Origin of the sequence: Caballeronia sp. LZ035 (assembly GCF_031451175.1) — a bacterium.
GTDB lineage: Bacteria > Pseudomonadota > Gammaproteobacteria > Burkholderiales > Burkholderiaceae > Caballeronia.
This window is the reverse complement of sequence record NZ_JARUXS010000007.1, coordinates 1-56985: the sequence shown is the minus strand read 5'-3', so window position 1 is coordinate 56985 and position 56985 is coordinate 1. Positions and strand designations below refer to the sequence as shown.

General features: G+C 57.5%; 55 protein-coding genes and 4 pseudogenes (1 of these 59 only partly in view). 35 read left to right on the top strand and 24 right to left on the bottom strand.

Annotation, left to right across the window (positions count from 1 at the left end; genetic code table 11):
* Together QCE88_RS40375 and QCE88_RS40370 are read right to left on the bottom strand one after the other, a co-directional pair.
* On the bottom strand, positions 1–1764 hold the 5' portion of the coding sequence (locus QCE88_RS40375; RefSeq protein ID WP_309911555.1) for a multidrug efflux RND transporter permease subunit. 1401 nt of this gene lie to the left of the window's left edge; 1764 of the gene's 3165 nt are visible here — the first part of the coding sequence; it begins with the start codon at positions 1762–1764; its stop codon lies beyond the left edge, outside the window.
* A 14-nt stretch (positions 1765–1778) separates the two neighbouring features.
* Entirely contained in the window at positions 1779–3170 is a 1392-nt protein-coding gene (locus QCE88_RS40370) for an efflux RND transporter periplasmic adaptor subunit (RefSeq protein WP_309911554.1), read from the bottom strand.
* 122 nt (positions 3171–3292) lie between these two features.
* On the opposite strand from QCE88_RS40370, the gene QCE88_RS42190 reads away from it, so the two are divergent.
* Positions 3293–3709, top strand: a complete 417-nt coding sequence (locus tag QCE88_RS42190; protein ID WP_409018328.1) for a TetR/AcrR family transcriptional regulator — start codon at positions 3293–3295, stop codon at positions 3707–3709.
* 276 nt (positions 3710–3985) lie between these two features.
* Here QCE88_RS42190 and QCE88_RS40365 read toward each other — a convergent pair whose 3' ends face one another.
* Positions 3986–4333: an EthD domain-containing protein gene (locus QCE88_RS40365; RefSeq protein WP_309911552.1), complete on the bottom strand. Its 348-nt coding sequence runs from the start codon at positions 4331–4333 to the stop codon at positions 3986–3988.
* A gap of 307 nt (positions 4334–4640) precedes the next feature.
* Here QCE88_RS40365 and QCE88_RS40360 point away from each other — a divergent pair, with 307 nt between their 5' ends.
* Positions 4641–5657, top strand: a complete 1017-nt coding sequence (locus tag QCE88_RS40360; protein WP_309911550.1) for an AraC family transcriptional regulator — start codon at positions 4641–4643, stop codon at positions 5655–5657.
* 510 nt (positions 5658–6167) lie between these two features.
* Positions 6168–6386 carry a dodecin gene (locus QCE88_RS40355; protein WP_409018327.1) on the top strand — a complete coding sequence of 73 codons (219 nt, stop codon included), beginning with the start codon at positions 6168–6170 and terminating at the stop codon, positions 6384–6386.
* A gap of 96 nt (positions 6387–6482) precedes the next feature.
* Here the strand turns inward: QCE88_RS40355 and ligD are convergent, their stop codons facing one another.
* Positions 6483–8981 (bottom strand): DNA ligase D, encoded by a 2499-nt coding sequence (gene ligD / locus QCE88_RS40350; protein WP_309911547.1) that lies wholly within the window; start codon positions 8979–8981, stop codon positions 6483–6485.
* A gap of 250 nt (positions 8982–9231) precedes the next feature.
* Between ligD and QCE88_RS40345 the strand changes: the two genes are divergently transcribed.
* Positions 9232–10158 (top strand): Ku protein, encoded by a 927-nt coding sequence (locus QCE88_RS40345; RefSeq protein ID WP_309911582.1) that lies wholly within the window; start codon positions 9232–9234, stop codon positions 10156–10158.
* Complete coding sequence (locus QCE88_RS40340) at positions 10155–10997, top strand: tetratricopeptide repeat protein (protein ID WP_309911546.1); 843 nt, start codon at positions 10155–10157, stop codon at positions 10995–10997. The genes QCE88_RS40345 and QCE88_RS40340 overlap by 4 nt, the downstream gene beginning before the upstream one ends.
* Positions 10998–11129: 132 nt before the next feature.
* Here the strand turns inward: QCE88_RS40340 and QCE88_RS40335 are convergent, their stop codons facing one another.
* On the bottom strand, positions 11130–11843 hold the full coding sequence (locus tag QCE88_RS40335) for a pirin family protein (RefSeq protein WP_309911544.1): 714 nt from the start codon (positions 11841–11843) through the stop codon (positions 11130–11132).
* Positions 11844–11904: 61 nt separating this feature from the next.
* Positions 11905–12657: an SDR family oxidoreductase gene (locus tag QCE88_RS40330; protein WP_309911543.1), complete on the bottom strand. Its 753-nt coding sequence runs from the start codon at positions 12655–12657 to the stop codon at positions 11905–11907.
* Positions 12658–12769: 112 nt separating this feature from the next.
* On the opposite strand from QCE88_RS40330, the gene QCE88_RS40325 reads away from it, so the two are divergent.
* Together QCE88_RS40325 and QCE88_RS40320 are read left to right on the top strand one after the other, a co-directional pair.
* Positions 12770–13687, top strand: coding sequence for a LysR family transcriptional regulator (locus tag QCE88_RS40325; RefSeq protein WP_309911542.1), 918 nt, complete (start codon positions 12770–12772; stop codon positions 13685–13687).
* Positions 13688–13913: 226 nt separating this feature from the next.
* Positions 13914–14750: an alpha/beta hydrolase gene (locus QCE88_RS40320; RefSeq protein ID WP_309911541.1), complete on the top strand. Its 837-nt coding sequence runs from the start codon at positions 13914–13916 to the stop codon at positions 14748–14750.
* Between the two features lie 102 nt (positions 14751–14852).
* Here QCE88_RS40320 and QCE88_RS40315 read toward each other — a convergent pair whose 3' ends face one another.
* Complete coding sequence (locus QCE88_RS40315; RefSeq protein ID WP_309911540.1) at positions 14853–15791, bottom strand: MFS transporter; 939 nt, start codon at positions 15789–15791, stop codon at positions 14853–14855.
* Positions 15792–16234: 443 nt separating this feature from the next.
* Between QCE88_RS40315 and QCE88_RS40310 the strand changes: the two genes are divergently transcribed.
* The 3 genes from QCE88_RS40310 (at position 16235) to QCE88_RS40300 (ending at position 19294) form a co-directional block, all read left to right on the top strand.
* Positions 16235–16687, top strand: a complete 453-nt coding sequence (locus tag QCE88_RS40310) for a response regulator (RefSeq protein WP_309911538.1) — start codon at positions 16235–16237, stop codon at positions 16685–16687.
* Positions 16688–16942: 255 nt separating this feature from the next.
* Positions 16943–17935, top strand: coding sequence for a PAS domain S-box protein (locus QCE88_RS40305; protein WP_309911536.1), 993 nt, complete (start codon positions 16943–16945; stop codon positions 17933–17935).
* Positions 17936–17947: 12 nt separating this feature from the next.
* Entirely contained in the window at positions 17948–19294 is a 1347-nt protein-coding gene (locus QCE88_RS40300; RefSeq protein WP_309911534.1) for an ATP-binding protein, read from the top strand.
* Positions 19295–20124: 830 nt separating this feature from the next.
* Here QCE88_RS40300 and QCE88_RS40290 read toward each other — a convergent pair.
* Positions 20125–20802: an MgtC/SapB family protein gene (locus QCE88_RS40290; RefSeq protein WP_309911533.1), complete on the bottom strand. Its 678-nt coding sequence runs from the start codon at positions 20800–20802 to the stop codon at positions 20125–20127.
* Positions 20803–20894: 92 nt separating this feature from the next.
* Positions 20895–21296: an NUDIX domain-containing protein gene (locus QCE88_RS40285; RefSeq protein ID WP_309911532.1), complete on the bottom strand. Its 402-nt coding sequence runs from the start codon at positions 21294–21296 to the stop codon at positions 20895–20897.
* A gap of 848 nt (positions 21297–22144) precedes the next feature.
* Here QCE88_RS40285 and QCE88_RS40280 point away from each other — a divergent pair.
* The gene (locus tag QCE88_RS40280) at positions 22145–22636 is read left to right on the top strand and encodes an AraC family transcriptional regulator (RefSeq protein WP_309911530.1); all 492 of its coding nucleotides are present in this window, start codon (positions 22145–22147) and stop codon (positions 22634–22636) included.
* An 88-nt stretch (positions 22637–22724) separates the two neighbouring features.
* On the opposite strand, the gene QCE88_RS40275 is transcribed toward QCE88_RS40280, so the two are convergent.
* The 5 genes from QCE88_RS40275 to QCE88_RS40255 form a co-directional block, all read right to left on the bottom strand.
* The gene (locus QCE88_RS40275; protein WP_309911529.1) at positions 22725–23078 is read right to left on the bottom strand and encodes a hypothetical protein; all 354 of its coding nucleotides are present in this window, start codon (positions 23076–23078) and stop codon (positions 22725–22727) included.
* A 37-nt stretch (positions 23079–23115) separates the two neighbouring features.
* On the bottom strand, positions 23116–23385 hold the full coding sequence (locus tag QCE88_RS40270; protein ID WP_309911528.1) for a hypothetical protein: 270 nt from the start codon (positions 23383–23385) through the stop codon (positions 23116–23118).
* An 857-nt stretch (positions 23386–24242) separates the two neighbouring features.
* Complete coding sequence (locus tag QCE88_RS40265; RefSeq protein ID WP_309911527.1) at positions 24243–24461, bottom strand: hypothetical protein; 219 nt, start codon at positions 24459–24461, stop codon at positions 24243–24245.
* A 312-nt stretch (positions 24462–24773) separates the two neighbouring features.
* Entirely contained in the window at positions 24774–25055 is a 282-nt protein-coding gene (locus QCE88_RS40260) for a hypothetical protein (protein ID WP_309911526.1), read from the bottom strand.
* Between the two features lie 157 nt (positions 25056–25212).
* Positions 25213–25545, bottom strand: a complete 333-nt coding sequence (locus tag QCE88_RS40255; protein ID WP_309911525.1) for a hypothetical protein — start codon at positions 25543–25545, stop codon at positions 25213–25215.
* A 605-nt stretch (positions 25546–26150) separates the two neighbouring features.
* Here QCE88_RS40255 and QCE88_RS40250 point away from each other — a divergent pair.
* The 7 genes and pseudogenes from QCE88_RS40250 to QCE88_RS40220 all read left to right on the top strand — a co-directional run.
* A pseudogene (locus QCE88_RS40250) lies at positions 26151–26549 on the top strand (acetyl-coenzyme A synthetase); the annotation flags it as partial.
* 48 nt (positions 26550–26597) lie between these two features.
* Complete coding sequence (locus QCE88_RS40245) at positions 26598–26909, top strand: hypothetical protein (protein ID WP_309911523.1); 312 nt, start codon at positions 26598–26600, stop codon at positions 26907–26909.
* 560 nt (positions 26910–27469) lie between these two features.
* Complete coding sequence (locus QCE88_RS40240; RefSeq protein WP_309911522.1) at positions 27470–28186, top strand: glycosyltransferase family A protein; 717 nt, start codon at positions 27470–27472, stop codon at positions 28184–28186.
* Positions 28187–28811: 625 nt separating this feature from the next.
* Entirely contained in the window at positions 28812–29495 is a 684-nt protein-coding gene (locus QCE88_RS40235; protein WP_309911519.1) for an RsbRD N-terminal domain-containing protein, read from the top strand.
* Positions 29496–29572: 77 nt separating this feature from the next.
* A pseudogene (locus tag QCE88_RS40230) lies at positions 29573–30798 on the top strand (ISL3 family transposase).
* A gap of 38 nt (positions 30799–30836) precedes the next feature.
* Positions 30837–31346, top strand: a complete 510-nt coding sequence (locus tag QCE88_RS40225; RefSeq protein WP_309911518.1) for a HAMP domain-containing sensor histidine kinase — start codon at positions 30837–30839, stop codon at positions 31344–31346.
* A gap of 648 nt (positions 31347–31994) precedes the next feature.
* Positions 31995–32540, top strand: a complete 546-nt coding sequence (locus tag QCE88_RS40220) for a DUF4142 domain-containing protein (RefSeq protein WP_309911516.1) — start codon at positions 31995–31997, stop codon at positions 32538–32540.
* A gap of 47 nt (positions 32541–32587) precedes the next feature.
* On the opposite strand, the gene QCE88_RS40215 is transcribed toward QCE88_RS40220, so the two are convergent.
* Positions 32588–32773 carry a DUF2934 domain-containing protein gene (locus QCE88_RS40215; RefSeq protein ID WP_309911515.1) on the bottom strand — a complete coding sequence of 62 codons (186 nt, stop codon included), beginning with the start codon at positions 32771–32773 and terminating at the stop codon, positions 32588–32590.
* Positions 32774–33079: 306 nt separating this feature from the next.
* Between QCE88_RS40215 and tnpA the strand changes: the two genes are divergently transcribed.
* From tnpA to QCE88_RS40195, 4 genes and pseudogenes are all read left to right on the top strand, one after another.
* Entirely contained in the window at positions 33080–33517 is a 438-nt protein-coding gene (gene tnpA, locus QCE88_RS40210) for an IS66-like element accessory protein TnpA (protein ID WP_309911514.1), read from the top strand.
* The gene (gene tnpB / locus QCE88_RS40205) at positions 33517–33870 is read left to right on the top strand and encodes an IS66 family insertion sequence element accessory protein TnpB (protein ID WP_061121645.1); all 354 of its coding nucleotides are present in this window, start codon (positions 33517–33519) and stop codon (positions 33868–33870) included. The genes tnpA and tnpB overlap by 1 nt, the downstream gene beginning before the upstream one ends.
* A 90-nt stretch (positions 33871–33960) precedes the next feature.
* Positions 33961–35546: pseudogene (gene tnpC / locus QCE88_RS40200) on the top strand (IS66 family transposase).
* A 60-nt stretch (positions 35547–35606) separates the two neighbouring features.
* Entirely contained in the window at positions 35607–36119 is a 513-nt protein-coding gene (locus QCE88_RS40195) for a ferritin-like domain-containing protein (protein ID WP_309911581.1), read from the top strand.
* 67 nt (positions 36120–36186) lie between these two features.
* On the opposite strand, the gene QCE88_RS40190 is transcribed toward QCE88_RS40195, so the two are convergent.
* The 5 genes from QCE88_RS40190 to QCE88_RS40170 all read right to left on the bottom strand — a co-directional run bounded on the left by QCE88_RS40190 (position 36187) and on the right by QCE88_RS40170 (position 39652).
* Entirely contained in the window at positions 36187–36420 is a 234-nt protein-coding gene (locus QCE88_RS40190; RefSeq protein WP_309911513.1) for a hypothetical protein, read from the bottom strand.
* Positions 36421–36474: 54 nt separating this feature from the next.
* The gene (locus QCE88_RS40185; protein WP_309911512.1) at positions 36475–37644 is read right to left on the bottom strand and encodes a zinc-dependent alcohol dehydrogenase; all 1170 of its coding nucleotides are present in this window, start codon (positions 37642–37644) and stop codon (positions 36475–36477) included.
* A 53-nt stretch (positions 37645–37697) separates the two neighbouring features.
* Positions 37698–37949: a DUF378 domain-containing protein gene (locus QCE88_RS40180; RefSeq protein ID WP_309911511.1), complete on the bottom strand. Its 252-nt coding sequence runs from the start codon at positions 37947–37949 to the stop codon at positions 37698–37700.
* Positions 37950–38037: 88 nt separating this feature from the next.
* Positions 38038–38913 carry a manganese catalase family protein gene (locus QCE88_RS40175; protein ID WP_309911509.1) on the bottom strand — a complete coding sequence of 292 codons (876 nt, stop codon included), beginning with the start codon at positions 38911–38913 and terminating at the stop codon, positions 38038–38040.
* Positions 38914–39394: 481 nt separating this feature from the next.
* The gene (locus tag QCE88_RS40170; protein ID WP_309911508.1) at positions 39395–39652 is read right to left on the bottom strand and encodes a hypothetical protein; all 258 of its coding nucleotides are present in this window, start codon (positions 39650–39652) and stop codon (positions 39395–39397) included.
* A gap of 168 nt (positions 39653–39820) precedes the next feature.
* On the opposite strand from QCE88_RS40170, the gene QCE88_RS40165 reads away from it, so the two are divergent.
* The 5 genes from QCE88_RS40165 to QCE88_RS40145 all read left to right on the top strand — a co-directional run bounded on the left by QCE88_RS40165 (position 39821) and on the right by QCE88_RS40145 (position 43033).
* The gene (locus QCE88_RS40165; RefSeq protein WP_309911585.1) at positions 39821–40090 is read left to right on the top strand and encodes a hypothetical protein; all 270 of its coding nucleotides are present in this window, start codon (positions 39821–39823) and stop codon (positions 40088–40090) included.
* A gap of 517 nt (positions 40091–40607) precedes the next feature.
* A complete protein-coding gene (locus tag QCE88_RS40160; protein WP_309911507.1) occupies positions 40608–41642 on the top strand; it encodes a formate/nitrite transporter family protein in 1035 nt (344 codons plus the stop codon).
* A 12-nt stretch (positions 41643–41654) separates the two neighbouring features.
* Complete coding sequence (locus QCE88_RS40155; RefSeq protein WP_309911504.1) at positions 41655–42182, top strand: hemerythrin domain-containing protein; 528 nt, start codon at positions 41655–41657, stop codon at positions 42180–42182.
* A 394-nt stretch (positions 42183–42576) separates the two neighbouring features.
* On the top strand, positions 42577–42759 hold the full coding sequence (locus QCE88_RS40150; protein WP_309911503.1) for a hypothetical protein: 183 nt from the start codon (positions 42577–42579) through the stop codon (positions 42757–42759).
* A gap of 37 nt (positions 42760–42796) precedes the next feature.
* Positions 42797–43033 carry a hypothetical protein gene (locus QCE88_RS40145; RefSeq protein ID WP_309911502.1) on the top strand — a complete coding sequence of 79 codons (237 nt, stop codon included), beginning with the start codon at positions 42797–42799 and terminating at the stop codon, positions 43031–43033.
* A gap of 233 nt (positions 43034–43266) precedes the next feature.
* Here the strand turns inward: QCE88_RS40145 and QCE88_RS40140 are convergent, their stop codons facing one another.
* Positions 43267–43527 (bottom strand): hypothetical protein, encoded by a 261-nt coding sequence (locus QCE88_RS40140; protein ID WP_309911501.1) that lies wholly within the window; start codon positions 43525–43527, stop codon positions 43267–43269.
* Between the two features lie 783 nt (positions 43528–44310).
* Between QCE88_RS40140 and QCE88_RS40135 the strand changes: the two genes are divergently transcribed.
* The 4 genes from QCE88_RS40135 (at position 44311) to tkt (ending at position 48910) form a co-directional block, all read left to right on the top strand.
* Positions 44311–44553, top strand: a complete 243-nt coding sequence (locus QCE88_RS40135) for a CsbD family protein (protein WP_309911500.1) — start codon at positions 44311–44313, stop codon at positions 44551–44553.
* 252 nt (positions 44554–44805) lie between these two features.
* Complete coding sequence (locus QCE88_RS40130) at positions 44806–45942, top strand: AI-2E family transporter (protein ID WP_309911498.1); 1137 nt, start codon at positions 44806–44808, stop codon at positions 45940–45942.
* A gap of 406 nt (positions 45943–46348) precedes the next feature.
* The gene (locus QCE88_RS40125; RefSeq protein WP_309911496.1) at positions 46349–46735 is read left to right on the top strand and encodes a response regulator; all 387 of its coding nucleotides are present in this window, start codon (positions 46349–46351) and stop codon (positions 46733–46735) included.
* Between the two features lie 120 nt (positions 46736–46855).
* Positions 46856–48910, top strand: a complete 2055-nt coding sequence (tkt, locus tag QCE88_RS40120; protein WP_309911494.1) for a transketolase — start codon at positions 46856–46858, stop codon at positions 48908–48910.
* A 939-nt stretch (positions 48911–49849) separates the two neighbouring features.
* Here tkt and QCE88_RS42185 read toward each other — a convergent pair.
* Together QCE88_RS42185 and QCE88_RS40105 are read right to left on the bottom strand one after the other, a co-directional pair.
* Positions 49850–50783, bottom strand: a pseudogene (locus QCE88_RS42185) (nucleotidyl transferase AbiEii/AbiGii toxin family protein).
* Positions 50784–50810: 27 nt separating this feature from the next.
* Positions 50811–51554 carry a type IV toxin-antitoxin system AbiEi family antitoxin domain-containing protein gene (locus QCE88_RS40105; RefSeq protein ID WP_309911491.1) on the bottom strand — a complete coding sequence of 248 codons (744 nt, stop codon included), beginning with the start codon at positions 51552–51554 and terminating at the stop codon, positions 50811–50813.
* A 329-nt stretch (positions 51555–51883) separates the two neighbouring features.
* On the opposite strand from QCE88_RS40105, the gene QCE88_RS40100 reads away from it, so the two are divergent.
* The 4 genes from QCE88_RS40100 to QCE88_RS40085 all read left to right on the top strand — a co-directional run bounded on the left by QCE88_RS40100 (position 51884) and on the right by QCE88_RS40085 (position 56059).
* A complete protein-coding gene (locus tag QCE88_RS40100; RefSeq protein WP_309911490.1) occupies positions 51884–52603 on the top strand; it encodes a FadR/GntR family transcriptional regulator in 720 nt (239 codons plus the stop codon).
* A gap of 104 nt (positions 52604–52707) precedes the next feature.
* Positions 52708–53475: an SDR family oxidoreductase gene (locus tag QCE88_RS40095; protein ID WP_309911488.1), complete on the top strand. Its 768-nt coding sequence runs from the start codon at positions 52708–52710 to the stop codon at positions 53473–53475.
* Between the two features lie 13 nt (positions 53476–53488).
* Positions 53489–54808: an MFS transporter gene (locus QCE88_RS40090; protein ID WP_309911487.1), complete on the top strand. Its 1320-nt coding sequence runs from the start codon at positions 53489–53491 to the stop codon at positions 54806–54808.
* A 3-nt stretch (positions 54809–54811) separates the two neighbouring features.
* The gene (locus tag QCE88_RS40085; RefSeq protein WP_309911486.1) at positions 54812–56059 is read left to right on the top strand and encodes an enolase C-terminal domain-like protein; all 1248 of its coding nucleotides are present in this window, start codon (positions 54812–54814) and stop codon (positions 56057–56059) included.
* Between the two features lie 421 nt (positions 56060–56480).
* Here QCE88_RS40085 and QCE88_RS40080 read toward each other — a convergent pair.
* The coding region (locus QCE88_RS40080) for an OB-fold nucleic acid binding domain-containing protein (RefSeq protein WP_409018044.1) at positions 56481–56985 on the bottom strand (505 nt) is incomplete at its 5' end.

Sequence of the window (56985 nt, the reverse complement as noted above, 5' to 3'; positions counted from 1 at the left end):
CGGGGGCAGTTGAATGATGGTGAGCAGTAACCCTTGATCCTGCTCCGGAATAAATCCGGTGGGAGTTCGTGAAAATTCCATCCCAGCGAGTCCAATGAGACCCACGTACACGACCAGCATGACGGTCATTGCTTTCACAAGCCGTCGCGTAAGCTTCCCGTAGCCGTGTGACACACGATCGAAGACACTGTTGAAGTGACCAAATGCCCTGTCGAAAGTTTTGCGGATCGGTCCGCGCCGCACTTGGAGGCCGCGCTCGTGCGATGTAAATAAAACTGCACATAGGGCGGGGCTGAGCGTCAGCGATACGAAACACGAGATTACCGTTGACGCCGCGATTGTGATGGCGAATTGACGGAAAAACAGCCCCGAGATGCCGCTCACAAATGCCGCTGGCACAAACACCGCGCAGAGTGTCAATGCAATGGAGAGGAGTGCGCCGCCCACTTCATTCATCGTCCGATGCGCAGCTTCCTTCGGACTCAGCCCCGTGCTCATGTTTCGCTCGACGTTTTCCACGACTACGATCGCATCGTCGACTACGATACCTACCGCAAGCACGAGCCCGAACATCGACAGATTGTTTATTGTTATTCCGAACGGGTACAAGATGATGAACGAGCCGAGCAACGAAACAGGGATCGCGACCACCGGAATGATCGTGGCCCGCCAATTCTGAAGGAACACAAAGACCACGGCGACGACAAGAAGCACCGCAATGAAAATAGTGGTTATTACTTCGTGGACCGATTTCCCTACGAAATTCGTGGGGTCATAGATGATCTTGTAGTCCACCCCGGGCGGGAACGTTTTCTTCAACTCCTTCATCCGAGCGAGAACTTCTCGCTCGACAGTAAGCGAATTGGCGCTGGGAACCGCAAAGAGCGCCAACGATGCCGAATCAGTCCGGTCCATGAAGGCCGATGATCCATAATCAGCTGCTCCAAGTTCTACACGACCAATATCCTTCACCCGCGTAACTCTTCCCTTGTCGTCTGACTTGATGACGATGTCTGAAAATTGCTGCGGTGACGAAAGGCGACCAAGTGTTTCTACGTTGATTTGAAAAGCATTGTCTCGCACGATAGGTGGCTGATTTAGAACACCCGCCGACACCTGGATGTTTTGTGCACGCAGAGCAGCGAGTACATCTGCCGAGGTGAGATCACGTGAGGCAATCTTGTCCGGATCCAACCAGATTCTCATGGCGTATTGACGTTCGCCGTAAAACTGGATGTCACCTACTCCAGGCAATCGCGCTAGCACGTCCTTTACATGCAACGTGATGTAATTGGATAGATAAAGAAGGTCACGTGATTTATCTGGCGAGTAAAAGTGGACTGCCACCAAAATACTCGGGGTTGTCTTGCGAACGTGCACGCCCTCTCTTTGCACGTCTTCTGGCAGTCGAGATAGTGCGTCCTGAACGCGGTTTTGCGTCAACATCTGCGCTACGTTCAGATCGGTCCCGATCCGAAACGTCACTGTAATCGTGAGGTTGCCGTCTCCCGTCGACTGACTGCTCATATATAGCATGTCTTCGACGCCGTTTATTTGCTGCTCAAGAGGTGTGGCGACCGTGCGAGCAATCGTCTCAGCAGACGCGCCAGGGTAGACGGTTGTCACCTGAACAGTAGGTGGGACGATCGCCGGATATTGCGCTACTGGAAGCGCAAACATGGCCCCAAGTCCGATCAGCGTCAGAAAAGCACTGACGACAACAGCAAACCGAGGGCGGCTGATAAAGAAATGTGCAATTCGCATGATGTCGATCGGTCCTATTCCTGATTCGCGACGTAGTGAATGGTGCCGACCTGCTTTTCAACTTTTCCGCCTGGAGCCGCGTACGGGATTCCATCTATGATCACATCATCACTAGGAGATAGCCCAGATCGAACCTCCCGCAGGCCTCCGCGAATCTCGCCCACTGCCACTTTCTTGGGTACCACCGTTCCTTCAGCAGACACAGTCATTACTACGTGCTCAGATTGATCCGCCTGAACGGATGCATCCGGCACTAACAGAGTGGGACGCCGCTGTGTGACGGCCACCCTGACACGGGCGAACTCGCCCGGGGTCTGTGAAAAATCTGCGTTCGAAACGGTGGCGCGAGCGTGGATGGTCCCACTTGCGCGATCGATGACGTTATCGACAAAGTCCAGCGTGCCATGTTTCGAGTAGTCGGCAGATCCGGCAAGGGCGAGCGCTACCTTGTTTGCTAAGGGCCCCGACTGCTCAGCTCGATATCTTGAGAAAGCCTGATAGTCCGCCTCACTCATATCGAAGTTCATGTAGATTGGATCGAGCGAGACCAACGTCGCCAATAGCGTTGTGGGGCTCGTTGCCGCCCGGCTACCCGCGATTAGATTCCCGACGGAGACCTGATGAGAGCCGATCCGGCCCGTGAAGGGCGCGAAGATGCGGCAGTGGTCAAGATCAAACTGTGCATCACGGATCTGTGCCTTTGCATCGTCAGCAGCAGCGATGGCAGTCTGCCGATCAGCGAAACGCTGTTCAACACTTTGCACGGTCCCCGCCGCGCTACGCTGAAGATCTTGCGCCCGCGCTAGCTCCTGATTCGATAGGACAAGCTTGGCATTTGCGGTTTCAAGTCGAGCCTTGGCTTGCGATAGACGAATCTCGTAAGGAATCGGATCGATCGTGTACAGCAGGTCACCTTTGTGGACCACCTCTCCGTCTTTGAACTGAATGCCGGTCAGGGTGCCACCGACCTGGGCCCTCAATTCCACCTGGTTTACAGCCGAAAACTGCCCAAGGAAGCTGAGTTGTGCATCAAGCTCCTTAACGAGCGGTTTGCTCACTGCAACCTTCGGGGGCGGGGGAGCCGACGCCGCTGAAGCATTGGTTTCTCCCATAGACACGATCAACCATATCGCTGCTCCGGCGGCCAATGCAGCGATCGGGACGAGCCACAGTCGCAGTTGCCGCGAGCGCTTCGGGCGTATTGCGGTGTCAAAGGGTTCTATGTTGTCTTCTGACTGGTTTAACTCGTCCACTTCTCGTCCCTTGGAAACAATGGTTTCGATCGATGCCCAGATAGGAGCCTGCAGTCCACCTCGCCGCGACAAGTTCCCAGTTTCGAGAGGATCTCGTCCGTCTAGATTTGGATTGTCATCGACCTCTAAAAAGGTTAGGATGACAGCTGACATCTAAAACGTCAATGAGGTGGTTGTTGGCCTTACAGCACGTGGGGAATTAGAGGAATCACAGGTAAGGGCGGTGGCCGAACTCCAGACCGGCTAAGCGTCTATCGTTTAGGAGAAGAATCTGAGTGCGCAAATCAAAGTTAGAGTCGGCAGCGACACGGAAGCGAATCGTCCACAGCGCGTCATCAATGTTCTGTCGGGGTGGTTTGTCGACGACTGTTGGTGAGGTGATGGTGGCAACAGGTCTTACGCACGGGGCTTTGTATCGTCACTTCACATCGAAGGACGAGCTAATTGCCGAAGCCTGCGAAAACTGCTTCGCATCCGTTGTGGCGAGGATTCGAACCGCAGCTGCCGCTGCAGGGTCGGGACAAGAGCTCCTGGCGATTGCAAAGGAATATTCCTTTTGCAACCACCCATTTGAGGGCGGTCACGGTTGCCCGTTGGGGAGCCTCGGCAGCGAGCTTGTGAGGGAACGCGATGAAATTCGTCAGGTTGCGACAGACGGTTTTATTGGACTCGTAGACGTGGTAGCAAATTAATACGAAGGTATCGACAGAGAGATGGCTGCGGGCAAGGCAACGGTCGTCATCGCTGCCATGGTCGGCGCGCTGACTTTGTCGAGAATAGCCACCACCGATCAACTATCAGCGCAGGTGCTTAGTCAGACCGCCAAATACCTAGCGAATATATGAATTACGCGCTTGTACCACAGCAAAGTTCATCGCTTCGGTGCCGGGACAACTATCAACTCTGGTGTAGCGCGGCACATGCGACGGACTTGAGCCTGGGTCTGGCCGTCGCATGCAGTCGACCAATCAATCCGACCCGAATGCCTTTTCTTTAGAAAGCATGATTTGAGTCCGAGACACATCGAGAAAAGCGAGATCGTCGTTTTTGATGACCGTCTTCCAATTATCGGAGTCGATAAGCGACATTGCATGATCCAAACTGTCAAACCATCCCTCGGCTATCCCGTCGAAGGGGGCGGCAGTCGTGTGGGTCGGGGCCGCGTAAGTGTTGTGCTGTTGCCTGTAGCGACGTGAGTAGCGGGTAACCTCCGGCACTGACATGACGACTCTGAGATGTTCTCCTGTCCAGTAGTTTATGAATTCATCAACGCTCAAGCCTTGTTTGCGAGCGATAAGAAGCGTCATCTTGATCATCTGGGTGTTCCTCTATAACGAGTTAGGAGGGCGCGCACATGTGGAGAATTGCATCGATTGCTGCGCCACCATGGTGCCGACGTTCCTCGCCATATTGGGCTAACCAATCGCAGTCGTCTTGTGCAAAACCAGCGCCTTTGCGTTTTCCGCGCATCACATGCGGACACGTGTGACATTTCAGAATGGTGTTGCGGGATGGTTTCCACGAAGGATGGTCCCCTGTTCGCAGATTCAGCTTGGGGTGTGGGACGGTGGCTCAAGTCTCTGTGCATCGCATATGCACGGTTTGCTTCGAATCAAAGTCCTCATGATGCTGCAAGCGACAGCGATTTCTGCTTTTTCATTCGCCAAGCAACCGCCGAAGGAGGATAAGATGGAGAGATCTTACGTAGGGGAACGGCTTCACCGCCCTCGGGTCGATACTTTGGCGAACGACAATACGCCATGTACGAGGCTTATCGAGATCGACAAAAGCGTGACCTTGCCGGCCGTGATAACAGCGCTGCCGGCGTTCAACATCACACGCTTGCGATCCTGTGGGGAGTTTGAAAATTCGGTGACAAAGGTTCCCGCCGTTCCGGCGTTGCTAGTGTCTGTGCCACTGGCACCAATTGAATGTCAACGCTACCGACTATGGGCAGAGGACACTGTGGTGCAGACGACGGCTGTCGTGCCTTATCAGGCGACCGTTATTGACGTAGCGGCGCACCCGGGTTGCTGGACGGACGGCGTATTCGATTTCGTTCATTACCACATTCCGCGGATCCTACTTGATGACGTGGCCGAAGGCCTGGGTTTCATAGGTGCTGATCGATACCGCCAGGCGGTCTTTGAAGAGGACCTAGTCCTAGCTCAGCTGACGCGAAATGTCATTCCCTTTATTGGGAAAACCGACGACAGATCACTGCTGGCGCTCGAGCAACTCGGTTTGGTTCTCAGCGCACATGTCGTTCAGCGATACGGGATCGCGCGTTCGTCAAACCGTGAGGCTCGGGGCGGCCTAGCGCCATGGCAATCTCGGCGCGCAACGGAGATGATGAAGTCGCGCCTCGACGGAAGTCTGCTGGTCAGCGAGGTAGCGCGGGAGTGTAGTCTATCCGCGAGCCAGTTCTCACGAGCGTTCAAGTCGACGTTCAAGGTCACGCCGCATCAATGGCTGCTCGAAGAACGGATTAACCATGCGAAGCAGTTGCTTGCTCATTCCACATTGCCGCTAGGAGACATCTCGTTAACGGTCGGATTCAACGATCAACCGGCTTTTTCGCGCGCGTTTCGCAGAGCAGTCGGTACGACGCCCGGCCAATGGCGTCGCATGTCAGTTTGAAGCGGCGAAGCGTCCTTGTCGGCTGACCTAACCAGACGTTCGATGTACTCGCACGCTGCCTTGCTCGGGTCTGCGGGATTGTCGGAGATGCGATGACCGTTGCGCAAACCTTTGGCTTACTGCAGCGAGGCGTTATTCGAAACGAAGATCACGTAAAAAGCACCATCGCGAGTGAAAGGATAAAAGTAGTATGCAAACGAAGGTTAGTTGGTGGCGCGATCCATCGATTGTTCCGACCGGTCAAAAAAAAGCGCACGGCAAAAGACCGTGCGCTTAGAGACAGCAAAGGGTTGGGTTGGAGGGTGACCCTTCGATGCCTGCAAAGCGGGCCAACGGTTGCGTACTTCTCCGCTGAGTACCTGCACGCTGGATTTGCAGGTTCGAGAGTAACTCAAAGAGTGCTCAGCATAAATCTGTGAGAGCGAACATAGATGACGGTTCCAATGAACAATCGCAATCGACACCCTTGATCAAGTTAATTCCATAAGGACAACATATTAAAAGGCGTTAATGTCTATTATGTCCAACCACGTCTATGAACCGCTGGAAATGACCAGATCACCACCAACGTCGTCGGATCATGCGGTCGAGGTTACCTTGCAAAAGGCATCCGAAACGGTCGAGAATATCGAATGGTTCCAAGTGACGGAGACACGAGGTCACACCGAAGGCGGAAAGATCGTCCACTGGCAAGTCACACTGAAAGCGGGCTTTCGAGTTGAGGACTAATTAGCCAGCTTGAATGCGGGTGGATGGCTGTCGAAGCCGAACGGGGAGGGTCCCTTTACGGCAGTCGCTTTACAGCGCCCCCTCATAGCACCCACTTTACGGCAAGCGCTTCGTGGCAGAGGTCAGTGTCTGTCCAGTGGACCAGTAGTTTTTCCAGGGGTCTTCCGTCCGAAAGCTCAGGTATTCACGTGCGGTCTGGACGGTCCACTGCGCCCCGCTTTTAACTTCTGCAAGCTGTTCCCACGCAATGGGCATCGATACACCGAGCCCCGGCCGGGTGCGTGCCGAGAACGCAGCGGCTGTCGTTTGCGCTTTGCCGTTGCGCAGATAATCTACAAAAATCTTGCCGACGCGGTTGGACGGCCCAGAAACGGCCGAGAAGCGCTCTGGGATGATCTTGGCAAGGTGCCGCACGAACGCTTGTGAAAATGCTTTGACGCTCGCGTATTCAAGACGTGGCGTGAGCGGTACGACGACGTGCAATCCCTTTCCGCCGCTCGTTTTTAGCCACGCCTTCAGGCCCAATTCTGAAAGTAAGGCTCGTACCAACTGTGCCGCCTCCTGCACATGAACCCATTTGACGCCATCGCCGGGGTCGAGGTCGAAAATAACCCGATCCGGCTTACCAAGACGAGCGGCAACCGAGTTCCATGTGTGGAACTCGATGGCGTTCATTTGCGCGGCGGCCAGAAGCGCGTCTGGGGTATCGACCGTGAGTAGCGGCGGATGCCCCGGCCATAGGCCGCGATCGTGAGCCGTCAAACCGGGCATCGCTGTCTTCTCGGCATGCTTCTGAAAGAAGAGCTGACCTGACACACCCTCCGGCGCTCTGACGAGCGCGATGGGGCGATCTTTCAAATGCGGCAACATCCAGTCGACAACGCTCGCATAGTAATGGATCAACTCAGCTTTCGTCACTCCTGTCGTTGTGTCGATCACGCGGTCCGGATGGGTGATCTTGAGATTCGGCGCGAGCACAGGAAGTTCAGTCTTTCCTCCCTCGCGCACGACGCTGCGTGCAGGCTTATCAAGTCTTAGCCCCCGAAATGATGCCTGTCTAACGACATCGTCACCAGTCCACTCGGCGAACTCAACCTCCGCGACAAATTGAGGCTGCACCCACACTTCGCTACCGGCTGCTCGCCTCGACCATCGTCCTGGCTTTTTTACGGGGGTGCCGAACGGCGGTGCACTCAAGCGAAGCGGCGCAAGCTGCTTCCATAAGTCTCGTGCGGTCTTCGCACTCCAACCTGTGCCAACACTTCCCGCATGGTGGAGCGTATCGCCCGCGTAGTAGCCGAGAAGCAAACTGCCGACTTCTCCCGTGTTCCCCGCGCGGGCAGTCATGCCGCAAATCACAAACTCCTGGCGCAGCCGCGCCTTGGCCTTCAACCAGCTGTCTGTTCGGCCTGACTCGTAAAGTGCGTCGCGCCGCTTGAGCATCAGACCTTCGAGCCCCAGGCTTGCAGCGGCCTCGAACATCTGCGCTGGGGACGCATCGAAATCTTGACTGAAGATGAGGTGTTCACTGCTTTTTTGAAGCAGGATTGCAAGCTGGGCGCGTCTGGCCCACAGCGGGACACGCCGAAGATCTCTCCCGTCTAAGTACATCAGGTCGAACAGGAAGAAGAGGATGTCCTGATTGGTTGGACCGTCGATCGCCTGTTGAAGGGCAGAAAAGCTCGGAAGGCCGTCTTTGAGCATGACGATCTCGCCGTCGAGCCACGCGCTTTTAACGGCGAGCCTTCCTATCTCGTCGCTCAAGGTCGGAAACTTTGTAGTCCAGTCATGGCCATTGCGTGTAAGTAGCTTGACTTGGCTTTTGTCGATCCGAGCAAGAAGACGATACCCGTCCAGCTTATTCTCTGTGATCCAGTCGCCTGTTTTAGGCAAAGCGGCAGACAGCGTAGCGAGCTGTGGCTCAAGCTTCGCCGGCATGCGAGAACGCACCGCGGCAGACAAGTCGATGGTTGGATCTGCATCGCGTACGGTTCGGGCAATTTTGGGCTCACGCTCTTCCAGCAGACCAAGTGGATGCGTGATGACGCTGTCTGGGAGCGCTTTGATGACGTCATACTCGTTGATCGAACGTGCCCACTCGTCGCGCTTTTTGAACATCATCCAGGCGTCTTGCTTGTCCCCTGGCTTGGCGATACGCACCAGTTCCCAGAGCCCCGCGAGTTTCTCTCCGTGCAGGCGGAATAAGATCTTCCCCTCGATCATGCCGCGGCCGGGGTCTCCCACGGGATCCCAGGTGCCGTGGTCCCAGACAATAACCCGGCCGGCGCCGTATTGTTTGGGCGGGATGACACCCTCGAACGACGCGTAGTCGACAGGATGATCTTCAACGTGGATAGCAATCTGTTTTTTCCCTGGGTCGTAGCAGGGCCCTTTGGGGACCGCCCAGGACAAAAGCACGCCATTGTGCTCAAGTCGAAAGTCGTAATGCAGGCGGCTTGCCCAGTGCTTCTGCACGACAAAGGCATTGCCTGCGACAGCGCTTATATCGGCGCGCGGCTCGGGTGTCGAGGCGAAGTTTCGTCGTTGCTTGTATTCATCGAGTCGCTGGGAGCTAGCTTTGCGTGACGGGGCCATGATCGTTGTCGTTTGAACCATCGTGTGCGATCTGCCGGGAGCAATGGACGTACCGTTGGCGTTGATCGAAAATCATCGCAACGGTCGGCGCTCGCTCAAACATAAAAAAGGGTTCGACCAGAAGTCCGAGCGCTCCAAATGGCGGCATGACCAGTGCTATTCTTCCTCCACGCCCGACTCGCTCCGGGCGATAGATCGCATCTTTCGTCCGGCGAAATGCAAGATCAGCATGCCGGCTAGGAGAAGCCTCATGGTAGCTCGCTCGATTGCGTCGCTCTCTCTGTCTTTCGGCTTGGTGTCCATTCCGGTTCGCCTTTATTCAGCGACCGAGAGTTCATCTGAGATTCGTTTCAACATGCTCGCACCCGACGGTTCACGGGTAAAGCAGCAATACGTATCGGAGTCGTCGGGACAGGTGGTGGAACGATCGTCGATGCAGAAGGGCTACCAGTTCGAAAAAGATCGCTATGTCGTCTTCACCGCCGAAGAATTGAAGGCGCTAGAGGAGGGGGCAAGTCACGTCGTTGAGATCGTGTCGTTCGTCCCTGAACAGTCGGTCGATCCGATTTTCTACGACAAGGCGTACTTTATCGCCCCCGATAAGCGTGGTGGCAAGCCCTATAGCCTGTTACAGGAGGCGCTCGCCAAGACCGGTCGTTGCGCGCTCGCGAAGTGGAGCTACAAAGGTAAGACACGCATCGTTCAGGTACGTCCGTCCGAGGGCGGCATGGTCTTCCAGCAACTCCTGTTCGCTGACGAAGTGCGCTCTCTAAAAGATCTTGGTATTGAACACGTGGCGGTGTCGGAGTCGGAACTGAAACTGGCGGTGCAGATCATCGAGCAAGGTGCGGCGGACGTGTACGACGCGGCAGCGTACGAAGACGAAGAAAAGAAACGGGTACTGGCCGCCATCGACCAGAAGATCGCAGGTAAGCAGATTGTGGCCACCGAAACACAGGAAGAAACTGCGTCCGGCGAAGTCATCGATCTCATGGAAGCGCTACGAGCAAGTCTTTCCAAGGGCAATGGGAAAGCGAAGCCTGCTGCGAAACGAAGGACCGCAGCTAGGCCAGTAGCGGAGGAAGAGGTCCCGGCGGTGCCGAAAACACGAAAGCCGGCTGCCCGCGCGCCGAAGACGCCAGCAGAAGTTCCAACTCGCGTGCGTGCGCGCAAGTGAGCAAGCGCGACGTAGCGCACCACGTTTCCCTTGCCAAGCTGCAGACGATGCTTGGCGTATCCCGCGGCGTGGTGGACGGCTTGATCGATCTTGGCCTGGTGACGCCGACTCGCGGGCCGCGCAACGCTTTGCGTTTTAGTTTTCAGGATGTCGTACTGTTGCGCACAGCCTTGCAACTTCGGACCTCGAACGCCTCTCCGCGCAAGCTCCGCGAAGCGCTCGCACGCCTCAGACGAGAACTCCCCGACGAGCTTCCCTTGTCGGGCATCCGCGTCGCCGCAGAAGGCAATGACATTGTGGTTAAAACAGGGGCCTCACGCTGGGATGCAGTGAGTGGCCAGATGCTGCTGGATTTCGAAGTTGCGGAAGTCGCCGGCGATGTCGTGCTTTTGGAGGCGACGCCTGAGCGCAAAAGCGTTGCAGTATCACAAGCGAAGCAGCAGTATGATCTCGCCGAATCGCTGCGAGCGACAGATCCAAGTGCTGCGGTTCGAGTGTATAGGCGCGCCATCGAGCTATCGCCTGAACCGTTCTATGCAGCCTACGTCGACCTCGGTGCGTTGCTGTGCGAGCAGGAACATCAGTGCGGCGACGCATTGCGTGTGTTCGACGAAGCCCTCGCGCTTTTCCCGCGCGACGCGGTGTTGCACTTCAATCGAGGTGTCGCGCTCGACATCATGGAGCGCTTGGACGAAGCGAAGACAAGCTACGAAGAGTGTCTGGCGCTTAACCCAGAATATGCGGACGCTCACCATAACCTGGCGATTTTGCTGGACAGACGTGGCGATCGACGCGGCTTAATTCGTCACCTCAACGCCTATCGGAAGCTAAGCGGGTGATCCGCAAAAGAGTCTAGCTCGCGCCACGTTCGATGCTAGGTCAATAAGGATTACACACGAAAATTCGTTGATACTATTTGCGTCATGTGTTTGGGAGCGTCTCAACGAGACCCGTCATTGCAGTTGCAACGCCTACGGTGCCAGTAGCGTCTTGAGAAGCACAACCCATGTGTCGTCGAATGCAGTGATCGATAGAGCAGACTCGTTGATCACTGCCGCTCCATCGCGTGCGGCGAGACGGACATCGTTCACTTGAATGCCGCCTGCCGTCGGTACAAGATAAGCCATCTCACCCTTGGACAACGTGCAATCAATGCATTGCCCGGCACGCATGTTCGCGGCTAGAAGACGAGCATTAGCATCAATCGACAGCGCGCCCGCGTCGATGTCCGCTGACGCGCCGCTCGCAAAGACACTGAAGCCTTCAACTTGCCGGTCCATATCGAAACGACGTTGAGCCCAACGTGGCTCACCGTCTAGCGTGCGCGGTGTCAGCCAGATCTGAAACAACCGCGTTGGCTCATGCTCCATATTGCGCTCGGCATGTCGAATGCCGTTGCCAGCGCTCATCACTTGCACATTGCCCGCTTCGATGCGGCCTGTGTTGCCGAAGCTGTCTTCGTGCGTGATGGCGCCGGAGCGCACGAAGGTGACGATCTCGACGTTCTTGTGCGCGTGCATGCCAAAGCCCGACCGCGGCGCGAACGTGTCGTCGTTCCAGATGTAGAGCGGGCCTAACGGGGCATGTTCGGGCAGACCGATCTCGCCGAAGCGAAAATGCAGCCTCGCCTGAAGCCAGTCTCGCTGGATGCAGCCGAGCGTCTCAAACGGGCGATGTTCGATCATTTTGATCTCCATGTGTCGACTGCGGGAGCGCAGCCTGGCGCTGCCGCCCCGAGCAGCAGGCTCAGACTTGAGCCTGGCCGCCATCGACGAACAACTCGGCGCCGTTCACGAAGCTCGCGTCGTCGGATGCCAGAAAGAGCGCTGCGGCAGCGATTTCGTTCGGATCGCCGACACGGCCCATCGGAATGCGCGACGCCAGATAATCCAGCAGACCTTGCTGCTGCGTGGCGTCCGGTCCCGCAAGCTCGACCAAGCCGGGTGTCTTGGTCGCGCCGGGGCTGATCGTGTTGACGCGGATGCCGCGGTCCTTTAGATCGAGAATCCAGCTACGTGCGAAGTTGCGAATAGCGGCCTTCGAGGCGGAATAGACGCTGAAGGCGGCCGTTCCTTCGATGGTCACAGTCGAGCCGGCGAGGATCACCGATGCGCCCCGCGACAGCAGCGGCAATGCCTTCTGGACCGTGAACAGCGTGCCCTTCACGTTGCGATCGAAGGTGTCGTGATAGTGCGCTTCGGTGATTTCGCCAAGCGGCACCATTGAGCCGCCGCCAGCATTGGCGAAAAGCACATCGAGGCGACCCTTCTCGCCGCGGATCTGCTCATACAGTGCGTCGAGCTGGTCGAGTTTCGACGAATCGACGCGTACGCCCGTCGCATTGCCGACTTCCAGGACGGCTGCGTCGAGTTCAGCCTGACGGCGGCCGGTGACGTACACGTGCGCGCCTTCCGCCGCGAAGCGCTTGGCCGTTGCGAGGCCGATGCCGCTGGTAGCGCCGGTGACGAGAGCGATCTTCCCTTCGAGCTTACGTGCCATGGTGTTTCTCCTTGAGTTCGTTTCGTTAAGTGGTGAAGCGATGTGAGGAGAATATCGACGCGGGCATCTTTTCGAAATAGAATCGTCTGCAAACCATCATTGCAAAAATGAAATGACGAAGTTTCCGGATTTCGAAGGGCTGGCGATGTTCGCGAAAGTCGCCGAAGAGGGATCGTTCGCCGCGGCAGCGCGTGCGATGGGTGTGTCGGTCGCCACGGTTTCGCGCGGCGTGGCGAGACTCGAAGAGCGGCTCGGCGCGAGGCTCTTCAACCGGACTTCGCGCCAGCTTGCCCTCACGGAATTTGGCGGAACGATTGCGGAGAAAGCCGGGGACATCTACCGGCAGGCAGAGGAGGCGGAAAATGCCGCGCGAGAGATGTCGGTCCAGCCGCGCGGCCTCGTACGTCTTGCTGTGCCGATGTCGTTTGGCCTGCGCTGGGTCGCGCCGCTCTTGCCAGGCTTCTTCGAAGCCTATCCCGAGGTTTCGATCGACCTGCATCTATCAGATGCGACGGTCGACATCGTCGCGCAGGGTTTCGATGCGGCGCTAAGAATCGCGGCGTTGCCAGATTCATCGCTCGTGGCGAAGCGCCTGTGCCCAGTCTCTCAACTGCTTGTCGCATCACCGAAGTATCTCGAGAGACACGGCCGTCCGACGCATCCCCGCGATCTCGTCGACAGGCCGTGTTTGTCTTACGCGTACCGAGCGCGCAGCGATGTCTGGCGTTTCGTCAACGATGCAGGTGAGGAGGAGCCGATCACGCCCGTCGGTCCGCTGCGGGTGACAAACTCGGATGCGCTGTTGCCGACGCTGCTGGAAGGGCTGGCGATTGCGGAGCTGCCCGAGTTCATCGCAGGTGAGTACCTGACAGACGGGCGGCTGGAGTCGATTTTGAAGGACTGGCATCTGACAAAGGGCGGTCTCTACTTTGTAACGCCGTCGGCGCGAGCGCGTCCAGCCAAAGTCACGGCGCTCTCGGACTACTTCGCACTGCACCTCTCTGAACCGGTGTGGCTCGGTGCGAGGTGAAGCCGGTCGGCGTCGTTCGAATGACTTTTTGGTCTTTTATATTGCACCACTGCAACGATGGTTTGCAGAAGCAGCTATTTTGCGTCGGCGGGCGTTTTCGTATGCTTCTCCCGTCAGCAACAGCGCTCGGGATTACGGTGAACAACGCCGCGCTGGGCTACGAAGACAAACACCGGGTTCAAGACAGCCGGACATTGCCACTAACAACTTAAGAAAGGAAATGACCATGCCGTACATCACCACGAACGACAACGTCGAGATCTTCTACAAGGACTGGGGCCCGAAAGACGCGCAGCCCATTGTCTTTCACCATGGCTGGCCGTTGTCGTCCGACGACTGGGACGCGCAAATGCTGTTCTTCGTCCAGAAGGGCTATCGCGTCATTGCCCATGACCGGCGCGGTCACGGCCGTTCGTCGCAGGTGTCGGATGGTCATGACATGGACCACTACGCCGCCGATGCATTCGCCGTGGCTGAAGCGCTTGATCTGCGCAACGCGGCGCACATCGGCCACTCGACGGGCGGCGGCGAAGTCGCGCGTTATGTGGCTAAACATGGCCTGCCGGCGGGTCGCGTGGCGAAAGCGGTGCTGGTGAGCGCCGTGCCGCCGCTCATGGTAAAGACGGATGCAAATCCGGAAGGTTTGCCCATCGAGGTCTTCGATGGTTTTCGCAATGCACTCGCCGACAACCGTGCGCAGTTCTTTTTAGACGTACCGTCGGGACCGTTTTACGGTTTTAACCGCCCCGATGCGACGGTCCATCAGGGCGTCATTCAGAACTGGTGGCGACAAGGCATGATGGGTAGTGCAAAGGCACATTACGAGGGCATCAAGGCCTTTTCCGAAACGGACCAGACGGAAGATCTTCGCGCCATCACCGTACCCACACTCGTTTTGCACGGTGAGGACGACCAGATCGTGCCAATCGGGGACTCGGCGAAGAAGTCGATCGAATTACTCAAGAATGGAACTCTAAAGACGTATCCCGGCTATTCGCACGGTATGTTGACCGTCAATGCGGACGTATTAAACGCTGACCTGCTGGCTTTCGTGCAGGCCTAAGCCGGTGCCCGCTTCACAGCATAGGCGTGAAGCGGGCAGCCTTCCGAAGTCGGCCATCAAGCGACGCTCATTACTCTCCGCGCAACGGCCGCTGTGCGAAATCTAGCAGCCACCCGTTCTGCGTGAAGCGCATCGGGCCGTGGCGCGGCCCGACGGAAGAGCCCCGAGCGGACCTCGCGCAACGAGGATCGCGCGGAGCCCGTCAAGGCTCCACGCGCGCACTATCAGTCCGTTGCAACGGCAGCGCCTGCGCGTACGGGAGTGCGCCGTCTCCCTCAGACTGAACGTAACGACGAAGCCGATTGCGAGCGCAACCAACCCGAGATGCATGATGTACTGGATGCCGGAGTGCTTCGCGACATAACCCGCAATCGCCGGCGCTAACCCGCCACCAAAAACTTCTCCAATGCCGACCACGAGACCGGAAGCCGTCGACATCAACTTAGCCGGCACCGATTCGGCGCTCAATGGTCCCACCGTCAGCGTGATCATGCTGAACACAAAGAAGAGCGTAAGCGTGAGATAGACGAAGAGCGTCGTCGGATTCGCACCGGTTCGCATGAGAAGGAGCAGGGAGACGGCCGCTCCGAGCACCGAGAAGTTCATGACCGGCTTCCTGCCCAGTCTGTCCGAAAGAGCGGGCATCACGAGCGTGCCGAGCGTGCCGCCGAAGCCGATTGCTGAAAGCACGTAGCCCATCTGCTCCAGGCTCGGGTGCAGATAGTCGATAAGGTAGCTCGGGAACAGTGCGCTGAGCACGACGAGGCACGTCAGCCAGCACAGCATGCCGACGATGTTCAACGTTATGTTGCGGTAGCGGAAGACATCGGTCCACTTGTGGGCGGCAAGATCGTGCGCCGCCGTGTGCAATGCACGGCTCAGCGGAAATATCGCGATGTCTCGGGCGGCGCTGGCTTCCGTCGTCAGCCTCCGTTCGAGGAAACCGGAGGGGTACAGCGCTGAAGGATCGCGACGGCCTTGCCGATCGCAAGCGGGCAGTGCAAGGCGGCGGACAACTGTAGAGTGAAGTGCGGGTAACATTTGTCGCCTGTCGGTGTAGAGAACCAACAGTTCCGGGGATCAACGCTGGGCCAACCGGCGGGCTTCGATGGCGCTTTTGGCAGGACTGCGTATTCGGCTTCCCCGAAATTACGCACTCAGATCGCTACGTCCCTTGCGCTGGGCAAAGTTGTGGAGGAGGCGCAGGGCGCTGCACAAAGCGTAGGTTGCCGCGCACAACAAACTTGGCCTCCGACTCTCGCTCCATTTGAAAGGCGGTCGGCTTAGCGACTCGTTCACCGAAGTTGGCGGACCGACCTGTCAGATGTTATTTTGGCCCAATGGTCATTTTCCGATCCGGCATTTCCAACCAATTTCATGCCCACGCTGGCCGAAAATTGGCTGCTCTCGACGCGACGATTGCTGACCCGGGTTTTGGAACGCTGTTAGCATTCGTCTAATCAGACTACGGGCAATCACAGCATATGTTCTCCCATCGAGCGGCTCGCTGGTCGGACCGTACTATCGAAGAACCACAGTCGGGCGCTTTGCGTCTACTGGTAGTCGACGACTATGAGCCAGGCGCAGAAGCGCTGGCCGCTGTCCTGCACGCCGATGGCTACCAAGTACGCTGCGTCTTTAGTGGGCGGGCCGCGCTCCAGTTGACCCAGACATGGGTTCCTAATATCGCCGTGTTGGACATCAATATGCCGGAAATGAACGGCTTGGAACTCGCCCACCGACTGCGCCTGCGGCCAGTTACCAGCGACATCGGGATCATCGCATTTACGGCGCTTGACGAGTCAGCCGTTCGCTCCGGCGGTGTCGATACTAGTTTTGATGGCTATTGTCAAAAGGCCGGTGCGCCCACAACGCTCCTGCGGCTTATCACGCGGATGCTGAGATCCGCTAGTAGGCCTCCGACAATGCACGATTAGCCGATCTCGCTGTCTATCCGGCGATGCGACGGTCGCTGCATCGTCATCTCTTCGGCGGCACGGCACGGCACGTTTGAGACGAGGTGCATCGGATCGGCGCGTTGCGACGGCAATGGCTGCCGGATACGCGCTCGGCTAAACCTGCGACTTCCATCTAACCCGCTTACCAGTAACCAAAGCACCCGGCACACATGTTGCGGAGGAGTTCTCCAGCACTGACAATCTTAAATCGCCGCTTTCCGGCGTCATCGGCCTATGGCTTCCGCTCAAATTTTCGCAGAGATCTTCAACACGGCGCCTGTCGGCAGTTACCTTCTGTCGCTCACTCTGGATGCGATCATCCTGGCAGTCAACGACGCCTTCTTGAACGTTTCGACGCTCCGTCGCGAAAACATGGTGGGAAGGAGTCTTTTTGAGGTCTTTCCCCATAACGAGGCCGATCCCAACGACACCGGCGTGGAGGCTCTGCGTCAATCGATTGCTCTAGCCATCGAGAGCGGCAAAGCCCAGACAATGGCGCTGCAACGTTTTCCGCTCTGGGTTACCGCTGCGGATGGAACAAGACGTTATGAGGAACGGTTTTGGAGCGCCGTCAACACGCCGATTTTCAATGCCGAGGGAACCTTATTATGTGTCTCTCATACGACCACCGATGTCACCACGGCACATGTGACACAGCAGGCGCTCACTGCGAGCGAACGACGATTCCGCAGTTTGTTCGATGCAATTAATCAGGCGTTTTGCGTTATCGAGTTATCGTTTAGTCAAGACGGTGACCTCTGCGACTACCGGTTCATGATGGTGAATGCCGCGTTCGAAGCGCATACAGGGCTCGCCGATGTGGTCGGAAGATGTGTTTCGGAAGTAATTCCAGGCCACGACCAGCACTTCTTCGATGTTTACGGCGCTGTGGCAAGGGACGGGGTGCCCGTGCACGCCCAGCGAGAGGCAACGCAGCTTGGGCGCTGGCTCGACATCTATGCTTTCCGTCCTGACGCTACGACACCACATCAGCTCGGAGTACTTTTCTCCGACATCACGGAACAGCGCATGAGCGAGGAGCGGCTCCTCGCGAGCGAGCGAAGCGCAAAAGCTGGCACGCGGGAGGCTCTCGACGCTACGCGTCGCCTTGACGCCGTATTAGAAGCAGCTCCGATAGGCATTGTCGTGAGTGATAAAAATGGTGCCATTGAGCGCGTGAACCGGTCTTTCGTCCAGCTGTGGGGCGACAATCACCCCCCCCGGTAAGGATCGGTGACTTTGAAAAGTGGAAAGGACGCTGGGCCGACCACCGCGCGCATCTTGCGCGGCGAGGGCGCTGCGAATGACATTGTGTCGATCGAGAGTTTCGATGAGCCACCAAAACGGCGGACCTTGCTGAGCACCGGGGCGCCAATCAGAGACGATCTCGGCGAGATCGCCGGCGCTGTCGTCGCGCAGCTGGACATTACTGATCGCGTCAATGCCGAAGAAGAACTGCGTCTGGCAGACAAGCGCAAGGACGAGTTCCTGGCGATGCTGTCTCACGAACTACGCAATCCGCTATCGCCTATTGCAAGCGCAGCGGAATTGATGCGAGCCATGCCCAACGACGCGCGTCGGGTCAGCAAGTCATGCGAGATCATCTCGAGACAAGTAAAGCATATGACCGGACTCATCGATGACCTGCTGGACGTGTCACGGGTGACGCAGGGCCTGACCAAGCTCAACATTGAGGTGCTCGACGCGAACCGGATAGCAGCTGATGCGATTGAGCAGGTGAGGCCCCTCATTGAGCGGAAACAGCATCGCCTGTCGCTGCATACATCGTCAGCCGCGGCACTGGTACGGGCCGACGAAAAGCGGCTCACTCAGGTATTCGTGAACATACTCAACAATGCAGCTAAATATACGCCGGACAGAGGCATCATCGACTTCTCCGTTGCCGTCGATGGCGAGTTCATAAAAGTTTCGGTCGCTGACAACGGCATCGGAATGACGCGTGAGGTGTGCGCGAGAGCATTCGACCTTTTCTCCCAGGGAGAACGCAGTTCAGACCGCTCCCAAGGAGGGCTAGGTATAGGGCTGGCTCTGGTACGAAGTCTTATTCAGCTTCATGGCGGTACCGTGAGAGCCTACAGCGCGGGACCCGGAAAGGGCAGCCGGTTCGTCGTCTGCCTGGAACACGTCCCGACGGCCTGTGCGCAAGGAGGCGAGAGGGCGCAAGCCTCACATACGCCTGCGCTGACCCGGTTGCGCATTTTGATCGTCGACGACAATATAGATGCGTCCGAGACGCTCACCATGTTGATGGACACCTTAGGCAATGAGGTACGCGTCGCCGCAAACGGCAGTGCTGCTTTGAAGGAAACCGAACAGTGGAGTCCAGACGCATGTCTTCTAGACATCGGCTTGCCCGACATGGACGGATATGAATTGGCATCGTTGCTTAGGGCCCGTCCTCACACGTCGCAGGCAGTCCTTATCGCGGTGACCGGATATGGCCTGCCGCAGGACAAAGAAAAGGCGCTCGAGGCGGGCTTCGATCATCACTTCGTTAAGCCGCTCGACGTGGGAAAATTGTTCTCGTTGCTTGGCGATATCGCATCGCACCGCAGACCGGAGTAATACGCGTTCGCCGGAGGTTGATCGGATTCCGCTAGCTTGTCGTGCGCCCACCTTTCCTTCATGTGGATCGATGCTCGCGAACGCGATCACATGTGTCGTTTTTTGCGCGAATTCAGCGGCTTCTTCGTTCGAGATCCGCCGACGCCCCAGCCATGCAGTGTCACAGTGAGCACGCTGCCTCTTGCGGAGCAAGCTCTCATGTTACATAAGGAATTAGCGCAAATAATGTAGGATTACTATTTATTTGCCCAGTTGATAGAATTGAGATCTTCAGCGCCGCAGTGCGCGCAGCGACAGATCGGTTGACTCGGTGTTCCGGGCGATGTCGGCGCTGATGGTTGCCACCAGGAGTGACCTGGACGCGCCTTGCTTTCGGGAGGCGAAAGGTGTGGCGGCGCCTACCGGCCACAAGGAGTCTTTCGATGACAAATGGTGAGCGGCTCATCAGGGTTCGTGAGCCGCCATTCGCAAGCCACGTAGTTTGATATGGCTCGCGAACCCTGTCCGCGCAGACACGCGGGATGGATGCTGCACGTGACGTCAGTGAAGTTCGGACCCAAAGAGGTCGTCAACGATTTTCCGAGCTGCGCTATACCCGCCCATCAAAGCGTCAACCTCGGTATCAAACGGACGCCCTCCCGCCTCACCAAATCTGAGCGGCGAAAAGCTCGCTACGTTGTTGCCGCCACGGAAGAGTCTGACAGCCGCAACATATCCGGAGCGCGCTGCAGGATCCCTGACCGGCTGGTAGCCCAGATTCGACTCGACCGACACCTCAAGCGAGAACCCGCGATATTCATATGTCCGCATCATCATGAACCTTTGCGCTTTCACTTTTCGTGATGACACTCACGAACGCCCGACATGGCCGCCAGCCGCCCACAGATCGCGGTGAACTCAGCCGAAGACGCGCGGGACAATGCAATCTGAACATCGTCGAGGTCAGGGTCGTCTTCTGCCTGCTGGACGATAAACTGTTTGACCCGGATGCTTCCTGTGCCCAGCGCGCGATGCAGACTGTCCAGCGAGACGCTCCTTCGTTCGGCTAGCAACTGTATGCTGCGCTGCTGTTTGACGGAGATAAAGCGCCGCTCCAACGGCTTTATGCCCGCAAGAATGATAAGGATGATCACCGTTGCGCCGAAGGCTGCGGTGTACATGCCACCACCAACGGCAAGCCCAATTCCGGCGACGGACCAGAGACTAGCGGCGGTCGTCAGACCCCGGACGACCTCGCCTCTCAGCAGAATCGACCCGGCACCCAAAAATCCAATGCCCGATACCACCTGAGCGGCAACGCGCGACGGATCGAGCACGACGTTTTTCTGGGTGAGCGCGTCGGCAAAGCCGAATGCGGAAACCATCATCATCAATGATGCGCCGACGCACACGAGCATGTGCGTGCGAAGGCCCGCGGCCCAGTTCAGTCTTTCGCGCTCGAAGCCAATGACACTCCCGAGCAGCGCTGCCATGAGAAGGCGAGACAGGATTGCCAGATTACCTATCAAAATGAATATCCAGATAGCGTTGACTCATGCCGCGCGACCCTCCTGGTCTAAACGTCTAAACGTCCAGACAGTCGACTGCGCAGTGATTGAGGTCAAGGCAGCGGGTTCGGTGGCGGAGTCCGCATTGTGGCATTTTTGTGACAATCCAGCAGCCGGACAATTTGCCGGGTCGGCACGCTCGTGACGAGGGTAGAGATCCGCCTTGGCCGGATCCATCGGCACCGCGAAATCTCATTGCTTGCCTCTGGTGCGACGCCATCTGGTACGTCCACCAGAAATACGTGATGCCGTTTCGAAAAGCCACCAAACTCGAAAAGGAATCTCATGCCCTCCACGGCAAGGGCTGCTTCCTCAATCAGTTCTCTTCTGGCCGCGGCTATCGGCGACTCGGAACGCCGAATTGTGCCGCCCGGTAAAGACCAGCGCGACTTTCCACGGGTCACGAGGAGTGTTCTGTCGCGTTGCACACATACGACCGTTGCTCTTTCTTTCATCGTTACCTGGTCTTCATTCCGGTGCTATCGTTGTAAATAGGTCAGCGCCTTGAGTGCCTGCCACAGGGGCGACGGTTCCTAAACCGCTCGATCCGCACCGGGCGTGCTGGACGAAGAATGAAGCCTCAAATGGCAACCAGCAATGCCAGCCTGCCATTTGCTTTCGACGTTATTGTGACGGGGAAAATATGCGATGAAAACCCGCTCGTCATTGGAAATCTGCCTTCCACTGGTTCTCTGTGTGGTGGGAGGCGTGGCGTCCCTTCCGACCCTGGTCCTCTGCGGTATCTGGGTCACGCTTGGCGTTTGTTCGATCGGTCACCATTCTCTCGAAGAGTTACCTGCGTACGGTACTTCAATTCAGGCCTGGCTTCGCTGGATCCAGCACGTTTTGCTCTAACGCGGAGTCCTTGCGGCGGAGTGAATGCGGTCTTTAAACACGGATCGAAGCTTTTTCGTTCAATATACGACCCTGGTGTCGAATGTCCGTTCTCGAATTGATCTGGTGTCCGTTCCAGGTCCCATGAGCGACGTTTGAGGCACAGTAATCTACGTCAGGGCTGTGGCCCCTTCGTCCGAGTTTCCGCGACATTCCTGTCTACAGTAGTATTTTTATGGTTATTTAAATCCCGTCATTACCTGGATAATGGTGCGTTTTGAGTGGTTTGCACAGTTTCAGGCGTCGCTCCCCTCAAAGCCGCGCCCCGTGGACTCCTGACGTTGGAAATGTGGCGTGCGACCTCAGCTGCGAAGCGCTGAGCGTCGGAAACTTCACGTCTGCGCGACGCCGTACCCTGCTAGAGAGGTCCGCTCCGAGACTCGGCATTCCCCGCCGCGAGCGTTTTGACGTGCTAAATCCGTTCGCCGCTGACGTCGCACTGTCGCGGCAGCTCTACGGAGTGAACTGGTGTTCCGAGGTGAGCGAAGACCGCTTTAAGCGCAGTGAAGCACTTGCCGGTGCTGTCACCCGCTTGTATGCCCGCCGTGCGGCTCTGTCTGCCGCCCTACCAGTAGTGCGCAGCGAGCCTGTGCTGGTGCGTGCGGTGAAGTCCCGCCTTCGCGACGAACTGCACGCACGCTTGACCTTGTCGACGCTTGCGTGCGAACTTGGCGTTACGCCTTTCGTGCTGCTGCGTGCCTTCGCGCGAGGAGCGGGACTGAGCCCGCATGCCTTCCAGCAGCAGGACCGCGTTCGCAGTTCGATGCCGTTGTTGCGAGCCGGCGGCGCTATTGCGGACGTAAGCGCGCGAATGGGTTTCGCTGATCAACCGCACTTTACACGCGTGTTCAAGCAGCAGATTGGCGTGACGCCAAAGGTGTATCGGGTTGCCTTCTCATGATTCGGCGATTCTAGCGCCGTCTCTGTGCGTTGCGGGTCGACGGCCTCGATCATTGATCGTTACGTTTCCCAGTATCGGTGGAAATGTATCACCGACCGCTTAGAGCGATGCGCCTCGTCAGCTTGATGATGCCGATCTCAAAGAAGACCGCCGTATTTTCTAGTCCTACTGTGTCATCAAAAACGTTGAGGTAGCGCAGCAATGCGGACATCTCTGGAGTCGCCTGGAGATGTGTGCATACCGCGGTGCGAGTGACCTCCGAAGCATGCGACGCGATTTTGCCGCCGCTCGCCCCGATAGCGACGATAGCGGCGGTCGCAAGCAATCCTGACACCTCGGGCGCGAGTGTGACGGAACGGAGCGTAGGCGTTGCGAGCGATAACGCGAAGACAGGTTGATGGTCTGAAGCATCGGCGAAGAGGAAGTCGAACAGCTGACTCATTTTCGTATCTGCACGACAGCGTCAAGGCTGTTCAGGCCTATGCCGCGTGGGCCGGACAATCCTCCACCTGCTGAAGGTCCGACTTCATAATTTCCAGATTTCGCATCAGCGTGGCTAGACGCTTCTGTTGAGTGACGACAAGCGCATATTCGACGTTGATCCGCTTAAGTCGCGCGACCCAATATGCGGTTGGCAGGCGCGTGAATGCGTCGATCCGTTGATGGAATCCACTGAACATGGCTTCGAGATGCGCGAGTTCGCGGTCAGCGAGTCCCGTCGCTCGTTTCGGCTGCTTGGTGTTCTTCAAAACTTTCCCCGTAAGCCGCGCCGAGCAGTGTCGAGTAGGTTGTTTATGGGCGGGCCGACAAACAAAGCAATCTTTATACCTTCAAGTCCGGAGGAAAGAGTCGATTGCAGCTAGATTCCGTTTGACGAACGGAAACGTTTGCGGGCGTCACCATACCGAATCGGGCATAGCGGTATGTGCGCTACGCCGCAATGCCACAACGATCGGCGAACGGTAAGTGTCCATGCCGCACGCGAAAGATTTGCAATTCCTGCAAGAGACGCCAAAATGCAGCAGCAGGCCAAATTCTAGGCGCGTTGCACTGACCCCGCTTGACAGCGCTCTTCATCTTCTTCAATCCGCCACGAATGCGGTCCGGCTTGGTTTGGGGTGTCCCGATTTCTTTCCAGGACTACTGTGTCCTAAAACATGGAGATAACAAAGCAGGACGAACATTGGCGGCAATTGGCCAAAGTCTAGAGTCATTGCTGGAATTAGATCGGACGACTGGTTCTCACGGGCTCTGTGGCGCGCAGCGATAAACTGCTGTGCTGAATCGACCCCTGTGCGGACCTGCTACGCTCGAGCAATCTACCTTTATGCTCCGAGCAACCAGAACATAAGCAAGACAACCGGCATCCCCAACGCAGCAACCGCAAACCCAACCATGATCAGAACATCGTAAATACTTGGTCGCGTCTTGCGGATCTCATGCACAGGCGACGCCAACCCTAGAGCCTGCCCGCCGTGCATGTGTGAATCTCTTTCTGGAGATGTCGAAAATCGGGAACTTGTTCGCCATGGCATGTCGCTAATACACCCTCAGTGAGAAACGCGCACGCTCCGGCGAGGCGCTCAAAACCGCCAGGCTGCTACGCTTACCACTCATCCATCGCGTTGAGCCGCGCCAGAAGCCTCGTCCGAGTCATCAACGCGTCGATGTCTTGCTTGAGCTCTGCGACATCGCCTCCTGAGGCTTCGGCCCGCGCTAGCTCGTCATGCTTGCCGTCGATTGCTCGATGGCAGATGGCGATTTCGCGGTCGATGGTAGAAGTCCGCTGCCTGAGGCTGGGACGATTCCAAATCGCCTCACTCATCCCATAAATTCCGCTTCTAAAAAAAGCCCGCGACATTTCTGCCGCGGGCGCCCGCGCCGGTCGTTGACTCTGTGCGCGGCCAGACACCGGGAATCAGAACGGGGTGTCTGATATCGGCCCTCGGTGATGTGAATAATCATATGAAATACGTGTTTAGCTCGAATAGTAGGGAAATTACGGAATGAAAGATTTCCCGAACTCACCTCGCTACTCGAGCAGTTTTTAGAACTTTTCGATTGCTGTAATACGACCGTCCCATAGTGGCCGTGATGTCGTATACCCACCTCCGCAGCGTACCGAATGGTGCTGGGATTAATTTTGGCTGTCTTCGCGGTCATTTGCTCCGTTCCATACATGCCGCGCCAGCAGGAGTGTCTCCAATTTTTCCAATGACACGAACGGCTTACCGACCTGCGCTTTGGCGCGCGCTAGAAGCAGTTCATTCGCTAGCTGCGGCGTGAGACGCAAATTGTCGGATATCTGGTCTATCAGATCCGCGACCGCTCGAATCGCGTCATTCAGCGGGATGTTGTGATCGTGCTCTAGAGCCCGGCGAAGATCAGTAACAAGAATCAACAGGTCGCGCGGGTCCATGCTTGTCGCTCCGTTTCGCTACTGGAGCATCGTGCATGCCTTACGGACACCGCGCAAGTAAAAATATCAGCACCCCGATCAGCAAGAGCCGAAATCCGCGTGAACACGTCGAGCCTCGGCTCAGAGGGCTCGCAGGCGAGTAGGATATTTATTAGACTTAGTCGCTGACCTTCGCCGCACGTCGCCTGGCATCCATCATCCCGCCGTCGTGAGCACTCTTCTCGGTCTCGAAACGAAGCGCGCTATCGTGCCGCTTTCCGATGACCTCCCGCCTGTTGTGGCAAGTCTCGATCACCGCGCGCGTGTAACCTTCACCTGCAAGGGTTCCACGGCAAAAGGCAGAGATTGACATTGCGCAAGCCCGCGCGCGGGTCGTACGGCAAATGAAATCGTGAACGAACTTCAGCGAAAAGGCCCCGACGCCGCGGACGCCTTCGCTCTGCTCGAATCGAATTGCACAACGCTCAATGCAATGATCGAGCGCCGGCAACTCATTCTCGACCGAGTTTTCGCGCCTTGAGCGGGGCAAGTCTTGAAAAACCCGTCGCAAAGACGGGCTGAAGTCTTTCGAGGATCACGAAACGAGGTACGACCGGCGCGAGCGCATGTATGAACAAAAACTTTCGTGTTGTGATGGTACGTGGTGCGAGTATGGATTAGCGGAATAGTGTCTAAGTGCGAAATCTGCACGCCTCCGGAGATCTAACCGACCACCCGAAGGTTCGGACTCTTAGAGCCGAAGTCCGTTGCTTCGTCACGCATCTTCAGCAGCTCCGCGAGTGAACGAACTAAGCACAGTAAAACCATCCTAGACTGAGTTGGCGATTGACCTAACTTAGCTTGCCGCGCAAGCCGTTCCGATTGCGCTGCGATCTGTCGATGACAGTCCCTTATTCTGTTCTCGAGCAAGCGAGCATCCACATTGCCTCCGCTGGCAGGGCTTGTTCGCCCGGTTCGCGCAGGCGGTGTGCCAGCGTGCCACAAGCGAATGACAGACACAAAAAAATCAGGACAAAGATGGCCAAAAACCTCTATGACTAGAAACAACATCTAGCCGAAGCTGACACGACATTGAGCAAGCCCGCCGGCGCATCGTGGTTCGAAGGCGGCGAGCTGAACGCGTCGTGCAACAGTCTCGACCGTCATGTCGAACGCGGCAGCCAAAACGCGATCATTTTCGAAGGCGATTACGGCGCCGTCACCAACGTCACCTAACAGGATCTAGGGTAACCGCGTCGTGATCTATCTGCCGATGTCGGTGGAAGGCGTGGTCGAGATGCAGACGTGCACGCGCATCGCGCCACACACTCGGTCGTGTTCGGCGGTTTCTCATCGAACTCGCTCAACGAGCGTCTGGTCGATGTCGGCCCGATCGCGCTGATCACCGCCGACGAACAGATGCGCGGCGACAAGGCGCTGCCTCTCAAGAACATCGCCGATGAAGCGATCGCCGCGGGCGCCTACGAGAAGGTGAATGACGTGAGCGTCTATCGCTAGGCACTCCATTTGCTGGCTCCAAAAAAAATTTGTTAATCGACCAGCATGAAAGCAACGATTTGGGGTTACACAAAGTTGCCCGAAGGGCATGAAGAAATCCATCGTTTCGCATTCGAATTGAGCGATGGAAGTGCGGCTCCGCCCGTCCGAGAATCGATATCTCTACGAACCGCCCGGGTTGTTGTCGCACATTTACAGGACGGAAACGCGCTAATCCAAATGTTCCGGGCCATCGTCAACAGCGATTTCGCACATTACGACGATTTGGTCGGACGGAGCTTCGAGGATGATTTCATCGAAAATGGGCCGAGCGATCGTGTCAATGACTCATCAGGGTGGATGAACGCCGATCACTGAGTGGCAATGCAAAGACGCGATCCGACCTGATCGGCCAGCGGCCACAAGCGGACAGTTACTGGGCTTGCGGCTCGGGCCATTCAAGGATTTCTGCATTCTTCAAGACTGTGGCTGCCTAGAACTCGAGCCCCCATCCACGCGGTATGACAAAGCCTGTTTGGACCTGTAACGATTGAAAAATGATTTGACAGCGCAGAGCAGCAGTCGATCGCAAAAAGTTGCGGAAGCAAATGCCCAGTTGTTCGGCGCGCCGCCCCAGATTCCGTGCTGAACCGTCGCCAGTGTTTGGCTGCATCACCAACCTTCGAGCAGCGAGTCACCGGGAGGTCCAGCAACGCTTCGCCCGCAGCTCCGCAGACCGGCCGATAAACCGCCGACAAGGCGACATGTTTCGGAATTGGCGGGTTTTCGACGTAAGTACGCCCCCCATCGGCCGCCTCGGCCAGTTAAGGCTACATTGAGATTCGCCAAGACGCGATTGTGAGGAGCGTGCCTTGCCCTCCTGCAGTCGGTGGCCCAGCACTTGCTGGGGACTTGCAAGCGAACAACTAGAACCTACCATGCTTGCAATCATCATTCCGGCTCATAACGAAGAAGATTTTTTGCATCGGTGTCTGCGTTCCGCAGTTGCTGCTGCAGCTGATCCAGCGCTGGGAGGCGAGCCCGTTCAGATTATCGTCGTCGCTGATCAATGCTCAGATGCAACCGAAAGAATCGCGACCCGGTTTCCCGTGATCACCCTAACAATCTTCGAGGGAAACGTGGGCGCTGCGCGCGCGGCAGGTGCCGCATATGCCCTTGGACTGGGTGCGCGATGGCTCGCGTTTTCTGATGCGGACACCCTGGTACCCAACGACTGGCTGTCTAGCCAGCTTGCCTGTCAGGCGGATGCCGTGTGCGGCGTAATCGATGTGCACGACTGGACCCCCGAAGACACGTTTGTCCAGCAGGATTTCAGCGAAGTCTACTTTCCAAAAGAAGGCCACCGGCATATCCATGGAGCCAATCTCGGCGTATCCGCCTTGGCGTATCAGCTTGCAGGCGGGTTCCAGCATTATGCAAGTCACGAGGATGTCGACCTAGTGAGGCGGCTGGAGCAGTCGGGGGCTTCAATCTGCTGGACCGCAAAAACCAAAGTATCGACAAGTGCGCGGAAATCATTTAGAGCCCCTGCGGGGTTCGGCGCTACGCTTGCCCGTGTACGCCGTCTGGTTGGACTTCCTGCCGGTGGCGAGGACGGAATCAGTATGCAATCTGTCCGCACGATGGAATCTTAGATCTCTTTGTTCTACGAAGATGATCGCCTGGTCTTTATTCTGGCTGAAGCGTTGGAGCACTCTTTGCGGTTATGCAAGGAATCCATCCAAGTCGGCTACGGATATCGCAAGTGCACCGCGAGTCGGCAGAAACAGCGTGTTGGCCGAACAACAGGAACAGCCAAGCTGACGTCAATTCCCTATAGGTGTTGAGAAGTCGGAGCAAACGCTTGTTCGGTCCAGATCACGGCGGGGTTCACCGCGTTAAAACTCTCCTGACGTTCCATCAGGAGCCGTGCCTCTCCAACTCTGTTCTCAACCGTGCGACGTCATGCCGACGTGTCAAAGGTGACATGGCCAGCTGGTAATGACCGTGAGTATCGTGCCTGTCAAGGTGAAGGGCGGCGAGTTTTACGATCAGATGTAGATGAGCCGGTCATCGACCTAGGGCGCTTTTGGGTCAACCGCTAATTACGGTTATATAGGTCGACGCCGGTGGCACAGCGGCTTCCAGTAGAATCGTTGGCGACATCCGATTTACTAGGGATGGGACCTTGCCCGCTGGCAGCTCTCCCGGCTAGGCTCCAGTGCAAAACTGCCGCGGCTTGAGATCGCACAAACCTGTCTGTTACCCACTGGAGGTCCGATGAACCTAGCCGACTTTATTGAGGATGATCTGCCAGGTCTGATCGACGACTGGACCAGCTACGCCTTGGCGCTCAGCCAGCCGGACAGCATGCTGTCGGAGACCCAGCTTCGCGACTCAGCGGCCGAAATTCTGGCAGCGATTGCGGTCGACATGCGCGAGGGACAGAGTGCAGCTCAACAGCGGACCAAGTCGCGCGGCGACAAAGATACGGCCGAGTCCGGCTTCGACCACGTCGCGCGATGTCACGCAGAGGATCGTCTTTCTCACGGATTTGACATCAACGATGTGATTGCGGAGTTCCGCGCACTGCGCGCCACGGTGCTTCGTCGATGGCAGAAAACGTCGCCCGCAGACGCGGCGGCGTTCCAGGAAATGATCCGTTTCAACGAAGCCATCGACCAAGTGCTCGCAGAATCGGTGCGGCACTATGCGCGCCGCACTGAAAGCATTCGCGATCTGTTCGCGGGCGTGTTGGCGCATGACTTGCGCTCGCCGCTGGGTGCCATACTGAATGCGGGCGAAGTGCTGCTGCGCGACGATGCCCTCTCTCCCTCAAGCGTGCGAGCGGTCGCCTTTGTTCAGCGAGGCGCAATGCGCATGAGAAAGATGCCTCTTTTGAAATCCGAGTGGGCGGTTTGGCGGGTCGAGGGCAGGCGTGAGCCCGGCGCAGCGAACCCTTGAGGCGCCCTGAATCGATAAGCTGGTGCATGGCTGGTTGCTGCAGAATGCGGCAACCAGCCATGCGAGACGAAGCGAACATGACGAATCAACTCTTTGAAGCCGCCTTGGGAATCAAGGCCCCGTGGTACGTGCAAGGCGTCGACTTCGACACGACCAAACGGCAGCTCACGATTGCCGTGGACTTTGTCGCCGGCAGCCGCTTCGCCTACCCCGGGGTTGCCGGCGAACACCCGGTGCATGACACGCAAATCAAGCGGTTGCGCCACCTGAACTTCTTTCAGCACGAGTGCTATCTGGAAGTGCGGGTGCCGCGCGTGCGCTTGCCCGATGGCTCGGTACGGCTGGTCGAGCCGGAATGGGTCGGTCAACTCGACGGTTTCACGTTGCTGTTCGAAGCGCTGGTGCTGATGCTGGCGCAGCAGATGCCGTTTGCCGCTGTGGCGCGCATCGTCAATCTGTCGTGGCACCGGGTTCATGCCATCTGTTCGCGCTATGTGGAACTGGCGCTGGCATCGGCGAACCTGTCGGACGTGAGCTCGGTAGCCATTGACGAGACCTCGTACCGGCGCGGCCACGAGTACCTGACGCTGGTCGCCGATATGCAGGCGCGGCGCGTCGTGTTTGTCACGGCCGGCCGCGACGCGAAGACGATTGAGGGCTTTGCCGCGTACTTAACCAGCACCACGGCACGCCCGAGCAAGTCACCTCCGTGAGCATCGACATGTCGCCCGCGTTCATCAAGGGCGTGGGCGAACATCTGCCCAATGCGCGAGTGACGTTCGACAAGTTTCACGTCGTCGCACATGCGTCCAAGGCGCTTGATACGGTGCGCCGCCAACAACAGAAAGCCGACCCGGAACTCAAAGGGATGCGCTGGACGCTGCTCAAGGACGCGAACAAACTGAATCTTGCGCAATTGACCGACCTTGAGGCGCTTGTCAGGCAGTACGCCACCAAGCGCACTGCCCGCGCATGGCTGTATCGCGAGCAGTTGCGCGAGATTCTCGAGCGCAAGCAAATCCATGTCGTCTCCGAGATGTTGCGGCAGTGGTGCACCAACGTCATGCGCTCGAAAGTCGAGCCGATGAAGGACGTCGCACGTCTGATTCGCCGGCACTTCGACGGCATCGTTGCCTGGACGCAGACCCGCCAGACCAACGGCTTTATAGAGGCCATCAACGGCTTGTTTCAAGCCGCCAAGCGCAAGGCGCGCGGCTACACGCGTTTTACTACCATGCGCACCGTGCTCTTTCTCATCGCAGGCAAGCTCGATTTCGCCAGCTTCAACCCGCATGCCTCGTGAGCCGCGTTACCCACTCTATATTCAAAAGAGCCAGAAAGATGATTGATGATCTGCTGATCTTTACGCGCTCCCGGCTGGGAGACGCGATGCCAGTCAGTTTCACGCCGCATGACATCGGACGTATCTGTAGCGAAGCCGTGGACGAGGTCCGTGCGTCCTTCCCCGATGCGTATATCGACTTGCAGGTCGCAGGCGATCTTCGTGGGCGCTGGGATGGCGGGCGGCTTGGGCAACTGGTGGTCAACTTGGTGACGAATGCCGTTCGCTATGGATCCGGTCCTGTTGTCGTGGACGCCGGTTGTCACGCCGGAAGAATGACGCTCGTCGTCTCCAACGAAGGCAATCCGATCCCGGAGCAGGCGTTACCGACGCTATTCGATCCACTGACACGTGCAGGCATTCCTAACCGGACCGGAACTGCCGCAGGTATGGGTCTGGGTCTTTACATATGCCGCTGTATTGCGAACGCGCACCAAGGGACGATCGGAGTCGAGTCGACCGGCCACACCACCCGCTTCACCGTGTGCCTGCCCTGCACACCGTCGTGATCCCGATGCGAGTTCCTCCGGCCTGGAGGCATTCTGCGCTCACCGCACGCCACCCCGCCGACCAGCATCCGTCCTCACCAGCCAGTCCTTCCGAGAACAACCGTTGCTGATTCTCGATACGTTTGGGCGGCTCTTGGTCGTCTGCTTCCGACGACGCGACGAATTCTATCCATGTTGTCAATGCGCATGCTGTGCATAAAGCAGTGGGCGGCCAATTAGCGATGATAGCCTCGGTTCCCGGCGACGTGCGGGAGGCCCATTCACTCTCGGCAGCGGTTATTCTGTAGGCACGGTCACGGTTGGCGACCCATCGGCACGATACCAGTGGCATGTAGCACATAGCCGGTTAGCCGGTGCGCCCGCCGCAGTTAGATGACGTCCACAACGGCAGCCTGCCACGTAGTTATGCTCGTGTACCCAATGCGGCAATCGCTCAATCGAGTAGGGGCGCGACTGCTTCTGCAGGTTCGACCGCGCTAGATGAGTAATTCGGTCGCGCGTCGAGGAGTTGCGACGTGGACGCATGCGGCATTGCCATTTTCTGAATGTTGCGAATGCAGCGATGGCCGTAACGCTTCATGCGGGCGACTGGCTTGCTTGGCATTTCGCTTGCTGTGTCGGTCTGTGTACATCACTCGAGGAGACGTCATGAAATACCACGCTTTTGGACTGTCAGTCATTGCAGCCGCTGCATTCGCAGCAACGCCGGTCGTGAGCAGCGCTCAGACTCAAGCGGCGAGCACCACACAAGCCAATGACTTGCCGCAGGTCGATAAGGCTTTTGTACAGGCCGCGTCTCAATCGAGTTCGACGGAAATCGACACGGCGAAGCTCGCGACGAGTCAGTCTCAAGACAAGGACGTAAAGAACTTTGCTCATCACATGATGCTGGATCACACGAAACTGACCGTTCAGTTGAAAATGGCAGCTCCGCACGGTGTCACAGTTCCGAAGGACAACTCGGATGAGACCGTGATCAGTGCCTTAAAGCCGCTCAGGGGAAAGGAATTTGACACAATGTACATCAAGAAGGTGGGTCTGGAAGGCCACCAGCAAGCAGTTGAGGCATTCCAAAAAGAGGCACAGGAAGGTCAAAACGCTGATCTGAAGAAGGCCGCCCAAAAGGCGCTGCCAACTATTCAGGAACACCTGAAAATGGCGCAGCAACTTGCTGCGAAGAAGGGCATCCAATAAGGCTTGACGCGCCCAGCGCACATGGACGGGCGCGCATAGCGCTGTTGCTAGCTTGTCGGAGGCTGAGGATTCACTGCGTCGCGTTCTGCCTCACTTCCGATGCCGGGCTCCTTAGCGAGTTGTCGTTGCGCTTGATGCCAGAATTCATCCGAACGTCCATCCGGACTACCAGCTTCCTCCCACAGTCGATACGCCAATTCCTCAATACGTTCTTCGGCGGGTGATTCGTTCATGGTCGTCTCCTGGTGTCGATGCGTTGGATGCCTTTGATCAGGGCGACGCGCAATCGCCGTACCGGCATTGGGCCGTCGCGCACTCGGCGCGACATTGCAACATCAGGCGGGTTAGGAACGTTGATTGGACCGAAATCGCGGCACACGCAACAGCCCGTTATTTACCCCCGATGTTCAAAGGAGTCGCCATGGCCTCGAAGACATTGCAGGACTTGTTTATTCGTAAGCGCTAAAACGAGCACACCTATCTTTGTCGGCTTCTAGGAGCGACCATTGCGTCCGCAACCCACATTGCGGACGCAGACCATGAGCGACGATGAGTTTGACTTTCTGCCACTTCGAGTCATTCGCGAGTGCTCCAACGGCAAACGACGATACGACCCTGACGGGAAGCGCCGACTGATTGAGGCGTGCTTGCGACCAGGAGCGTCAATCGCTGGGCTCGCACTTAGGGCGCAGGTGAACGCAAACCAGCTTCACAAGTGGATAAGGCTACAGGAGAAGGCAAACTCTGCTCGTGCAGCTCGAGCGGTCGAGCCGTCAGCGGCGGCTTTCATCCCGGTCCTAGCTATTGAACCGGGCTCTGCGCCGCCGGCGTCTAGTCACAAGCAGTCAGCGACTGCCTCGCGACCAACGGCGCGCCTGTCAGCGCATCTGCCGAACGGGGTAACAGTCGAACTTGAGTGCTCACGGCATGATGCGACGCTTGTCGCGGCGTTGATAGCCGCGCTGGGAGAGCGTTGATGTTCCGGCTTGATTCCGACCTTCGCGTTTATTTGCACCGTGAACCGATTGACTTTAGGGCGGGAATCAACAGCCTCACGGCGTTGGTTGAGCAGTCGATGCAGCTCGACCCCTTCGCTCGCGCCGTGTTCGCTTTCCATAATCGCAAACGCAACCGCGTCAAGCTGTTGTTATACGAACGCTCGGGCTTCTGGCTGATGTTGAAACGCCTCGAGGCGGACCATTTCGCGTGGCCATCCCGGAAGCAGCCCGTGATCGAGTTGACGACCGAACAGCTGCACTGGCTCTTGGACGGCATCGACATCGACGCGGTACGACGTCATCCGGCCCGGCAGTACCATCATACGAGCTGATGCGGCGCGCCTTCTCCGAGCGACGTTCCCGATAGCTGTTACAAATTTCCGTAAACCCATCGAGCGTTGCATTTGGCTACTGTGGGCGCCATGGATGAACGCGAATTCTCCCAATTGCCTCCTGCCGCGCAGGCTTACATTCGCGAGCTCGAGGCCCGCAACCGCCAGTTGGGCGAACGCGTACGCCATCTCGAGGAACAATTCCGGCTCGCGCAACACAAGCGCTTCGCGCCAAGCAGCGAGAAGCTCCAGGATCGGGTGTTCAACGAGGCCGAGCAGAACGCAATCGAGGACCTTGACGAGGACGTAGACGAACTCGACTTACCAGACACCGGTCTGCCGGAGGCGCCCAAGCCCGCTCGCCGCAAACGAGGACGCAAGCCTCTGCCTGCAGATCTTCCGCGTCAGCGAATCGAGTACGACTTGCCCGAGGAGCAGAAGATCTGCCCCTGCTGCAGCAACGCGCTGCATCGTATGGGCGAGGAAATCAGCGAACAACTGCATATCGAAGTAAAGGCCTCGGTCCTGCAGCACGTCCGTTTCAAATATGCTTGCCGTCATTGCGAACGTGTCGCTGAGCGGACGCCGATCCTGACCGCCCCGATGCCGGCTCAACCGTTGCCGGGCAGTCGGGCGAGCGCGGCCATGATCGCCACGGTGATGACGGGTAAGTACGTCGACGGCACGCCACTCTATCGGATGGAAGAGGCGCTCCGGCGTGCAAACATTCCGGTGGGCAGAGGCACGCTGGGGCACTGGGTCATCAAGCCAACGCAATTGCATCTCGACCGCCTGTACCAGGAGCTACGCAAGACGTTGCTGTCGCAGCCGCTGGTTCATGGTGACGAGACGACCGTTCAGGTGCTGAAGGAGCCGGGCAAGGCCGCACAAAGCCAGTCTTACATGTGGCTGTACCGCAGTGGGCAGGATAGCGAAGAGCCTGTAGTGTTGTTCGACTATCAACCCGGACGCGGCAAGCAATATCCCCAGGCGTTTCTCGCGGATTACAAAGGCATGCTGGTGACCGACGGGTATAGCGCCTGGCGAGCAATCAAAGGTGTGACCCACTTCGGCTGCCTTGCTCATGCGAGACGCGGATTCGTAGACGCGCTGAAGACGCAGAAGAAATTAGGCAAACGCGCGCAGCAAGCACTCGAATTCTTCCAGCGACTCTACCGCGTCGAAGCTCTCGCGCGAGAGAAACCTCCGAGCGGGCACACGCGTGCCAGTTATACCTTACGACTAAGACAGCAGCACAGCGTTGCGCTCCTTGAGGCATTCAAAGTTTGGCTAGATGAGCAAGCACCGCAAGTGCCACCCGAAAGCGCGCTGGGCGATGCCATCAACTACACGCTTAATCGCTTAATCAGTGGGAGTATCTCAGCCGTTACGTCGGCGACGGGCAAGCCCCAGCGGACAACAACATCGCGGAACGGGACATTCGCCCGTTCGCCACTAGCAGAAAAGTTTGGCTCTTCAGCGACACGATCGCCGGAGCGAAAGCCAGCGCCGTCATCTACAGTCTCGTGCTTACATGCCGCGCGTGCAACGTCGAGCCATACGCGTACCTGCTTCACGTTCTGACCCAACTGCCTCAACGAGCACAAGACGCCGACATAAGCGACCTACTGCCATTTCGGTTCATGCAGTCTCAGGCTTCGACGAACGCCGCCTGAGCAAAAAAATCTACGCAAACGTCCCGCTAGCGCGTCAGCAGATTTGCAGCGAAAGGCGACATTCACGCGCGTGCCCGTGCACTCAAATTAGCGCTTACGTTTATTCACTCACTGTCGGATGTGTATAGCGCGGAGAAGCAGCTCACCCGGGCGTTACCCAAAATGGCCCGTGCCAGCCACAATGCCAATCTCCGGGCAGCGTTCGAAACGCACCTTGAAGAAACGCGTGGGCAGGTCGAGCGCATCGACCAAGTTGTCGAGAGCTGCGGGATCAAGCTCAAGCGGATCAAATGCGTCGCAATGGAAGGGCTCGTCGAAGAAGGACAAGAGCAGATCGAAGATTTCGAGGAAGGGCCGATTCGAGATGCAGCATTGATCGGTGCCGCGCAAAAGGTCGAGCATTATGAAATTGCGACCTATGGCACCCTGGCGACCCTTGCTGCTCAGCTGGGATTTGCGGACGCCAGCAAACTTCTTCTGGAAACGCTTGCTGAAGAGAAGTCCACGGATGACAAGCTAACGCAGCTTGCCAAACTGGAGGTTTCAAAGGAAGCGCAGGCGGCGAGTGCATAATTCGACGAATCGCGAGGAAAGGGCCGCCCCGTTTCGAGCGGGCCTTTTCTTACCCGGACGGAAGGGATCATTCGCTCTGTTTATCAAGATTTTTACTTGATGAGGTTGAGCCCTCGGTATCTTCGTCGTGCGATTGATCTCGACCTGAGTCGGTCGTTGAAACGTGGAGTTCATCGAGTTTTCGGTCGATCTTTTCCTTATCTCCCTGTTCGAGGGCTGCGCTAGCCTCCTTTTCGAGATTTTCGTTCTGTTGGGGGTCGTTGCTGGACGAATCGGAATGCGATGGAATCTGGTTGGCCATGTGAGCCTCGCTTAAGTGTTGTAAACATGAAGAAATTGACTTGGTTAAGGCGGATCACGGCGTCAGGACGACTTTGATGCACCCGTCTTCCTTGTCCCTGAAGGTTTTATACATGTCGGGTCCGTCCGCAAGCGAAACTCGATGAGTGATGACAAAGGAAGGATCGATCTGACCTTCCTGAATTCGTGCGAGCAGATTGTCTGTCCACCGATTGACGTGTGTCTGGCCCATGCGCCAGGTCAGACCCTTGTTCATCGCCGCGCCGAATGGAATCTTGTCGATGAGCCCGCCATACACGCCGGGCACTGATAGCACGCCCGCCGGTCGACAAACATAAATCATCTCGCGCAGCACATGGGGTCGATCGCTTTCGAGCATGACCGCCTGCTTGACACGGTCGTATAGCGAATCGAATGAGCGGGTCGCGTGCGCCTCCATACCTACTGCGTCGATGCACTTCTCAGGTCCTTTGCCCTGCGTCAGTTCCTTCAGCCGATCGAGGACGCTCTCATCTTTGAAGTTGATGGTGATGGCGCCGGCAGCCTGCGCCATGGCCAGGCGCTCAGGCACATGATCGATTACGACGACTTGTCTCGCGCCAAGGAGGATGGCACTGCGAGTGGCCATTTGTCCGACAGGACCGGCGCCCCAGATCGCGACGGTATCCGTGGGCTCGATTTCGCAATTTACTGCGGCTTGCCAGCCGGTCGGGAAGATATCGCCGAGAAACAGGACTTGTTCGTCTGAGAGGCCGTCCGGTATCTTGACGTGCGTGGTATCCGCAAACGGCACACGAACATATTCCGCTTGACCGCCGGCGTAGCCTCCCGTCAAGTGCGTATAACCGAAAAGTCCCGCGGTCGAGTGACCAAACACTTTGTCAGCCGCGTCCTTATTGCGATTCGTCCGTTCGCAAACCGAGAAATTACCGCGTTTGCACTGATCGCACTCGCCGCACGTGATCGTAAAGGGCACAACGATACGGTCGCCGATCTTTAGCGAACGATTCTCGGCGCCCACTTCAACCACCTCGCCCATAAACTCGTGACCCATGATGTCACCCGACTCCATGCCGGGCATGAAGCCGTCGAACAGATGCAGGTCTGACCCGCAGATGGCACAGCACGAGACCTTGATGATGGCATCACGAGGCTGTTCGATCTGCGGGTCGGGAACCGTGTCGTAGCGAATGTCTTTCTTTCCATGCCACGTGAGCGCTTTCATCGTGACCTCCATAAAATAGTGAATGCTGAATCGAACGAGCTATCGTTGCGACCCTATCGACTCGCGAGCCGTTGATCTCGCCCCAGAAACGCACTCACTAACATATAAATCCCGGCGACCCCGACAAGCGCGTAGACCGCTCTTGCCGGAAACGAGCCGTTGCCAAGAACCGCTGCAACAAGGTCAATCTGCGCGAGACCAACGAGTCCCCAGTTCAGCGCGCCAATGATCACAAGCGCGCCGACGACCCAGTCGATCGGGCTGCGATGCACGACGACGGTCCCTTTGGATGTGACGGTAGCCAAATTTTTCTCCTAGCTTTTAGAACCGAACCAGGCGGCAGCGATAACAACGTCTGCGACAGCCGCCCGGTTCGCGATGTTGCATTCGTACTTACACTTTCGTGACTTGCCCCGCCCCGAGGTCGGCTCCGGTCGTGGGCTGCGCGGTTGGATCGGATGCGGTGCGCGAGGCCATCGACTGAAGGGTCGTGATGTCTTGCTCAGAGACGTGCACTGATGCCGTTCCGTCGCCGCCGTCGACTGCCGGTTGCGGATCTTCTATGAAGCGCCAGTCGCCGCCTTCATTCCACGGGCCCCGGACATCTTCGCCTTTGGACATGTTGAAGTAGACGCTGGTGAACTCGGGATCCCCGGGCAGCTTTCCTTGCGGGAAATTGGGCTGGATTGAATGAAGCGCTTTTTCGAACGACTTCTGGTGCGCGATCTCACGCGTCATCAGAAAGCCGAGCGCTTCCTTGATGCCGGGATCATCGGTGACATTGATGAGCCGTTCGTAGACGATCTTTGCGCGCGCTTCTGCTGCGATATTCGAGCGCAGATCGGCCGTGGGTTCGCCGATCGTATCGATATACGCCGCCGTCCACGGCACCCCTGCAGAGTTGGTCAGCGACGGGCCGCCCCCGTAAAGGATCGAGGTGATATGGGAGTCATTGCCCGCGCCCGTCAGCGAGCGATAGAGCTCGGCCTCTTGTTCGACGCCTTCAGCAAGTTGTCCCTTCGCGCCCTTGTTCAGCATGGCCACAATCGATCCAATGACCTCGAGGTGGCTCAGCTCTTCCGTTGCGATATCGAAGAGCAGATCCTTACGGCCCGGATCGTCTTCGGAGACAGCCTGTGTGAAATAGCGGCACGCCGCGGCGAGCTCACCCTGAGGGCCACCAAACTGCTCCAGAAGCAAGTTGGCGAGACCCGGATTGGGTGCCGCGACACGGACAGTGTATTGGAGACGCTTGTTATGAACGAACATATCAACTCCTAAAAAGGGGACGTGTCTTATCCCTGCCTTGGACAAGCGCAGTGGACCGTGTGCAGATGTTTGGTCTCGCGAACACTGAGAGGAGCGTCGGTGACGTCACTTGCAGTGAGCTTCGCGAGTCTCAGCGCAGGGTTGCGCTGGCTGATGGCGACGGAGGTGCCGCCCAGTTAATGGCAAGCCTCGTGTACGTCGCAACGCATCGCAAGGCTTGATCGATGCGCAGCAATGGGCATGCCAACGTTCGAGAGAAGAGTGCGGAGGTTGTAGGCCACTATCGGTAACGTCGGACGGAGGCCGGAGGTCGGAAGCGGCAGTAACGAAAGCGCAGTGCGAATTACAAATCCGCGGTCCACGTGCATCTGATATTCATCAAATGACAAGGGTGATCCTTCCTCGTGCCTTTCATGCTGACGCGACTAAATTACTCGTCTCTTTGGGGAGAATCCGAAAAAATTGCGAGCTTTAGACGACGCTACGCTTCTGAGTCACGCTTACCGAGAGGATGGTCGGCATTAGCATCTGGGCTGCTGTCCGGATCGATCAGGTCGTGCTCCGGCTGATAGGGGCCCTGTTCCGGATGATCCTTGCCTTTCGGCACGAGCGACGCATCCATATTCCCATGTTCCTTCTGCTCAATCGTGCCATCAATATTTTCGCGCACGTCGCCGGCGCCGAGTTCCTCTCTGCGCTTGTCAGCGCGCTCGACCGGGTCGGACGGTTCTGGATTCATGGTTCGCTCCTCTATCTAAACGTTAGCAGGACTATAGAGGTAGAGCAACGGGCATTCCTCGTGATACAGCCGGAGTTGCGACTTTCATCGTGCACAATTGTGCGGTTTGACCGGCCAGCGGCCGTGCAGTGCGCAAGGGTGGGCGGGCAAAATTCAGAAGCCTTGCCGATGTTAACGGGCGTCCCAGTTATTCTGGTGTCCGGCGCCGACCTGTTCACTGGAGGCCCAACCGACGCAGCAGTCCGAAAACCTGTAACCGTGGAGCGACTTCTCGAGCTTATCGAAAACGTCAGCTCGTCGACTGCAAAAGTTGGGCGGCGTATAAAGGCGACCATCGACCAGCTGCGCTACCCGACAAAGAATTCTTTAAAGGCGTGGCATCGCGACTACGAACAGTGCCACGATCTGCGAACCGGCTATCGCAGGCTCATGCTCTGAGGTTGGCGCCGTCATGTCTTTTACCATCGGCGAGTCGCGATCGCAGGCGTAGTGGGCACCGAATTTCAACACCGCGAACATGCAATCCCCTGTGCGTGATAGCCGCGGCCGCTGCTGTTTTCACCGTTTGATGTGCAGTTCATGAACGCCGTATCCAACGCTGGGGCCAGCGCCACCAATCCCAACAGGCACCGCCGCCACCCAAGCCAGGGACACTCAATGCCGCGCGATCATAGCCAAATCGCGGTCATCTTTTCTGGCCTTGAGGTCAGAGTGCGGTTTGGTACTCGCTACAAGCCCGGTTTTGGACCCGCGACCTGCACGGTATATTGAAAACGCTTGTTGTGTGCAAACATTTGAATCTCCTAACTTTCGGACGCCGGTCCATGGCCCGGACGTCGCACATGTGGGGAAGAAACATTAAGACTGCCTGTCGCTGCCGGGAAAGGTCGTGGAAACGCCGCTGTCAGCACGTGCTTGAAGTCTCAGCGCGCGGGGCGCTGGCGGAGTGTTGCAAATGCTGCTGGTGAAATGGTGCTTCTATCTATTGAGCAATGGGTGTGCCGGCAATTCAACGGCGAGCCGTTTCAACGACCGGTGTATGTTGGCGGGAACGGTAACTGCGCGTGCCGAGGGGCTTTCCAATCTTCGCTCGTGCCGGTCGTCGGCACTTGCTCGTTCGGGGTTTTCCGTGCCAGACACGCAAGCGGGATCACGATCTCCTCACCTCAATGAAGGCGAGCAGGAGCAAGCCGCCGATCACGCCACCCCACCTGCACTCGTGGTCCATGAGATTGTGCGGGAGGAAGGGGAAGCAGCAATCGGGAGGACGCACTCGGCACTTTTCTGGTCGTCGCTTGCGGCCGGGCTTTCAATGGGCTTTTCGTTTCTGATGCAGGCAGTTCTGGAGAGCATGCTTCCGGAAAATGCATGGCGCGCGCCAATTTCGGGGTTTGGCTACACCATCGGTTTCGTAATCGTCATTCTGGGTCGTCAGCAACTCTTTACGGAAAGCACGCTCAGCGTCGTGCTTCCGGTCCTCACACGGCGAAATCTGAAAACACTTCGAGACGCACTGCGGGTGTGGGCGATCGTATTAGCAGGCAATCTCGTTGGGACGATCGTTTTCGCAGCCCTGTTACGTGTGCCGGGTGTTTTTGCGCCGAACGTGTACAAGGCCTTCGTTACCGTTGCGCAGGCTCCGTACTCAGGCGATTTCGGTGTCACGATGGTGCGAGCAATTTTCGCGGGCTGGCTGATCGCATTGATGGTATGGCTACTGCCGAGCGCGCGATCCGCGCGGTTGTTGACCATCTTGTTGATTACCTACGTGGTCGCTGCCTGCAAGCTGTCTCATGTGATCGCAGGGGCGGTTGAGGCCATGTACGCAGTGTTTGATGGACGGCACGACTTACGTGATTTTGTCCTGGTGTTTTTCATCCCTACCCTTACCGGGAACGTCATCGGTGGCATGTCGTTGGTGGCGTTGATCAATCACGCCGCTATCGCGCCGGAGATACATGGCAGCGATACGCCAAGCAATCAACATTAGGAGACTATCTGTATGGATATTACTCAATTGCTGCTCGACGATCATCAGGAGCAGAGGCGGTTGTTCGGCATGATCGAACAGATCGACCGCACGACCACGTTGGCGCTCACAGCGGTCTGGGATCGGCTGGCGAAGTTTCTGGAAGTCCATGCGAAGGCGGAAGAGGTCATCTTCTATCCCGCACTACTTCATATCGGCGAAGGGGCAGGGAGCAAAGAAGGTCCGAAGGACGAAACAGCCGACGCAATCAAGGATCATAACGAGATCCGCGATGCGGTAGCGGCGGTCTTCGATCACCAAGTCGGCACCGACGCTTGGTATCAAGCGGTTACGACGGCAAACGAAGCGAACAGCGATCACATGGCCGAAGAGGAGCGGGAAGGCATGACGGACTTCCGGCAACATGCGTCGCTGCAGGCGCGCCACGATCTGGCCGTGCGGTTTGCATATTTCGAGGCGGGCCGTGTGACCGGCGTGCATGCGGCTAACCTGGATCCAGATGATTACATCGAGAGTGTCGTTGGCACAAACCGGATTTAAAATCGCATGGTGATGACGGCATAAGGCCTGCTTAAGACGAATCGGTCGCGGACTTGCTCGGCCCACCGCGCAAGACAACCGATCGACCGATTTCAAAAGGAAGCTATCCGTACTGCACAGTTGCGGCATCGCCGCGCAGTGTCAGTCTTACGCACATCAGCACCAGTGCTGGGTTTAGCAATTCTAAGCACAAAGGTTGCGAAGCTGAGACTCCATGAAGCCGGTGAGTCTAGGGGCCGATAAATCCCGAACCGTCCCGGGTTCGCCGCTGATGCGGCATCGATCCCGGTGTTGAGAATTTTCTGTCGCCTTTCTCGATTTAGCACGGCTGGTCCGAAATCTGCGCCTTTTAGCTGGCAGGCCGCGAATTGTTCGCGGCCATCCTGGAGTCTTCATGACCGATCCACGCAATGTCGCGCACGACAAAAAAGTGCAGCAGGAAAAGAAGCACCATGGAGAGCAAATCGCGCCCGATGCGAAGCATGCGCCTCAGCCCGGGAAGAAGCCACCGACGGAGCATGAGGGCCCGAAGGATGCGCCGGACGAGGCGTCGTCCACGGGTCAAACTGGGCGTTAGCCGCAGCAGGTCGACAGTGCAGTTAAAGGAAATGCGTATGGAAGAGGAACACCGTTCAGCAAAACAGATTCAACAAGCGATCAACGAGAGGCTCACCTCGGCCGGACTGGGTCCCAAGTATCGCGTCGGACTGCCGTCTCGGCTTGCTTCACCGCTGCCCGACGGGCACAACTGGCATTTCATTGATGTGTTGACGGGAGACGTGGAGGAGATGAACACGGTAAGCGCAATACTTTCCGAAGCGCGCCGACGATATATCCTGACTGACGATTGATAGGGACGCCGAGAGTGTGTCGGCGACGATCCCGACGACGATCCCCGAGTGAGCAAGAATGCAAATGGCAGAGAGGGTCAGGGCAGCAAGCTAGCTTCGTATGGTTTTCGGCATGGGGGCGTCAAGGCCCCCATCGCGTTGCTTCGCGTTCTTGGCAGAAGCGCACCCGATATTTGTTCCGATGTGCAATCCGATGTGCGCTTAGTGAGAAGTGCGCCGTTTAGATCGACGTTTCAATCTTTCTGCTCGTCGAGATTCTTACTGGAGGAGTTGGACCCCTCTGTATCGGGTTTGGACGTCCGATCCTTCCCGGATTCTGTCGTCGAAACGTTCAGATCATCGAGTGTTTCATCAATTTTTTTGCGATCACCTTCGTCTAAAGCGCGCTGTGTCTCGTCCGGGCTGGGCTTCCCGCCCGCATCCAATCCGCTCTTCGCTGATTGTTTGTCGTTGTTCCGTTCCGCCACTGGCCCGCTATCGCTCTTGCTCGACATATATCCTCCATTCATTGTCCGTCCGCTGAATCCGGGTTGATGCGCATGTCGCGTACCCGTTTGCTCGACGGTATGCATGATACCCTTAGGTCACCCACACCGAGCGTGACGGCGGCGTATCAGTCGTCCTCGCTACCAAGCAATTCACGAAGGGCCTCGTGCTCCGGCCCTGGGTGACCCGCACTAACGGTAAGAAAGTCATCGACGGATGTGTTCGAGACAATCCCACCAGAGGCTGTACTCGGGACGTGGCGCACAAACACAGCGCCGTTGACCTCATTGCAAAGCAGCCAACTGTCACCGTTCGAACTGCGATAGACCTCGGTAGTGGTCATGGCGCTTGAAAAATGGTTGAGCGGTACGTTTCGAGTGCTCGGGCAGACGCGGGACCATCCTTTTGACACCGAACGCGGTTGGTTCGCTTGGCCGAGATCCGTGCATCGAGCGGACGGCTGCACCGCAGCGGATGGGGAAAAATAAAATTTGCTGGCTTTTCGGCTTGCCTGAAGCGATGCTCACGAGCCGAATTGCGAGTGTACGGTGATACGTGAGCCAGCGCCGCGCCAGAGCGTCAATAGGTGTTCCTCGCTTTTTGCCACACAGTATCGAGCGGATATCACCCCCACGCAACGCTTGACCTTCATCCTCAGGTAACTGCCGCTGTTCGAAGAGTGCTTCTCGCCTACCTTTGCGCTGATGGTCGTTGGCCGATCACCTGCGGCATCATCGTTGCGGCTCTGTCTGAAGCCTCGCCTTGGGCGGGCATTTCAGACGGAGAAGATGATGAACGAAGATCAAGTGAAAGGCGTTGGCGAAAAGGTGAAAGGGGCGGTCAACGAGGGGGTTGGAAAGGCGACCGGCGACCCTGCTCAAGAGGCCAAGGGTGACGCGCAAAAAGCCGCGGGCGAAGCGAGAAAGCAAGCCGGTGATTTGGAGGAGGACGCAAAAGATGCTGATCCGAATGTCACTGATCCGGCGGACGGATCAGATGAACTCGGGAAGCGCGAATCGGAAGATAAGCGCTGAAAATCGCCTAAGTGGTCGGGCGTGGCCGAAGCGTTCGAGACTACAGCGACTTGGCAGATCGACGGTGAATTGCCAAGCCGCGAACGAAGGGAAGCGATGGTACGCGCTCTATCCACAATGCAAAAGGATGCGTCACAGGTCCCGTAAAGCAGCCGCCCCCGCATCTTCTGAGATTTTTTTGGCGCAACGTTCGTTTGAGCATCCGGTACTACGAACGGGAGCACGAGAGCAGATCGACTTTGGGAGGTAACGTTGTCTAGCCACTCTTCCCACCGCCGATCCTTCCAGATACTCCTGGCGGTTTCAACTTTCGCGTTATGTTGGATCCTCAGGCCGTTTTTCGGTGCGATTTTCTGGGGTGCAATATTGGCGTTGTTATTTCAACCGATGCAGCGCTATCTATCTGCTCGGCTTGGGCGGCGCCGCAACCTCGCAGCGTTCATTACGCTGGTCGGCACGGTCGTAATTGTGATTTTGCCGCTCTCCTTTGTCGTCACGACACTTGTACAGGAAATCAGCTCGGTATACACAGACCTTCAATCGGGGAGAGTGACGATCAGCGGGTACTTTCAGCATGCGCTTGGCGTACTTCCCGCGTGGGCGACGACGCTCTTGCGACGATTTGGCGTGGCCGACCTGGCAGGCATGCAGAAGCGCTTGCTGGAAGGCGCGTCGGCGATCAGTCAGTTCGCAGGCGAGCAAGCGGTCATGATCGGGCAGAACACCTTCGAGTTTGTCGTGAGCTTTGGGGTGATGCTTTATTTGACGTTCTTCCTGCTTCGTGATGGCGCCGAGCTCGGGGGGCGGTTTCGGCGTGCGCTGCCGCTTGACCGGGATCACAAAGAGCATCTGATCTCAAAATTCTCGACCGTCGTGCGAGCGACCGTCAAGGGCAACATGGCGGTTGCGGCAGCGCAAGGCATCCTTGGCGGGCTGATCTTCTTCGTGTTAGGGATAGAAGGGTCGTTGCTATGGGGCGTCTTGATGGCTTTTCTCTCGCTGCTTCCGGCCATCGGCTCTGCGCTAGTTTGGGCGCCGGCTGCTGCTTACTTGCTGCTCACCGGTGCGCTCGTGAAAGGCCTTGTATTAATCGTCTTTTGTGTTGTGGTCATCGGGCTGGTCGACAATATCTTGCGACCTCTTCTTGTAGGCAAGGATGTTGGAATGCCGGACTGGTGCGTATTGCTCTCAACACTCGGAGGGCTAGCCGCTTTCGGCATCAACGGGTTTGTGATTGGACCGTTGGTCGTAGCGCTCTTCCTGTCCGCGTGGGATTTGCATACTCAGGATGACGAGGCCAATGAATCGAGTTTCCCATTGCCTATGGTAGCAACGGCAACGGAACCAATTACGGAGGCGCCTGCAATGGTGTCACGCGATGCGGATTGATCCTGCCGCTCAGGCGACGAGGCTGTTGACTGATCATGAGCGTTGAAAAATTTTGTTAAGGATTGGGCATAGCATCCTTGGGTTGATCGATCGCAATGACCTCGCGCGAAGAAGCGGTTGGGACCGGCAGCACCTGGAAGTTGATAGAGCGATCACAGGTATTCTTCGATACACCAAGACTGAAAGGTGGCTTCGGTGGGCCTTTCCAAGCGTCGCGCGTGCGGGGCACGAGACTTCGCTATCGCGGCGGGAGCAGTCTTTGCTTAGATGAACTGACGCTTTATGGTGGTTAATGGTATAGACACGTTTAGGTACAAGTTTCGAGATGACGCGGCGTTCAAAAAGCCGCAAATCAGTACAAACGCGAAACCACTGACTTTGAACACTCGCTTGGACTTTCACGCTCATGTCTTGTACTGATACGTCTTTGATAGGGAAGCCGCCGACGATTTTGCTGGTCGACGACGAGCGCGACACGCGTGCGGTGTGGAGTATGGTTTTAGAACTGGAAGGGATGACGGTGTTCGCAGCCGAGGACGGCGAAGACGGATTTGCACAAGCACTTGCTCATATGCCGGACTTGATCATCACCGACTTCATGATGCCGAGGCTGGACGGACTCGAGTTCTGCCGTCGAGTCCGTTTGGACGGAAGACTGGGGCAGACGCGCCTTATCCTTTGGTCCGCGGCCAGACAGATCGACACCCACGGGATGGCCGACCTGGTTGTGGAAAAACCCGTTCACATCGACTCGTTTCTTGCTCATGTCCAGCGGCTGTTGCGTCGCCACTGACATCGCTTATATAGGTGCCGGCGCAGGATCCGGTGGTACCTAAGAATCACGTCTCTATCCTTGTTTGTCCGGCGACGATTTGGTCGTATGTCCGGGCCAACGCATTCGCAGGAGGCACGTATGTCACGCACTGAAGTTGAACCGCTTCTGCCTCGCAGTACGCTACCGGAGCCGCAAAACGTTCGCCTGCGCGAGCTAGCGAACTGCATCCGCTTCCTTTCAATGGATGCGGTCCAGCAAGCGAACAGCGGTCACCCAGGCGCGCCCATGGGCATGGCAGACATCGCCACAGTGCTTTTCAAAGAATTTCTGAAGTTCGATGCGGCCGACCCACACTGGATCGATCGCGACCGATTTATCCTCTCCAACGGCCACGGTTCGATGCTCTTGTACAGCCTGCTGTACCTCACGGGCTATCAGGACATGCCGATCGAGGAGCTACAAAGGTTTCGGCAAGTCGGGAGCAAGACTCCCGGCCATCCTGAGTATCGCCACGCAGACGGGATTGAGTTGACCACCGGCCCCCTTGGTCAGGGCATTGCGGAATCGGTCGGCATGGCGCTCGGTGAACGGATTATGAATGCGTCGTTCGGCGACGCCTTGATCAACCATTTCACCTACGTTTTCACCGGCGACGGGTGCTTGATGGAGGGGATAAGCCAAGAGGCCATCTCTCTGGCAGGACACCTCAAACTGGGACGCCTCATTTGCTTTTGGGACAATAATTCGATCTCGATAGACGGAGCCACGAGCCTGGCAGTCTCGGACAATGAAGTCGAGCGGTTCCGCGCATCCGGATGGCATGTTTTGGAGATCGACGGACACGATACCGACCCGATTCGTCAAGCAATCGTCACTGCGCAGTCCGTGACGGACCAACCCTCCATGATCGCATGCCAGACGATCATCGGTTTCGGATTGCCGACCAAGGCAGGTACGCAGAAGGCACACAGCGATGCGCCTGGAGCGCAGGAGATCGCTGGTGCGCGGCTCGCATTGAACTGGAACTCACCGCCATTCGTGATCCCAGACGAGTTATTGAGCGAGTGGCGCGCAATCGGTTCAAAGGGGGCGGGTGAGCGCGAAAAGTGGTCAGCACGGCTCGACGCGGCGCCCGAGGCGCTGAGTCGTGAGTTCACGCGCCGCAACAATGGCGAGTTGCCGGCCGACTGGAAAGAAGCGATTTATGCCGCGCGCCGTGCTTTCGTCGACGACGGGGCTAAACCGTTAGCGACACGGCAGGCAAGCGGGATTGTGCTCAACCACCTGTTTGACCGTATCCCCGAGCTACTCGGCGGATCGGCCGATCTGACTCCTTCGAACAACACGAAGGCCAAAAATCAGGTGCCGATCGAGCCGGGCACATTTGCGGGTTCGTACGTTCATTACGGAGTGCGTGAACACGGCATGGCCGCGGCGATGAACGGCCTTGCGTTGCACGGTGGGTTAATCCCGTACGGCGGCACGTTCCTATGCTTTTCCGACTATTGTCGCCCTGCTATTCGTCTAGCGGCCATGATGCGCATCCGTACGATCTTTGTGATGACGCATGATTCGATTGGTCTGGGCGAGGACGGTCCAACTCATCAGCCGGTCGAACATCTGGCGGCGTTACGCGCGATTCCTCATCTCGGCGTTTATCGTCCGGGCGACGCAATCGAGACTGCGGAATGCTGGGAACTCATCCTTGCTCAGCCGCGCCGGGCGGCGGTGATCGCCTTGTCTCGTCAGCCATTACCGCTGCTGCGAACTGAAAGCAGCGTCGAAAATAAGTGCGCTCGCGGCGCGTATGTGTTGCTTGAAGCTGAAGGCGGAGAGCGGAAGATGACGCTATTGGCCACAGGCTCTGAATTGCATCTCGCAGTGCAAGCACGCGACAATATTCAAAAGCACGGCGTGCCCACCGCTGTTGTCTCGATGCCCTGTCGGCTGTTATTCGAGCAGCAGGATGCGAGCTATCGTCGTGAGGTGCTTGGAGCCTCGCCGGCGCGGGTCGCCGTCGAAGCTGCGGCGGAGCTTGGGTGGGAACGGTATTTGGGTTTCGAGGGTAGGTTTGTCGGTATGCGGGATTTCGGCGAATCGGGAAAAATCGACGATCTCTACAAAAAGTTCGATATCACCGCAGATGTGATTGTTCGCACCGCCCATGAAGTGTTGCGATCAGTGGAGGGCTGAGGTTCGCCGCCGCGTTCCATGCCGAATGGCCTCGATAGCACTAGATACTGCCGCAAGAGGATTTATGGTTTTTGTGAGCCCCGTTTTACGGAGCATGCACGGCGAGCACTGAGGCAACACGCGCGACCAGAATCTCTGCTGTACAAAGTCCAGGAAGTGCGTAGGATGGTTGAGGTTAGCCGAGTCGATCTCAGACGGCTCGGCGACCAGAACGCTCTGACTGTTCACGGCAGTGTCCTCGAATCTGGGGCTGCGCAATGCGACCCGCTGTTAGCCGATTCTGTTAACGCTTCCTCACATCCCTCATTGCCTTCGGTTCGACCGACACAGGTTCATCTCATGACAAATACGTTCCGTCTGTACCGCGGGCTGGAAATCATTCCGCTCGTCTACCCTAGACGAGCGCGCAACTACGAAGACGGGCTTGACGCTGCGGTACGCATTCAGATTCCCGATGCTCCCGACCGCTCAGGACGCAGTCGCGTGTTCCAGTTGAGGGGGCCAGCCGCGTACCAAAGTGCAGGCGACGCGCGGCGTGCGTGCGTGTCTTATGCTGAGCAGGTGATTGACGCTTGCCCGCAGCATCAAAGTTTATTTGATTGGGACATGCGTCCTTATAAGGATCTAAGGCGAAGCCGACGTGCCGACGCGGATTTGGTGGCGGGTTGGACTTTGGATTCAAAAACGCATAGATGTTAACCTGCGTCACGCGTTAGGAAATGAGGTATGCATAATGCCAAGCTCAACCCATGCCCAAATGGGTTTGACCCTATAAATGCAACAAGAGGGCGATTATGCGTCGCATCGCGGTTAGCAACTTGCCGTGTGCGTAATGACCTTTTTGCGGTTCTGATCGCAGAGGAGCACACGGTTCTTTAGCACACGGGCAGGCTGGTCTCTTCGAATGAGGCAAAACATCGGTACGAGCGCTCCGCGCTGCTAACCGAGCGCGTCAAGTCCCTTCTGCAGAAGCGTGGCTTGTTGAGCAAAACGAGAGGAGTCTCGCGATCTGAGCTTGCTCAAATTCTCCATTTTCCATCGGATGGCTGGAAGATCAGATAGATGATCGTAAGGCATCAACGACCAATCCGGCTCGAGTCGTACCAATGAGATGAGAAACCGTCGCTGCTCAGGGGTCAGCGCCCGCGGAAGATCGTGATGTAGTCGCGTCTGCACATCGACCAGTAAGTCAAGACTGACGGGATCGACGGTCATGCCGACAAAGCCCGCCTCATACTCATTTTCAAGGGAGCGCGGTTGGGCGAACAGGACCTCATGAACGGGTCGATTGTGTCCGGCAAGGTAGCCGACGAACGCTGTGACGAAATCCTTGTCCCAGTCCGGCCGTGTCGTACATATGCTGCACGTCGAAGATGTCCCGCGGATGCTGGCGGTCGAGCGCGGCAACAAGCTTGCTACCGTATAGTTCAGCATCAGACAGCGTTGGCACTTCGAAGTCGACGCGAAACATGCTCTGGGCGCGCGGTACGACGGCGCGCATTACCGTCGGCGAGAGCGTCCCCCGAAAAACATAATTCACTTCGACTTTGACCTGTGCGTTAGCGGACGACACGGTCAGCTTCACGTCGTCGCCCGCGTGCTTTCCACTTGCAGTCGCCACCGAAACTGTATGACCTTGTTGCTCAACCGCCTTCTTCACGCGGAGCAATTCGTCATTGATGATGGCCAGGGCCTCCTTCCGATCGGGACCGTGATCGCGCATGACCACGTCGATGTCGACGGAGAGACGCGGCAAATCCTGAACAAACATGTTGAGGGCGGTGCCACCCTTCATGGCGAAGCGAGGCGTATCAAAAACGTCCGGCGTAATCGCCAGCATGAGCCGGACAGTATCCAGGTATTGGTCATTCATAGGGTTCGAATCCTGCGAGCCGGACGATTAAGCTTTTAAGGTGAATTTTGGAGCGTCCTTTCGACTACTGGTCCATCGCCGGCCGGGACCGAGCCGGTCGACATGTCGCTGCAGATCTTGACCCCACGCAAAGCCGCTTGCTTGGCCGAGGTCGCGAACAAGTTTGACGACCTTCACGCGCGTGCAATGGGAGAGGAGGATGTCGAGGACCTTTGGCCGAAGATTACGGAGTGAGGATACGAGGGCCATCGCTTCGTCCAGAGGTTGACCTTTGGCTCGACGTTTTCCGATATCGCTGGCAAGTTCCAACAGAGCCCGCTCGGGCTCAGAGACAAGCACCGAGGGATCGCGATTTGGGAGGGCCGAAAGTGACGAGTCCCAGGGCATTTCGGTGTCGAATAGGCGCGTGGTTTGGAATGTATAAGGCATGTACTCCTCGATCCATTCCGGCATTGCATGAGGTTGCTCAGCCCAGAGGATGACTCGGTCTCGAAAGCTCACGTTGTGGCGTACGCCTTGCCAGTCCAGCGCAGTCTTCCCACCCACGTGAAGGCTGGGTATGCGTCTGCTCAAGTAAGCCAAGATCCCGTTTTGCGTAGGCGTGTCGCCAACGAGCAGATAAGCACCTTTAGACAAGCGTTGCAGCCATCCCGCCTTGACAAAGTACGTGGTCTGCTGGGCGCTGATGCCGCAGTCCCGCAGCATCTGCGGATCAAGCGGCTGCCCGCGAGGTGCGACGTCCATCAACCGCTGCAGCGTCTTACTCGCCATCAGTTACTCCATTGCATGCTTTTCGTTCTATAACGCGTAGATTTTATCGGTTAGTCAACATAAATCATGCACCCGCTAGACCGTCTTGAGTTCCGAGCATATTCCGTTGCCTGCGAGGGGTTGAAACGTCAGAAGGAGACCTTGCATGATTTTTGGTCTCGAATTATCGCAAAGTTTGTATTTTACAGTATTAAATCATGAAATCTGGTCACGCATCGCTTTTCCTGCTCAATCTCAAGGCCCGTTTCATCGGGTCAACCCGGATTGTTCTGATTTACCTCGCCCTGCTACCTTCTAGATCATACGTATGACCTAGGGGATGATGTGCCATGCCAACCCTGCACCGGCAAGTTCTGAATCGAATGGGCGAGCAAATTTGCTCCGGCCAATTCGCGCCTGGCGAGATATTGCCCGCCGAAGATCAACTTGCTGAACGGATGCAGGTAAGCCGCATCACGATTCGCGAGACGATGAAATCGCTGTCCGCGAAGGGCATGCTTCAAGTCCGACGCCGCCACGGCACGATCGTGCTGCCGCGCTCGCACTGGCAATTGTTCGATCCCGACGTGATTACGTGGCGCGCACGCGCTGGCGTTGTCGACGCCGATCTCATCCGTGACCTGATGGAACTGCGCACGATCATTGAGCCGAACGCGGCAAAGCTTGCGGCGAAGCGCGCGACGCTCGACGACCGGGCAGCGGTGCGTCGCGCATTCAAGGCGATGGAGCGCGCAGTCGCCGGGCAAGGCGAATATGTGCCTGCCGACCTCGCGTTTCACGGCGCGATCCTTGTGGCTTGCCACAACCAGTTCGTGCAACAGATGCAAAACGCCCTTTCCGCGATTCTGCGCACGAGTTTCGAACTGAGTTCTGAGATCGAAGGCGGCCCGGCGCGCTCGCTGCCGATGCACGAAGCGCTGTGTGTCGCCATCGAAAACGGCGATGCGCAAGCCGCCGAACATGCCGTTCTAACGCTGATCGAACGCGCAGAAAAGGACTTCGACGATCGCGCGACGCTTCAACGCACCGAGAACAACAAGCCTTCATAGCAACGCATCACAGTGGCACACCGATATGGGACCGTAGCCTGCGAAACAGGCTGCGCGGGCGCGCTCGCGCCTTTGATTCAAATTCATCGCACCAGGGAACACGCATGACCAACTTGTTCGATCTGAGCGGCCGCACGGCGCTCGTTACAGGCTCGGCGCGCGGCATCGGCTACGCGCTCGTGGAAGGACTCGCCGCGGCTGGCGCGCGCGTCATCGTCAACGGCACAAAAGCCGGTACTGTCGACGTCGCGGTGAGCCGCTTGCAAGCGCAAGGCTACGATGCTCTCGGCCAAGCGTTTGACGTGACGGATGAGGCGTCCGTCACCGCCGCCTTCGCGGCGTGGGACGCCGAAGGTGTCGAAGTGGACATCGTCGTGAACAACGCGGGCATCCAGTTCCGCAAGCCGATGATCGAACTCGCGCTCGCCGACTGGCAACGCGTGATCGATACCAATCTGACAAGCGCGTTCATCGTCGCGAAGGAGGCAGCGCGGCGCATGATCGATCGGCGTCGAGGCGGCAAGATCATCAACATCGGTTCATTGACGAGCGAAGGCGCGCGCGCCACCGTCGCGCCCTACACGGCGGCGAAGGGCGGCATCAAGATGCTCACGCGCGCGATGAGTGCCGAATGGGCCGCTTTCGATATCCAGGCGAACGCGATAGGCCCCGGCTACATCCTTACCGATATGAACCAGGCGCTCGTCGACAACGCGAGCTTCGACGCCTGGGTCAAAAGCAGCAATCCCTCGCAGCGCTGGGGCAAGCCCGAAGAACTCGTTGGCACGGCGGTTTATCTCGCGTCTTCCGCATCGAGCTATGTGAACGGACAAATCATTTACGTCGATGGCGGCTGGCTTGCCGTGCTTTGACACTGGAGACATCATGGACTACATCAAAACCGTAGCGCCGCAGAGATGGTGGCATCTCATGCCGATCATCTTCATCACGTACAGCCTCGCTTACCTAGATCGAGCGAATTACGGTTTCGCGGCCGCGGCAGGCATCGATAAAGACCTCGGCATCACCTCGGCGACATCGTCGCTGATCGGCTCGCTGTTTTTCCTCGGATATTGCCTGTTTCAAGTGCCGGGTGCGATCTACGCGCAGAAGAACAGCGTCAAGAAACTTATCTTCGCAAGCCTGATTCTGTGGGGCCTGTGCGCCGCCGCGACCGGCATGGTCAGCAACATTCCGACGCTGATGGCGCTGCGCTTCGTACTCGGCATCGTCGAAGCCGCGGTGATGCCGTCGATGCTCATGTATATCAGCCGATGGTTCACGCGCACCGAACGTTCGCGCGCCAACACGTTCCTGATTCTCGGCAATCCGGTGACAGTGCTGTGGATGTCGATCGTGTCCGGCTATCTCGTACGCAACTTCGGCTGGCGCGAGATGTTCGTGTTCGAAGGCGTCCCCGCGATCGTGTGGGCCATCGTGTGGTGGTTCACGGTGAAGGATCGTCCGGCCGACGCACCCTGGATGAGCGACAAGGAGAAGGCCGATTTCGATGCGATCCTTAAGTCCGAGCAGGCGCATATCGCGCCGGTACGCGACTACAAGTCGGCGTTCCGTTCGTCCATCGTGCTCAAGTGCTGCGCCATTCATGCGTTGTGGAGCATCGGCGTGTACGGTTTCATCATGTGGCTGCCGTCGATTCTCAAGTCGGCGTCGAAAAGCATCGATATCGTGTCGGTCGGCTGGCTCTCCGCCGTGCCTTATCTCGCGGCCATCGTGTTGATGCTGATCGCGTCTTATCTTTCGGACAAGACCCGCAATCGCAAGCTCTTCGTGTGGCCATTGCTATTGATCGGCACGATTGCGTTCGTCGGCTCGTATCTCGTCGGCAGTTCGAATTTCTGGCTGTCGTTCGCGTTGCTCGTGATTGCCGGCGCGACGATGTATGCGCCGTATGGACCGTTCTTCGCGCTCGTGCCGGAACTGATTCCGAGCAACGTGCTGGGTGGTGCGATCGGCCTGATCAACGCTTGCGGCGCGCTCGGCGCGTTCCTCGGCGCGTGGCTCGTCGGCTATCTAAACGGCGCGACAGGCAGTCCTTCCGCGTCTTACGTGTTCATGGCCGCAGCGTTGCTCGCGGCGGTCGTCCTCATGATGCTGGTGCCCGCGCAATCGGGCCTGCGCCCGACACCCAAGGGAGGCACGGGCAACAAGTCCGATGCCGTGTCTTCCGCTCTCGTGGAATAAGTCATGGCAACACTCATCACCGACGTCAAGGTTATCCTGACTGCGCCAGAAGGCATCAATCTCACCGTTGTCAGAATCGAGACGAATCAGCCTGGCTTGTACGGGCTCGGGTGTGCGACGTTCGCCTATCGTCATCTTGCGGTCAAGTGTCTGATCGAAGAGTATTTGCGGCCTTTGCTCATCGGGCGGGATGCCGAAGCCATCGAAGAGCTTTGGCAGTTGATGCATCAAAACGCCTACTGGCGCAATGGACCGATCGAAAACAACGCGATTTCCGGGGTCGATATGGCCTTGTGGGACATCAAGGGCAAGCAGGCGAACATGCCGCTGTATCAGTTGTTCGGCGGCAAGGTGCGCGAGGGGGTGCCGATCTACCGCCATGCCGATGGCCGCGATCTGAGCGAGTTGTGCGAGAACATTCAGCGATATCGCGAGCAGGGAATTACCCATATCCGCTGTCAGAGCGGGGGTTATGGCGGCGGGACATTCGGCCGCGCGCCCTCGAGTGCGCCTGAAGGCGCGGCGGACGGCATCTACCTCGACAGCCGCAAGTACATGCGCGACACGCTCAAACTGTTCGATGGTATTCGCAGCAAGATTGGATTCGATGTCGCGTTATGTCACGACGTGCACGAGCGCCTCAAACCCATCGAAGCCATTCGCTTCGCGCGCGATCTGGAGCCTTACGAGCTGTTCTTTCTCGAAGACGCGATCGCGCTGGAAGAAGGGGAATGGATGCGTCAGTTGCGTGATAAAACGATCACGCCGCTTGCGCAAGGCGAGCTTTTCAACAATCCGTATGAGTGGCGCTTTCTGATCACGGAGCGGTTGATTGATTTCATTCGCGTGCATCTGAGTCAGATCGGCGGCATCACGGCGGGTCGCAAGCTGCAGATATTTGCGGAGCAGTTCGGCGTGCGCACGGCTTGGCATGGTCCGGGCGACATGTCGCCGCTTGCGCATGCTGCAAACATTCATATCGACCTTGCATCGCGCAATTTCGGCGTGCAGGAGTGGTCGGGCACGGAGCCGCCGAACTTCGTGATCCAAGAACTGAAAGGGCCGCGCGAAGCGCTGCTCGAGGTTTTTCCGGGTCTTCCGACGTTTCGCCATGGCTTCGTCTATGCGAACGACAAGCCCGGTCTGGGCATCGATCTCGACGAGAGCGAGGCGGCGAAGTATCCATGCGAACGCGAAGTCACGCGATGGACGCAGACCCGGCTGATGGACGGCGGTCTTCAAACACCTTGACGCGTTCACGTTCCGAAATCTCGGTGGAGGAGGGAGGCCGATGCTGCGCCTGATCTCGGCCGGGTCTTCCAACACGGGTATGCAGCAGAACGATTTGGCGGTCCAGCAAGCACATGCGAATGCTCGTATCGTGTAAGCGAAGCAACGCGAATTGGCTGCGCCGACGAACCGATGCGGGTCCCGCCTCTCGGCCGCCGCCATGTCGAGTTAGTTCCAGTACACGTCATTCTCTATGACACGCCTTTGCCGGCGGTCGGCAGCCGCGCCAACAATCTCGGCACTTTGGGCGTCGCTGAAGATTGCGCGAAAATCGACTCCCGTTTCGACGTTATTGTCTTCAAAGGCAAGCTCCGGGTTCTTCTGCTTAAGACTTAGCCCCCGGCGGCGAGGTCGCTGTGGGCAGACGGAGACCCTTTGCGAGTCAACAAAAGTTCCGGCTGACTGCCGTCAAACCACCCAGAAGGTGCGACATATCCACTAGCCGCTGAGCGACGAGGTGTCGGACCTCTCCCTCACATTGCCAGGTGCCGTACACAGCCAGCAGTGCGGCGCCTAAAGCTTCTCTGCGTTGCTTCTCAAGCAGCGATGGCCAGATGATGACGTTCACATTCCCCGTTTCGTCCTCGAGCGTGACGAACATCACGCCCTTTGCCGTCCCTGGTCGTTGCCGTACGGTCACAAGTCCACAACCGCGGGCCAAGCGTCCGTTGCGGAAGGTGCGTAGCGTCGACGCCGGCATCAGTCGTTGCTCGAGAAGCGTGGGGCGCAAAAGCGACAAAGGATGCCGCCCGAGCGTTAGCCCTGTCGAGTTGTAGTCGCTGACGATGTCTTGCGCTTCAGAAGGCGCGCCGAGGGCTGGCGTCTCGTCGTCGATCCGACTATCAGCCAAGAGATCTCGGTCAGGCACGGCAGCGGCTGACTGCCAG

What these genes read in the sequence shown, in the direction of transcription:
- QCE88_RS40245 (WP_309911523.1), top strand. Translation starts at nt 26,598, where the DNA reads ATGAAAGCAACGATTTGGGGTTACACAAAGTTGCCCGAAGGGCATGAA.
- QCE88_RS40365 (WP_309911552.1), bottom strand. Translation starts at nt 4,333, where the DNA reads ATGATCAAGATGACGCTTCTTATCGCTCGCAAACAAGGCTTGAGCGTT.
- QCE88_RS40320 (WP_309911541.1), top strand. Translation starts at nt 13,914, where the DNA reads ATGCCGTACATCACCACGAACGACAACGTCGAGATCTTCTACAAGGAC.
- QCE88_RS40330 (WP_309911543.1), bottom strand. Translation starts at nt 12,657, where the DNA reads ATGGCACGTAAGCTCGAAGGGAAGATCGCTCTCGTCACCGGCGCTACC.
- QCE88_RS40345 (WP_309911582.1), top strand. Translation starts at nt 9,232, where the DNA reads ATGGTAGCTCGCTCGATTGCGTCGCTCTCTCTGTCTTTCGGCTTGGTG.
- QCE88_RS40125 (WP_309911496.1), top strand. Translation starts at nt 46,349, where the DNA reads ATGTCTTGTACTGATACGTCTTTGATAGGGAAGCCGCCGACGATTTTG.
- QCE88_RS40085 (WP_309911486.1), top strand. Translation starts at nt 54,812, where the DNA reads ATGGCAACACTCATCACCGACGTCAAGGTTATCCTGACTGCGCCAGAA.
- QCE88_RS40160 (WP_309911507.1), top strand. Translation starts at nt 40,608, where the DNA reads ATGCTGCTGGTGAAATGGTGCTTCTATCTATTGAGCAATGGGTGTGCC.
- QCE88_RS40235 (WP_309911519.1), top strand. Translation starts at nt 28,812, where the DNA reads ATGAACCTAGCCGACTTTATTGAGGATGATCTGCCAGGTCTGATCGAC.
- QCE88_RS40310 (WP_309911538.1), top strand. Translation starts at nt 16,235, where the DNA reads ATGTTCTCCCATCGAGCGGCTCGCTGGTCGGACCGTACTATCGAAGAA.
- QCE88_RS40305 (WP_309911536.1), top strand. Translation starts at nt 16,943, where the DNA reads ATGGCTTCCGCTCAAATTTTCGCAGAGATCTTCAACACGGCGCCTGTC.
- QCE88_RS40175 (WP_309911509.1), bottom strand. Translation starts at nt 38,913, where the DNA reads ATGTTCGTTCATAACAAGCGTCTCCAATACACTGTCCGTGTCGCGGCA.
- QCE88_RS40265 (WP_309911527.1), bottom strand. Translation starts at nt 24,461, where the DNA reads ATGAGTGAGGCGATTTGGAATCGTCCCAGCCTCAGGCAGCGGACTTCT.
- QCE88_RS40260 (WP_309911526.1), bottom strand. Translation starts at nt 25,055, where the DNA reads ATGGACCCGCGCGACCTGTTGATTCTTGTTACTGATCTTCGCCGGGCT.
- QCE88_RS40285 (WP_309911532.1), bottom strand. Translation starts at nt 21,296, where the DNA reads ATGAAAGAAAGAGCAACGGTCGTATGTGTGCAACGCGACAGAACACTC.
- QCE88_RS40165 (WP_309911585.1), top strand. Translation starts at nt 39,821, where the DNA reads ATGTTAACGGGCGTCCCAGTTATTCTGGTGTCCGGCGCCGACCTGTTC.
- tkt (WP_309911494.1), top strand. Translation starts at nt 46,856, where the DNA reads ATGTCACGCACTGAAGTTGAACCGCTTCTGCCTCGCAGTACGCTACCG.
- QCE88_RS40155 (WP_309911504.1), top strand. Translation starts at nt 41,655, where the DNA reads ATGGATATTACTCAATTGCTGCTCGACGATCATCAGGAGCAGAGGCGG.
- QCE88_RS40315 (WP_309911540.1), bottom strand. Translation starts at nt 15,791, where the DNA reads ATGTTACCCGCACTTCACTCTACAGTTGTCCGCCGCCTTGCACTGCCC.
- QCE88_RS40325 (WP_309911542.1), top strand. Translation starts at nt 12,770, where the DNA reads ATGACGAAGTTTCCGGATTTCGAAGGGCTGGCGATGTTCGCGAAAGTC.
- ligD (WP_309911547.1), bottom strand. Translation starts at nt 8,981, where the DNA reads ATGGCCCCGTCACGCAAAGCTAGCTCCCAGCGACTCGATGAATACAAG.
- QCE88_RS40355 (WP_409018327.1), top strand. Translation starts at nt 6,168, where the DNA reads ATGTCTATTATGTCCAACCACGTCTATGAACCGCTGGAAATGACCAGA.
- QCE88_RS40105 (WP_309911491.1), bottom strand. Translation starts at nt 51,554, where the DNA reads ATGGCGAGTAAGACGCTGCAGCGGTTGATGGACGTCGCACCTCGCGGG.
- QCE88_RS40170 (WP_309911508.1), bottom strand. Translation starts at nt 39,652, where the DNA reads ATGAATCCAGAACCGTCCGACCCGGTCGAGCGCGCTGACAAGCGCAGA.
- QCE88_RS40335 (WP_309911544.1), bottom strand. Translation starts at nt 11,843, where the DNA reads ATGATCGAACATCGCCCGTTTGAGACGCTCGGCTGCATCCAGCGAGAC.
- QCE88_RS40190 (WP_309911513.1), bottom strand. Translation starts at nt 36,420, where the DNA reads ATGGCCAACCAGATTCCATCGCATTCCGATTCGTCCAGCAACGACCCC.
- QCE88_RS40220 (WP_309911516.1), top strand. Translation starts at nt 31,995, where the DNA reads ATGAAATACCACGCTTTTGGACTGTCAGTCATTGCAGCCGCTGCATTC.
- QCE88_RS40135 (WP_309911500.1), top strand. Translation starts at nt 44,311, where the DNA reads ATGAACGAAGATCAAGTGAAAGGCGTTGGCGAAAAGGTGAAAGGGGCG.
- QCE88_RS40145 (WP_309911502.1), top strand. Translation starts at nt 42,797, where the DNA reads ATGGAAGAGGAACACCGTTCAGCAAAACAGATTCAACAAGCGATCAAC.
- QCE88_RS40370 (WP_309911554.1), bottom strand. Translation starts at nt 3,170, where the DNA reads ATGTCAGCTGTCATCCTAACCTTTTTAGAGGTCGATGACAATCCAAAT.
- QCE88_RS40215 (WP_309911515.1), bottom strand. Translation starts at nt 32,773, where the DNA reads ATGAACGAATCACCCGCCGAAGAACGTATTGAGGAATTGGCGTATCGA.
- QCE88_RS40090 (WP_309911487.1), top strand. Translation starts at nt 53,489, where the DNA reads ATGGACTACATCAAAACCGTAGCGCCGCAGAGATGGTGGCATCTCATG.
- QCE88_RS40100 (WP_309911490.1), top strand. Translation starts at nt 51,884, where the DNA reads ATGCCAACCCTGCACCGGCAAGTTCTGAATCGAATGGGCGAGCAAATT.
- tnpB (WP_061121645.1), top strand. Translation starts at nt 33,517, where the DNA reads ATGTTCCGGCTTGATTCCGACCTTCGCGTTTATTTGCACCGTGAACCG.
- QCE88_RS40275 (WP_309911529.1), bottom strand. Translation starts at nt 23,078, where the DNA reads ATGAGTCAGCTGTTCGACTTCCTCTTCGCCGATGCTTCAGACCATCAA.
- QCE88_RS40185 (WP_309911512.1), bottom strand. Translation starts at nt 37,644, where the DNA reads ATGAAAGCGCTCACGTGGCATGGAAAGAAAGACATTCGCTACGACACG.
- QCE88_RS40140 (WP_309911501.1), bottom strand. Translation starts at nt 43,527, where the DNA reads ATGTCGAGCAAGAGCGATAGCGGGCCAGTGGCGGAACGGAACAACGAC.
- QCE88_RS40095 (WP_309911488.1), top strand. Translation starts at nt 52,708, where the DNA reads ATGACCAACTTGTTCGATCTGAGCGGCCGCACGGCGCTCGTTACAGGC.
- QCE88_RS40360 (WP_309911550.1), top strand. Translation starts at nt 4,641, where the DNA reads ATGATGCTGCAAGCGACAGCGATTTCTGCTTTTTCATTCGCCAAGCAA.
- QCE88_RS40150 (WP_309911503.1), top strand. Translation starts at nt 42,577, where the DNA reads ATGACCGATCCACGCAATGTCGCGCACGACAAAAAAGTGCAGCAGGAA.
- tnpA (WP_309911514.1), top strand. Translation starts at nt 33,080, where the DNA reads ATGAGCGACGATGAGTTTGACTTTCTGCCACTTCGAGTCATTCGCGAG.
- QCE88_RS40240 (WP_309911522.1), top strand. Translation starts at nt 27,470, where the DNA reads ATGCTTGCAATCATCATTCCGGCTCATAACGAAGAAGATTTTTTGCAT.
- QCE88_RS40225 (WP_309911518.1), top strand. Translation starts at nt 30,837, where the DNA reads ATGATTGATGATCTGCTGATCTTTACGCGCTCCCGGCTGGGAGACGCG.